This is a genomic window from Kitasatospora sp. NPDC093679 (genome assembly GCF_040683455.1).
Lineage (GTDB): Bacteria > Actinomycetota > Actinomycetes > Streptomycetales > Streptomycetaceae > Kitasatospora > Kitasatospora arboriphila.
Window position 1 is genome coordinate 1 of the sequence record NZ_JBFBDW010000062.1, and the last position, 49,031, is coordinate 49,031.

Annotated in this window: 47 protein-coding genes and 1 pseudogene; 20 read left to right on the forward strand and 28 right to left on the reverse strand. The window is 73.1% G+C overall.

Annotated features, from left to right (window positions below; translation table 11 throughout):
• From AB0O09_RS33290 to AB0O09_RS33335, 10 genes are all read right to left on the reverse strand, one after another.
• Positions 1-827 (reverse strand): ATP-binding cassette domain-containing protein (locus AB0O09_RS33290; protein ID WP_363548410.1); only part of this gene is annotated, 827 nt, incomplete at its 3' end.
• Positions 828-846: 19 nt separating this feature from the next.
• On the reverse strand, positions 847-1,917 hold the full coding sequence (locus AB0O09_RS33295; RefSeq protein WP_344628267.1) for an ABC transporter ATP-binding protein: 1,071 nt from the start codon (positions 1,915-1,917) through the stop codon (positions 847-849).
• 64 nt (positions 1,918-1,981) lie between these two features.
• Positions 1,982-2,965, reverse strand: a complete 984-nt coding sequence (locus tag AB0O09_RS33300) for an ABC transporter permease (RefSeq protein WP_359982300.1) — start codon at positions 2,963-2,965, stop codon at positions 1,982-1,984.
• A gap of 145 nt (positions 2,966-3,110) precedes the next feature.
• Positions 3,111-4,880: an ABC transporter substrate-binding protein gene (locus AB0O09_RS33305; protein ID WP_363548412.1), complete on the reverse strand. Its 1,770-nt coding sequence runs from the start codon at positions 4,878-4,880 to the stop codon at positions 3,111-3,113.
• Positions 4,881-4,984: 104 nt separating this feature from the next.
• Positions 4,985-6,028, reverse strand: a complete 1,044-nt coding sequence (locus AB0O09_RS33310) for an ABC transporter permease (RefSeq protein ID WP_359982306.1) — start codon at positions 6,026-6,028, stop codon at positions 4,985-4,987.
• Positions 6,029-6,517: 489 nt separating this feature from the next.
• A complete protein-coding gene (locus tag AB0O09_RS33315; protein WP_363548414.1) occupies positions 6,518-8,233 on the reverse strand; it encodes an ABC transporter family substrate-binding protein in 1,716 nt (571 codons plus the stop codon).
• Positions 8,234-8,540: 307 nt separating this feature from the next.
• Entirely contained in the window at positions 8,541-11,000 is a 2,460-nt protein-coding gene (locus AB0O09_RS33320) for a peptidoglycan binding domain-containing protein (protein WP_363548416.1), read from the reverse strand.
• A 322-nt stretch (positions 11,001-11,322) separates the two neighbouring features.
• A complete protein-coding gene (locus tag AB0O09_RS33325; RefSeq protein ID WP_363548418.1) occupies positions 11,323-11,778 on the reverse strand; it encodes a DUF6113 family protein in 456 nt (151 codons plus the stop codon).
• Entirely contained in the window at positions 11,775-12,662 is an 888-nt protein-coding gene (mshB, locus tag AB0O09_RS33330; protein WP_363548420.1) for an N-acetyl-1-D-myo-inositol-2-amino-2-deoxy-alpha-D-glucopyranoside deacetylase, read from the reverse strand. Before mshB ends, AB0O09_RS33325 begins: the two co-directional genes overlap by 4 nt.
• Before the next feature lie 28 nt (positions 12,663-12,690).
• Positions 12,691-12,885 carry a DUF2304 family protein gene (locus AB0O09_RS33335; RefSeq protein WP_030275935.1) on the reverse strand — a complete coding sequence of 65 codons (195 nt, stop codon included), beginning with the start codon at positions 12,883-12,885 and terminating at the stop codon, positions 12,691-12,693.
• A 299-nt stretch (positions 12,886-13,184) separates the two neighbouring features.
• Between AB0O09_RS33335 and AB0O09_RS33340 the strand changes: the two genes are divergently transcribed.
• The 5 genes from AB0O09_RS33340 to AB0O09_RS33360 all read left to right on the forward strand — a co-directional run bounded on the left by AB0O09_RS33340 (position 13,185) and on the right by AB0O09_RS33360 (position 18,976).
• The gene (locus AB0O09_RS33340; RefSeq protein WP_363548422.1) at positions 13,185-15,308 is read left to right on the forward strand and encodes a prolyl oligopeptidase family serine peptidase; all 2,124 of its coding nucleotides are present in this window, start codon (positions 13,185-13,187) and stop codon (positions 15,306-15,308) included.
• A 128-nt stretch (positions 15,309-15,436) separates the two neighbouring features.
• Complete coding sequence (locus AB0O09_RS33345) at positions 15,437-16,405, forward strand: ABC transporter ATP-binding protein (protein WP_363548424.1); 969 nt, start codon at positions 15,437-15,439, stop codon at positions 16,403-16,405.
• Complete coding sequence (locus tag AB0O09_RS33350; RefSeq protein WP_363548426.1) at positions 16,402-17,124, forward strand: ABC transporter permease; 723 nt, start codon at positions 16,402-16,404, stop codon at positions 17,122-17,124. The genes AB0O09_RS33345 and AB0O09_RS33350 overlap by 4 nt, the downstream gene beginning before the upstream one ends.
• An 8-nt stretch (positions 17,125-17,132) precedes the next feature.
• A complete protein-coding gene (locus AB0O09_RS33355) occupies positions 17,133-18,374 on the forward strand; it encodes a histidine kinase (protein WP_363548428.1) in 1,242 nt (413 codons plus the stop codon).
• On the forward strand, positions 18,371-18,976 hold the full coding sequence (locus tag AB0O09_RS33360; protein ID WP_263103795.1) for a response regulator transcription factor: 606 nt from the start codon (positions 18,371-18,373) through the stop codon (positions 18,974-18,976). Before AB0O09_RS33355 ends, AB0O09_RS33360 begins: the two co-directional genes overlap by 4 nt.
• 54 nt (positions 18,977-19,030) lie before the next feature.
• Here the strand turns inward: AB0O09_RS33360 and AB0O09_RS33365 are convergent, their stop codons facing one another.
• Together AB0O09_RS33365 and AB0O09_RS33370 are read right to left on the reverse strand one after the other, a co-directional pair.
• Positions 19,031-19,900 carry a transglutaminase-like domain-containing protein gene (locus tag AB0O09_RS33365; protein ID WP_344626727.1) on the reverse strand — a complete coding sequence of 290 codons (870 nt, stop codon included), beginning with the start codon at positions 19,898-19,900 and terminating at the stop codon, positions 19,031-19,033.
• Positions 19,901-19,937: 37 nt separating this feature from the next.
• Positions 19,938-20,885 (reverse strand): GNAT family N-acetyltransferase, encoded by a 948-nt coding sequence (locus AB0O09_RS33370; RefSeq protein WP_363548430.1) that lies wholly within the window; start codon positions 20,883-20,885, stop codon positions 19,938-19,940.
• A gap of 199 nt (positions 20,886-21,084) precedes the next feature.
• Here AB0O09_RS33370 and fdxA point away from each other — a divergent pair, with 199 nt between their 5' ends.
• Together fdxA and dapC are read left to right on the forward strand one after the other, a co-directional pair.
• Positions 21,085-21,411: a ferredoxin gene (gene fdxA, locus AB0O09_RS33375; RefSeq protein ID WP_030275917.1), complete on the forward strand. Its 327-nt coding sequence runs from the start codon at positions 21,085-21,087 to the stop codon at positions 21,409-21,411.
• A gap of 26 nt (positions 21,412-21,437) precedes the next feature.
• Positions 21,438-22,583: a succinyldiaminopimelate transaminase gene (dapC, locus tag AB0O09_RS33380; protein ID WP_363548432.1), complete on the forward strand. Its 1,146-nt coding sequence runs from the start codon at positions 21,438-21,440 to the stop codon at positions 22,581-22,583.
• A 74-nt stretch (positions 22,584-22,657) separates the two neighbouring features.
• Here dapC and AB0O09_RS33385 read toward each other — a convergent pair whose 3' ends face one another.
• Positions 22,658-23,371 (reverse strand): hypothetical protein, encoded by a 714-nt coding sequence (locus AB0O09_RS33385; protein WP_363548434.1) that lies wholly within the window; start codon positions 23,369-23,371, stop codon positions 22,658-22,660.
• Between the two features lie 318 nt (positions 23,372-23,689).
• Complete coding sequence (locus tag AB0O09_RS33390) at positions 23,690-24,682, reverse strand: hypothetical protein (protein ID WP_363548471.1); 993 nt, start codon at positions 24,680-24,682, stop codon at positions 23,690-23,692.
• 122 nt (positions 24,683-24,804) lie between these two features.
• On the opposite strand from AB0O09_RS33390, the gene dapE reads away from it, so the two are divergent.
• Both dapE and AB0O09_RS33400 read left to right on the forward strand, forming a co-directional pair.
• Positions 24,805-25,881 carry a succinyl-diaminopimelate desuccinylase gene (dapE, locus tag AB0O09_RS33395; RefSeq protein WP_363548436.1) on the forward strand — a complete coding sequence of 359 codons (1,077 nt, stop codon included), beginning with the start codon at positions 24,805-24,807 and terminating at the stop codon, positions 25,879-25,881.
• A gap of 63 nt (positions 25,882-25,944) precedes the next feature.
• Positions 25,945-26,757, forward strand: coding sequence for a TIGR00730 family Rossman fold protein (locus AB0O09_RS33400; protein WP_363548438.1), 813 nt, complete (start codon positions 25,945-25,947; stop codon positions 26,755-26,757).
• A gap of 16 nt (positions 26,758-26,773) precedes the next feature.
• On the opposite strand, the gene folP is transcribed toward AB0O09_RS33400, so the two are convergent.
• A complete protein-coding gene (folP, locus tag AB0O09_RS33405) occupies positions 26,774-27,586 on the reverse strand; it encodes a dihydropteroate synthase (RefSeq protein WP_363548473.1) in 813 nt (270 codons plus the stop codon).
• Between the two features lie 159 nt (positions 27,587-27,745).
• Between folP and AB0O09_RS33410 the strand changes: the two genes are divergently transcribed.
• Together AB0O09_RS33410 and AB0O09_RS33415 are read left to right on the forward strand one after the other, a co-directional pair.
• Positions 27,746-28,279: a DivIVA domain-containing protein gene (locus tag AB0O09_RS33410; protein ID WP_363548440.1), complete on the forward strand. Its 534-nt coding sequence runs from the start codon at positions 27,746-27,748 to the stop codon at positions 28,277-28,279.
• Positions 28,276-28,869 carry a DNA-3-methyladenine glycosylase I gene (locus AB0O09_RS33415; protein ID WP_363548442.1) on the forward strand — a complete coding sequence of 198 codons (594 nt, stop codon included), beginning with the start codon at positions 28,276-28,278 and terminating at the stop codon, positions 28,867-28,869. The genes AB0O09_RS33410 and AB0O09_RS33415 overlap by 4 nt, the downstream gene beginning before the upstream one ends.
• On the opposite strand, the gene AB0O09_RS33420 is transcribed toward AB0O09_RS33415, so the two are convergent.
• Positions 28,854-29,654, reverse strand: a complete 801-nt coding sequence (locus AB0O09_RS33420) for an enoyl-CoA hydratase-related protein (RefSeq protein ID WP_363548444.1) — start codon at positions 29,652-29,654, stop codon at positions 28,854-28,856. The two genes, AB0O09_RS33415 and AB0O09_RS33420, sit on opposite strands and share 16 nt — an antisense overlap.
• A gap of 324 nt (positions 29,655-29,978) precedes the next feature.
• Here AB0O09_RS33420 and AB0O09_RS33425 point away from each other — a divergent pair, with 324 nt between their 5' ends.
• Positions 29,979-30,146, forward strand: a complete 168-nt coding sequence (locus AB0O09_RS33425; RefSeq protein ID WP_014137929.1) for a DUF3117 domain-containing protein — start codon at positions 29,979-29,981, stop codon at positions 30,144-30,146.
• A 174-nt stretch (positions 30,147-30,320) separates the two neighbouring features.
• Here the strand turns inward: AB0O09_RS33425 and AB0O09_RS33430 are convergent, their stop codons facing one another.
• The gene (locus AB0O09_RS33430) at positions 30,321-30,977 is read right to left on the reverse strand and encodes an O-methyltransferase (protein WP_263107973.1); all 657 of its coding nucleotides are present in this window, start codon (positions 30,975-30,977) and stop codon (positions 30,321-30,323) included.
• A 185-nt stretch (positions 30,978-31,162) separates the two neighbouring features.
• Between AB0O09_RS33430 and sigE the strand changes: the two genes are divergently transcribed.
• From sigE to AB0O09_RS33455, 5 genes are all read left to right on the forward strand, one after another.
• Positions 31,163-31,990, forward strand: a complete 828-nt coding sequence (gene sigE / locus AB0O09_RS33435) for an RNA polymerase sigma factor SigE (RefSeq protein WP_363548446.1) — start codon at positions 31,163-31,165, stop codon at positions 31,988-31,990.
• Positions 31,987-33,012 (forward strand): zf-HC2 domain-containing protein, encoded by a 1,026-nt coding sequence (locus AB0O09_RS33440; RefSeq protein WP_363548448.1) that lies wholly within the window; start codon positions 31,987-31,989, stop codon positions 33,010-33,012. Before sigE ends, AB0O09_RS33440 begins: the two co-directional genes overlap by 4 nt.
• A gap of 163 nt (positions 33,013-33,175) precedes the next feature.
• Positions 33,176-33,595: a sec-independent translocase gene (locus tag AB0O09_RS33445; protein ID WP_344626738.1), complete on the forward strand. Its 420-nt coding sequence runs from the start codon at positions 33,176-33,178 to the stop codon at positions 33,593-33,595.
• Between the two features lie 236 nt (positions 33,596-33,831).
• Positions 33,832-34,509 (forward strand): hypothetical protein, encoded by a 678-nt coding sequence (locus AB0O09_RS33450; RefSeq protein ID WP_363548450.1) that lies wholly within the window; start codon positions 33,832-33,834, stop codon positions 34,507-34,509.
• 326 nt (positions 34,510-34,835) lie between these two features.
• Positions 34,836-35,078, forward strand: coding sequence for a transposase (locus AB0O09_RS33455; protein ID WP_363548452.1), 243 nt, complete (start codon positions 34,836-34,838; stop codon positions 35,076-35,078).
• On the opposite strand, the gene AB0O09_RS33460 is transcribed toward AB0O09_RS33455, so the two are convergent.
• Positions 35,021-36,076 carry a hypothetical protein gene (locus tag AB0O09_RS33460; protein WP_363548453.1) on the reverse strand — a complete coding sequence of 352 codons (1,056 nt, stop codon included), beginning with the start codon at positions 36,074-36,076 and terminating at the stop codon, positions 35,021-35,023. The genes AB0O09_RS33455 and AB0O09_RS33460 overlap by 58 nt on opposite strands.
• Positions 36,077-36,181: 105 nt before the next feature.
• Positions 36,182-37,039, reverse strand: coding sequence for an SDR family oxidoreductase (locus tag AB0O09_RS33465; RefSeq protein WP_363548455.1), 858 nt, complete (start codon positions 37,037-37,039; stop codon positions 36,182-36,184).
• Positions 37,040-37,201: 162 nt separating this feature from the next.
• Here AB0O09_RS33465 and AB0O09_RS33470 point away from each other — a divergent pair, with 162 nt between their 5' ends.
• Positions 37,202-37,576 (forward strand): helix-turn-helix domain-containing protein, encoded by a 375-nt coding sequence (locus AB0O09_RS33470; protein ID WP_150530418.1) that lies wholly within the window; start codon positions 37,202-37,204, stop codon positions 37,574-37,576.
• A gap of 331 nt (positions 37,577-37,907) precedes the next feature.
• Here the strand turns inward: AB0O09_RS33470 and AB0O09_RS33475 are convergent.
• The 6 genes and pseudogenes from AB0O09_RS33475 to AB0O09_RS33500 form a co-directional block, all read right to left on the reverse strand.
• Positions 37,908-38,665 (reverse strand): annotated as a pseudogene (locus AB0O09_RS33475) (IS5 family transposase); the annotation flags it as partial.
• A gap of 157 nt (positions 38,666-38,822) precedes the next feature.
• Positions 38,823-39,842 carry a ParA family protein gene (locus AB0O09_RS33480; protein WP_363548457.1) on the reverse strand — a complete coding sequence of 340 codons (1,020 nt, stop codon included), beginning with the start codon at positions 39,840-39,842 and terminating at the stop codon, positions 38,823-38,825.
• Between the two features lie 232 nt (positions 39,843-40,074).
• Entirely contained in the window at positions 40,075-41,235 is a 1,161-nt protein-coding gene (locus tag AB0O09_RS33485) for an Mrp/NBP35 family ATP-binding protein (protein ID WP_363548459.1), read from the reverse strand.
• 99 nt (positions 41,236-41,334) lie between these two features.
• Positions 41,335-41,970, reverse strand: coding sequence for a DUF1003 domain-containing protein (locus AB0O09_RS33490; RefSeq protein ID WP_363548461.1), 636 nt, complete (start codon positions 41,968-41,970; stop codon positions 41,335-41,337).
• A complete protein-coding gene (locus AB0O09_RS33495) occupies positions 41,963-43,237 on the reverse strand; it encodes a CBS domain-containing protein (protein ID WP_363548462.1) in 1,275 nt (424 codons plus the stop codon). The genes AB0O09_RS33490 and AB0O09_RS33495 overlap by 8 nt, the downstream gene beginning before the upstream one ends.
• A 277-nt stretch (positions 43,238-43,514) precedes the next feature.
• Entirely contained in the window at positions 43,515-44,054 is a 540-nt protein-coding gene (locus tag AB0O09_RS33500; protein WP_363548464.1) for a hypothetical protein, read from the reverse strand.
• Between the two features lie 232 nt (positions 44,055-44,286).
• On the opposite strand from AB0O09_RS33500, the gene AB0O09_RS33505 reads away from it, so the two are divergent.
• Positions 44,287-45,135, forward strand: a complete 849-nt coding sequence (locus tag AB0O09_RS33505) for a DMT family transporter (RefSeq protein WP_363548475.1) — start codon at positions 44,287-44,289, stop codon at positions 45,133-45,135.
• Between the two features lie 24 nt (positions 45,136-45,159).
• Here the strand turns inward: AB0O09_RS33505 and corA are convergent, their stop codons facing one another.
• On the reverse strand, positions 45,160-46,272 hold the full coding sequence (gene corA, locus AB0O09_RS33510) for a magnesium/cobalt transporter CorA (protein WP_263103779.1): 1,113 nt from the start codon (positions 46,270-46,272) through the stop codon (positions 45,160-45,162).
• Positions 46,273-46,677: 405 nt separating this feature from the next.
• On the opposite strand from corA, the gene AB0O09_RS33515 reads away from it, so the two are divergent.
• Positions 46,678-47,325, forward strand: a complete 648-nt coding sequence (locus tag AB0O09_RS33515; protein ID WP_344626744.1) for a suppressor of fused domain protein — start codon at positions 46,678-46,680, stop codon at positions 47,323-47,325.
• A gap of 22 nt (positions 47,326-47,347) precedes the next feature.
• Here AB0O09_RS33515 and AB0O09_RS33520 read toward each other — a convergent pair whose 3' ends face one another.
• Both AB0O09_RS33520 and AB0O09_RS33525 read right to left on the reverse strand, forming a co-directional pair.
• A complete protein-coding gene (locus AB0O09_RS33520; RefSeq protein WP_363548467.1) occupies positions 47,348-47,953 on the reverse strand; it encodes a MarC family protein in 606 nt (201 codons plus the stop codon).
• 86 nt (positions 47,954-48,039) lie between these two features.
• Entirely contained in the window at positions 48,040-48,888 is an 849-nt protein-coding gene (locus tag AB0O09_RS33525) for a PHP domain-containing protein (RefSeq protein ID WP_363548469.1), read from the reverse strand.
• Positions 48,889-49,031: the final 143 nt, after the last annotated feature.

A 49,031-nucleotide genomic window follows, 5' to 3' on the forward strand; every position in this document is an offset into this window, starting at 1 on the left:
ACGGCGGAGAGCAGCGCGTGCGTGTACGGGTGCCGGGGGGCCTCGTAGAGCGACTGGCGGTCGGCGATCTCGACGATCTTGCCGAGGTACATCACCGCGACGCGCTGCGAGAAGTGCCGCACGACGGCGAGGTCGTGGGCGATGAACAGGAACGCGATGCCGAGGTCCTTCTGCAGCTGCTGCAGCAGGTTGACGACCTGGGCCTGGATGGAGACGTCCAGCGCCGAGACCGGCTCGTCGGCCACGATCAGCTTCGGGTTCAGCGACAGCGCGCGGGCGACGCCGATGCGCTGGCGCTGGCCGCCGGAGAACTCGTGCGGGAAGCGGTTGTAGTGCTCCGGGTTGAGGCCGACCGTCTCCAGCAGCTCCTGGACGCGCCGCTGGACGCCGCCGGGCGGGTTGATCCCGTTGATCTCCATCGGCGCGGAGATGATCGAACCGACGGTGTGCCGCGGGTTCAGCGAGGAGTACGGGTCCTGGAAGATCATCTGGATCTCGGACCGGATCGGCGCGAGCTCCTTGCGCGAGGCGTGCGTGATGTCGCGGCCCGCGTAGGAGATCGAACCGGCGGTGGGCTCCAGCAGGCGGGTGACCAGCCGGCCGGTGGTCGACTTGCCGCAGCCGGACTCGCCGACCAGGCCGACCGACTCGCCGGCGTGCACGGTCAGGTCGACGCCGTCGACCGCGTGGACGGCGCCCACCTTGCGCTTGAACAGGAAGCCGTCCATCACCGGGAAGTGCTTCTGCAGCCCGGTGATGGTCAGCAGCGGGTCGGTCGAGGCCGGGGTGCCCGACGCGGACTTGTCGAGGGTCAGCTCGTTGCTCATGGTGTCTCTGCCCGTCCTGTCAGCCGAGCCGCGGCTGGATCTGATCGATGAAGATGTCCTGCTTCTGGGCCGCCGTCAGGTGGCAGGCGGTCGCGTGGCCGGCCTCCGGGAGGAGGGCCGGGCGCTCGGTGGTGCAGCCGCCGCCGACGACCTTCTCGCGGAAGTCGCAGCGCGGGTTGAACGGGCAACCGGACGGCAGGTGGATCAGGCTCGGCGGGGTGCCGCGGACCGGCCGCAGCGGAACGTCGACCGGGCCGGAGAGGTTCGGCATCGAGGAGAGCAGGCCCCAGGTGTACGGGTGCTGCGGGGTCTTGAGGACCTCGCGCACCGTGCCCCGCTCCACCGCGCGGCCCGCGTACATCACCATGATCTTCTGCGCGGTGTTGGCGACCACGCCGAGGTCGTGGGTGATCAGGATGATGGCGGTGCCCATCTCCTGCTGCAGGTCCTTCAGCAGGTCGAGGATCTGCGCCTGCACGGTGACGTCCAGCGCGGTGGTCGGCTCGTCCGCGATGACCAGCTTCGGGTTGCAGACCAGCGACATCGCGATCATCGCGCGCTGGCGCATGCCGCCGGAGAACTGGTGCGGGTAGTCGTCCACGCGCACGTTCGGCTGCGGGATGCCGACCTTGGTCAGCATCTCGATGGCCCGGTCCCGGGCCTCCTTCTTGGAGGCGCCGGTGTGCTTGCGGAAGGTCTCGCCGATCTGCTTGCCGATCGTGTGGAACGGCGACAGGGCGGTCAGCGGGTCCTGGAAGATCATCGACATCGTCTTGCCGCGGAGCTTCTCCAGCTCCTTGGTGGGCGCGCCCACCAACTCCCGGCCGGCCAGCTTGATCGAGCCGCTGATGTCGGTCTTCTCGGGGTTGTGGAGGCCGAGGATCGCCAGGTTGGTGACGGACTTGCCGGACCCGGACTCACCGACGATGCCGAGGGTGGTGCCCGGCTCCACGTCGAAGGAGAGGTTGTCCACGGCCCGGACCACGCCGTCCTCGGTGCTGAAGCGGACCGAGAGGTCGCGGACTGAGAGGAAGGCGGTGCTGCTGCCGCCGCCGGCGGCCGCCTCCTCGGGCTTGGCCTGGGTGGTCATGGACTGGGCTCCTCGGTGCGGTACGTGAGGTGGGAACTGCGGTTGCGGCCAGGGGGTGCGGCCGTCAGGCCAGACGGATGCGCGGGTCGATCAGGGCGTACGCGGCGTCGACCACGATGTTGAAGACGACGATCAGGGCCGCGGCGACCATGGTCACACCGACCAGCATCGACAGGTCGGAGTCGACGAAGGAGCCGATCGCCAGCTGGCCGAGGCCGTGCAGGCTGAACGTGGTCTCGGTGATGATCGCACCGCCGAGCAGGACGCCCAGGTCGATGCCGAAGACGGTGACGATGGTGCCCATCGCGCCGCGCCAGGCGTACCGCATGAAGACCGAGGTGCCCGACATGCCCTTGGCCCGGGCGGTGCGGACGTAGTCCTCGGTGAGCTGCTCCACCATCGAGGAGCGGGTCATACGGGTGTAGTTGGCGGTCCAGATCAGCGAGAGCACGATCCACGGGACGAGCAGGCCGGTGAACCAGCCGAGCGGGTCCTCGGTGAACGGCACGTAGGTCGGCTGCTGCATCAGGTCGGTGCTGTAGACCAGCGCCCAGAGCGCGAGCGGACCGGCGACGTAGATCTGCATCGAGGTGGCGACCAGCGAGGCGGCGCTGGCGACCTTGTCGAGGGCCTTGCCCTGCTTGTGGGCGGCCAGCATGCCGGTGCCGATGCCGAAGATCAGGAAGACCACGGCGGAGCCGACGGTCAGCGACAGCGTGGTCGGGAAGCGGTCCAGCAGGGTGTCGAGCACCATCTCCTGCTTGACGAAGGAGTAGCCGAAGCAGGGCGCGTCGCAGTGCGGCAGCGAGCCGGGCAGGTCACGGCCCACGAAGATCGCGCTGAGCCAGTGCCAGTACTGCTCGGGCACCGACTGGTCCAGCCCCATGGTGTGCCTGATCAGGGCAAGGTTCTCGGGTGTGCAGACCTTGCCGCAGGAGAGCCGCGCCGGGTCCGCCGGAATGGCGAAGAAGAGCGCGAAGGTGACCATGCTGATGATCAGCAGGATGACGAGGGCGCCGAGGGAACGGCGGACTAGGAAACGGAGCATGGGGTCGGGCTCTCCTGATCGGGGCGCCGGCTGCGGGTGCGGTGGCGAGCAGAGGGCGGGTGGGGCTTCGGGTGGCCAGAGTGGTGGGGCACCGGCTGTGGTACCGGCCGGTGCCCCACCGAGGGCTACTGCGTGGTGCCGAGGACTACTTGACGTAGATGTTCAGCGGCGACTGCAGACCGAACAGCGTGTCGAACTTCACGCCGCCCAGGCCCGAGCCGTACAGGCTCAGCGAACGCTGGTACACGTCCGGGATCGAGACGGCCTTCTCCTGGAGCTTCTTGTCCAGCGCCGCCCACGCCTTGCCCTGCTCGATCGGGTCGGCGATCTTGACCGCGGCGTCGATCGCGGAGTTGACCTCCGGGTCGTTCAGGTGCGCGTAGTTGGAGGCACCGTCGGCGATCGCACGGCCGTCCCACACCGGCTGCAGCGAGGTGTAGCCGGTCGGCCAGTCGGCGCCCCAGCCGCCCCAGTACAGGTCGTACTCGTTGTTCACGAGGCCGATGGCGTCGTAGTAGGTCTTGGCGTCGAGCGGCTTCGGGACGAACTTGAAGCCGGCCGCCTCCAGGGCGACGCGGATCGCCTCGGTGACCTTCTGCTGGACCGGGGTGTTGTTGTAGGCGTAGACGATGGTCTGGCCCACGGCGTTGGCCTCGGTCAGCAGCTTCTTGGCCGCCTCCGGGTCGCCCTGCGGCTTCTTGAGCGTGTCGAAGACGTCGCTCTTCTCGTAGCCGAGGGTGGTCGGGCTCATGTAGGTGGTCGCGTAGTCACCGTAGCTGGTGCCGCCCTGGATCTGGCGGGTCTGCTGGTGCGGGAACGCCTTGATGAGCGCCTCGCGGACCTTCTGGTCCTTGATGCGGGTGTTGTTGATGAAGTAGTAGTCGACGTACGGGGTCAGGCCCTCGAGCGTGCGGGGCTTGAGCTTCGCGTCGGCCTTCACCTGGTCGATGAAGCTGGTGTGGACCTGGTTGTGGAAGCTGAAGGCCAGCTTGTCCGCGCCGTTGTCCGCCATGAAGCGCTCGGTGGACTGCTGCGCCTGGACACCGAACTCCATGTGCCACTTGTCCGGGTAGGCGTTCCGGATCGGGTCGGTGGCCGGGTCCCAGTTGGGGTTGCGGACCAGGTCGAGCGACTTGTCGGTGACGTGCTCGGCGATCTGGTACGGGCCGGAGGAGAACGGCTTCTTGTCGTACGCCTCCTTGGTGTCCTGGGCCTTCGGGACCACGCCGTAGCCGGTCATCGCCAGGGTGAAGTTGGCGTCCGGGTGGGCGTCCTTGAAGGTGAAGACGATGGTCTTTGCGTCGGGCGCCTGCACGGCGTCCAGGCCCTTGCCGTCGTACGGGCCGGGGTAGGCCTCGCGGTACTTGTCGCCGGCCAGCCACTGCTGGATGTAGACCGGGCCCGACTTGATGAACGGCGCGAAGGTGCGCTCGATCGAGTACTTGACGTCGGCCGAGGTGATCGCGGTGCCGTCCTGCCACTTCACGCCGTCCTTCAGCGTGAACTTCCAGGTCTTGCCGCCGTCGGTGGTGGTACCCGTGTCGGTGGCGAGGTCGCCGACCAGCTTCTGGGTGCCGTCCGGCAGGTACTTGTAGCCCGTCAGCTGACGGGTGAACAGCAGCGAGACCTCGCTGTTGTAGTTCAGGTAGATCTGGGCCGGGTCGAGGTGCGAGAAGTCGTCGCGGTCGATCATGTTGACCGTGCCGCCCTTCTTCGCGTCGGGCTCGGCGACGGCAGGGCCCTTGGAGTCGGCGGCGGTGCCGACCGAGATGCTGGTCGCCTTCACCGGCTCCTTGGAGGCGCCGGAGGCGGCACCGTCGCCGTTGGAGTGGCCGCTGGAGCACGCGGTGGTGACGGTCAGGGCCCCGGCCACCATGATGGCGGCGGCGAGCCGCCGCGACTTGCGAGCGTTCATCTTCATCCTGCCTGTGGAAGGTGTCTGCATTTCAGTTGGGTGCCCGGGGCTGGGGTGCCCATCCCCCCGGAGTCTTTGGGGCTGCTCGGTGCCCGCTGGTGGGGTCAGCGGTTGGCCTTCGGGTCGAATGCGTCCCGGACGGAGTCGCCGAGCAGGTTGAACGCGAGGACGAACAGCACCATCGCCAGACCCGGGAAGATCAGGAAGGTGATGTCGGTTCGCAGGTACTGGGCCGCGTCGGCGATCATGCGGCCCCAGTCGGGGGTGGGCTCGGTGACACCGACGCCCAGGTAGGACAGACCGGCCTCGGCGGTGACGAAGGCGGGGAGCGCCAGCGTCGACTGGACGAGGATCGGCGTCCACAGGTTGGGGAGCAGCTCCTTGAAGATGATCCGGGCCGGGGAGGCACCGGTCACCTTCGCCGCCTCGATGAACTCCCGCTCGCGCAGCGACAGGGTGGTGGCGCGCAGGATGCGGGCCAGCGACATCCAGCCGAGCAGCGAGAGGACGATCGTCACCGCGGTGAAGGACAGCCAGGTCGGCTGCTTCTCGTTGTCGGCCACCAGCAGGCTGGTGACGACCGGCATGGTGGCGATCAGGAAGATCTGCGACGGGAACGACATCAGGATGTCGATGACGCGCCCGATCAGGTAGTCGGTCTTGCCGCCCAGGTAGCCGGCCGCGATGCCGAGCGCCACACCGATGACGGTGGTCAGCGCCGAGGTGACGACGGCGATCAGCAGCGAGGTGCGGATGCCGTAGATCAGCAGCATGAAGATGTCGCGGCCGAGCAGCGGCTCGAGGCCGAACCAGAAGTCGCCGCTCATACCGCCGTTGGGGCCCATCGGCAGACCGGAGTCGGTCAGCAGGCCGTCCGCGTTCTGGCCGTAGTGGGTGACCGGGTCCTTGCCGTAGACCATCGAGATGACGGGGGCGAGGAGGGCGACCACCAGGAAGCCCAGCACGATCACGGCGCTGACGACGCCGGTGCGGTCACGCAGGAAGCGCCGCCACATGAGCTTGCCCGGGGAGAGGCCCCGGAAGCCAGGATCTGACGGAGCGTCGGCCGTGCTGGTGGCGTCGAGGTCCGACGTGGACCCGACCAGAACGCTGTCGTCGTCCGTCGTGGCCCCGGTAGGCGTCGTCATGGTGCTAAAGCTCCCGACCGTGGTCTGTGTGCAGCAAGGAGAAAAAGTTGGATGCACGGACTCTTGCAAGTCGTTAATCGAACGTCAAGAGTTCCTCACTTCGCGGACGCCCATTTCTTGCTTCGTGCTGCAATGTCAACCACTTCGTAGTGCGGAATCGCTTGACATGCCCTCTGTGAGACGGTCAAAAGCGGACATAAAGCTGCATAGCGTGTTCACGCGTCCGTAACGTGCCGGGGTGGCATCCGCTATGTGGACGCCGAATCCGCCAGCGCCAACGGTCGATGCGCGTAGACCTGTTGTCCGTTTTGGGCATTCCCGGGCGAATTGTCGACGGTGTTGCACCGTCCGATAATCGGACACTAGTGTTTTGCGGTAGGCGGGTCGAATATTTGGGCATCCCCGGGGTGTGCCGCCGTGCAATTCGCCCCCGCTCTTGGATGGCAAATTCACGCCACTGGCGAGTATTCGCCGTGCATTCTTCTCCGGCTACTTCTGGAAGCCGATGTCCTCGTAGACCGGGTCGGACAGGCCGGGCGCGCCCAGGTTGGCGACCGCCCGCCGCACGGCGTAGATCGCCGGCCGCTGGTACAGCGGGATGAGGCCGGCCACCTGCCACGCCTGTTCGTCGGCCCGGTTGATGGCCTCGTAGCCCTCCTTGGCGGTCTCGCCCGACGCGGCGTCAGCGATGGCCTCGTCGAGCGCCTGGCTGCCCACCTGGGAGACGTTCCCGCCCGCCCCCTGCTGGAAGGTACTGGCCAACGAGGTTGCGGGGAAAGGGGTTCCGGTGATGTCGAGCAGCGTGAGGTCGAAGTCGTGCCGGTTCACGTACGTGGCGAGGAAGTCGGCGTTCGGCACCTTCTGCACGGTGACCTGGATCCCCGCGAGAGCCAGCATCTCCAGCACCTGGGTGCTCTCGGCGGCCGCCACCTGGCCGGTCTGCGGCACGACCAGACGGAGCGTCAGCGGCTTGCCGTCCTTGCTGCGCATCCCGAAGCCCGGCCGGTCCCAGCCCGCCTTGTCGAGCTCGGCGTCCGCGGTGTCCACGTCGTACTGGCTGAGTCCGGCCGAGTTGTCGCGGTAGCCGTTCTGCCCCGGCACCAGGAAGTGGTTGTTCATCGGGGTGTACGCCCAGTCCAGCCCCTTGAGGCCGGTGCGGGCGATGGACTCCCGGTCGATCGCCCGCAGCACGGCCCGCCGCACCGCCGGATCGGTCAGCTGCGGGCTGCGGCCGTTCAGCACCAGTGCGCGGACGTTCGAGCCGCCGGCCTTGCGGATCTCGCCGGTGCCGACCTCCGCGGCGCGGTGGTAGGCCGTGGCGTCCGGGCCGATGTCGAAGTAGTCCACGCTGCCCCGGGCGAAGGCGTCCGCCATGGCGCCCGGGTCCATCGCGCGGAAGACGATCCGGTCCAGCAGCGGCTTCTCGCCCCACCAGCCCGGGTCGGCCTCCAGGGTGACCGTGCCGGTGGCGCGGTCGATCCCGGCCGGCCGGAAGGGGCCCGCGGTGGCCGGGATGCGGTCCGCCCAGCCGGTGTTGAACTGCTCGGGGGTGCCCGCGTGCGCGGCGGGCAGCAGCGGGGTGTCCGCCGCGTTGTTGAACATCGACTGCCACTCGGAGAACCGGGTGCGGAAGACCATCACGGCCTGGAAGTCGTCCTTGCCGCGGGTGACCGACTCGACCCGGTCGAAGCCCGCGGCGGCCGCCGTCCGGTAGGCCGGGTCGGTGCCGTTCAGCGCGCGCCAGGTGGCGGCCAGGTCCCGCCAGGTGACCGGGGTGCCGTCGGACCAGTGCGCCTTGGGGTTGAGGGTCCAGGTGACCGTCTGCCGGCCGTTCTCGGTGCCGCTCACCGCGTCCAGCAGGAACGCCTTGTTGGGCGTCTGGGTGCCGCCCGCGTCGGAGTGCCAGAAGCTCGGCAGCAGGGCCTTCATGACCGCCGTGGTGGCCGGCTCGGCGCCGTCGACGTGCAGCGGGTTCCACTGGGTCGGCAGGCGGTCCACCGCCCACTGCAGGGTGCCGCCCCGCTTCAGCGCCGTCCGCGGCCGGGGGTTGGTGGCTGACAGCGTCATCCGCTGCGTCCCGCCGTCCATGCGGGCGCCGCCGTCGGATCCGGCCGGCGGTTCGCCGCTGCTCGCGCAGGAGCAGAGGGCGAGCGCCAGGGCGGCCGCCGACGCGGTCAGGGCGAGCGGGAACCGGGGTCTGGTCACGAGGGTCTCCCAGCGGGGCGGTGCGGCGGGGGCGGCCGTCTGCGCGGGTTGGGGCGGCTCGGCTGGGGGCACATCCTGCTGACCGGGCGCGCGCATTGTCGACCGGGTCCCGATCAAGGATTGGTAACGCGGTGCGGGAGGCGGCCAGGACGGGTGTCTTGCCCGGTTTTGCCCCGCCACTGGCGAGTAACCGCCAGAACGCCGCGGAGGCCGGGCCCGGACCGGCGGGTGCCGGCGGGCCCGGCCTCCGGGGCCGTGCGCGGGGTGGACCGGCCGGGAGCGGCCGGTCCACGAGGACCTGCGGGGATCAGGCGGGGAAGGTGAAGACCCGGTCCCTGCCGGACTTGTCGAGCACCGAGGCGATGCCGTCGGCGACGTCCTGCGGGGTGATCGGGACGAGCGCCCCGTTCTTGCGGGTCTTGGCCTTGTCGAAGACGCCGTTCAGCGCGGTGTCCAGCTTGTCCAGGTCCCAGGTGAGGACGACCTTGCCGGAGGCGTCCGGGGCGAGGGTCAGCGCCCTGCTGGCCGTCAGCTTGCCGAAGTCCCACTTCAGCTTGCCGGCCTTCAGCGTCACGTTGCCGTTGAGGACCTGCTTGCCGAGCGAGGCCGCGGCCGCCTTGAGGGCGTCCTCGCCGACCTTCGGCTGGGCCGCGGTGAGCGTCAGCGCGACCTCGCCCTCGGGCTGCCCGGCCGCGCGGTTGCGGTACGCCTGCTCGACCTGGGCCGCGGCCGCCGCGGAGTCCAGGCCCTGGCCCGCCTTGCCGGGGACGACCTCGGTCTGGCCGGTCTCGGTGAAGCGGACGAAGCCCTCCTTGACGCCCTGGCCGGACTTCGCGGCCAGCTCGTCCAGCGCGGCCTTCAGCTTCGACTGGTCGACCTTGACCTCCGGCGCGACAGCCTTGGTGCCGCCCGCGAGCGAGCCGATCACCTCGACCGGGTTGTAGCTGTGCTTGGTCAGGCCGTCCACGGTGCCCGTGGTGTCGAAGCTCAGACCGGCGGTCGCCGGGTCCAGACTCAGCGCCTGACCGCCCAGCTTGAGCTTGATCGGCTCCTTGCCGGTCTTGGCCACCGAGTCGTCGAGCGCGCTCACCGCCTGGTCGCGGGTGTCGCCGCCGATGTCGGTGCCGAGCACGGTGGTGCCCTTGGGGATGTCGGCCTGGTTGAGCATCAGACCGGTGCCGTACGCGGCGGCGCCGGCGAAGAGCACACCGCCGACGGCGTAGCCGGCCAGCTTGCGGGCCTTGCCGCGCTTCTTGGGCGCGGGTTCGGCGGACTCGGCCTTCGGGGGCACCGGCTTGGGCGCCGGGGCCGGTGCGGGCGCGGCCTCCGCGGCGGCGGGGGCCGGACGTCCCCGGTCCGGAGCGGCGGCGCCGAACGCGCCGCCGAACGGGTCGGGCTGTGCGGGCGCCCCGCCGAACGGGTCGGCGAACGGGTCGGTGGCGGCCGAGGCCGGGCCGGGCGCGAACGGGTCCGCGGGCGCGGCGAACGGGTCGGGCTGCGCGGGCGCCCCGCCGAACGGGTCCGCCGGACCGGCGAAGGGATCGGCCGCCGGGGGAGCCGAGCCGAACAGGCTGGCGGTCGGCACACCGGGTATCGAGCCGCCCGGGCGGCCCTCGTCGCGGATCGGCTCGAACCCGCCGACCTGGGTGTCCTCGGGCTCCGGCTGGGCGGCGCCGGCCGCCCGGCCCGCGGCGAACGGGTCGGCCGGGCCGGTGCGGAACGGGTTCTCCTGCACCGGGGCGGGGCCGAACGGATCGGCGGGTGCGCGGCGCGGCTCGCCGCCCGGCGCACCGGGGGCGGCCGCCGGGCGACCCTGCGCGGGCCCGGCGAACGGGTCCGCGGCGAAGCGCCCGGCCGGGCGCTGCCCGCCGCCGTCCGGACGGCCCTGCGAGGGCGCGGCGAACGGATCGGCGGCCGGCGCGGCGAACGGGTCCTGCGGAGCGCCCTCGGGGCCGCCGGCGAACGGCGAGGCGGGGGCGCCACCCGGCCGCGGCGCGCTACGCCGCTCGCCGGGCACCGGTCCGCGCGGACCGGGAGGGGCCGTCTGCGGCCCGCCCTGGGCGGCCGGCCGGGGCGCGCCCGCGGCGGGACGCGGAGCACCCGGGGGAGCGGCCTGCGGGGCGGCCTGGGCGGCGGCCGCGGCGGCCTGCGGGCCCGGCTGCGGCGCCCCGCCCGGGGCGCCGGCCGGCACGGGGGCGGGCCCGGCGTCCTGGCGGCCCTTCTGGCGCGGACGGAACCAGGCGCCGGTGGACTCCGACTCGCCGGCGCCGTCGGGGCGGCCCTGGCCGCCGGTGGCGCCGCCGGCCGGGCCGCCCTGGGGGCCGCCCTCCTGCCACTCCGGCGGCAGGTTCGCCGGGGCGTCGGCGGTGCCGGCGTCGACGAGGCCGAGGACGGGGGAGCCGGTGCCCTCGGAGCGCGGCCCGGGCGCACCCGCCCCGGCCGCGGGCTCCTCGTTCTTGACGGGGCTGCGCACCACGACCGGCGGGATCGGCCGGGAGCCGGGGATGTTGATCCGGATCCGGGTGGTCAGGGTGGTCTCGGTCTTCGGCACCTCGTCGGCCGCGGCCTCCGGGGTGCCGGGGCCCCCCTGGGCGGCGGTGCCGAAGGGGTCGTCGTTGCGGCCGTGCGCGAACGCGGCGGCGCCCGGCAGTCCGGTGCCGTACGGCGGGGTGCCGGAAGGGTAGGCGTCCGCCCCGTCCGCGGTGCGGCGGCCGGGGTTGGCCCCACGGGGCGACGGGTACGCGCTGTCAGATTCGCGGCTGCTCAATGCTGCTCTGCTCCGGGTTCGCGGCCGCGCCGACGGGCGGCGGCCGCGGGTTGTGGGACGTCCCTCCGCGTGCGGTGCGGCACCGCGCTGCGGACCGGACGGACCCTCCGACACCAGCTTCTTCACGTGTTGGCTGAGACGCCGCCGCCGCCACGCGACTGGGGCGAAGGTACCTTCCCGCCCTGCGTCCGAGGCATCCGGGGCTGTCGTTCCCCGGCCGATCGGACCGGAGGCACCCGCACCGGCACCACCATACTGGGAAGCGCCGGGAGCCGGTCCGGATCGGAAAGAAGCCGATATGTCCGATAATTCCGCTATCGGGCTATGCGCGGGGGTCCTTGACGGGCCGTTGCCGAGCGTCGCCGGCCGCGCCGGAACCGAGGGGCGTTTGGGTCGGCAGCGTCGCGCAGACCACCCCGGCGACCGCGCCCGCGAACAGGTAGAGGTACGAGGTCAGACCGGCAGCCAGGACGAAATCGCCCTCCGGGCGGGGCGCCATCATCACCATCAGCACGGCGAACCAGCCGGCCAGCGGGATACCCGCGCCGAGCTTCGTGCCCGTCAGCCGGAGCCCGCCGTAGAACACCCCGCCGGTCGCGCCCAGCGCCAGCAGCACGCCGAACGGGGGCCACAGGGCCTGCACGAACGCTCCGCACAACGAGACCGCGGCCCCCACGAGGAACAGCGCCACGTAGGCCGCCACCCGGAAACCTCGCGGCGGCAGCGGCTCGGCCATGCGCTCCGAGCGGGTGCCCAGCACCACCTGCAGCGCCTTCACGGCGCCACCCCGGCGAAGAGGTCCGTCTCCGGCAGTTCCCCGCCCGGCTCGCCGTGCACCAACTCGTAGTACTCGGTGGCCAGCAGCGGCTGCCCCAGGTCGTTGCTGAGCGCGAAGTACCGGCCGGCCACGGTGATCTGCGTCGCGTGCGCCCGCATCGCGGCCGCCTTCGCCCCGGCGTACGCCGTCCCGTCCAGCACCGTCGTCACCACCGCGTCGTCCACCACGCCGGGCACGTCGCCGGTGGCGGCGGTGCCGGGGAAGACCGCGGCGTCGGCCGTCTCCTTCAGCCCCTGCTCGATCACCGAGCGCGGCATCCGGTTGTAGTAGACCTTGGCGATCCGCCAGGCCTCGCCCAGCTCCGGGCGGTGCGCCGGGTCCGCGGCCAGCTCGTACGCCCGCAGCGCCACCCGGTGCGCCTGGACGTGGTCGGGGTGGCCGTAGCCGCCGTTCTCGTCGTAGGTGACCAGCACCTGCGGCCGGACCTCGCGGACCACCGCGACCAGGTGGTCGGCGGCCTCGTCCGGGTCGGCCTGCCAGAAGCAGTCCGGGCGGTCGTTCTCGGCGACGCCCATCATCCCGGAGTCGCGGTAGCGGCCCGGGCCCCCGAGGAAGCGGAAGTCGGCGACGCCGACCGCGCGCATCGCCGCGGACAGCTCGCCGATCCGGTGCTCGCCCAGGGTGTCGTCCCGATCGGCCGTCAGGTGGGCCGACTCGGGCGGGATCACCTCACCGCCCTCGCCGAGGGTGCAGGTCACCAGCGTGACCAGGGCACCCTCGGCGGCGTACCGCGCCATGGTGGCTCCGTTGCCGATCGATTCGTCGTCGGGGTGCGCGTGCACCAGGAGCAGGCGGCGGGGCGGGCGGTCGGAGGCTGCGGTCATGGCCGTCAGCCTAGCGACCGCCGGTCCGTCAGAGCTTCAGGCCATTGATCATCCCTGCCACGTTGCTGGTGACCTCCTGGATCGACGGCGCGATCGAGGTGGAGGCGAGGTAGAAGCCGAGGAGCGCGCAGATGATCGCGTGCGCCAGTTTCAGGCCGGACCGGCGGACCAGGACCACCACGATGACCAGCATCAGCACGGCTGCGGAGACGGACAAAGCCATGAGGGCTCACACCCCTTCTCGGGTGCGCCGCCCGGGGCGGGCGGCGGGTCGTGCGGGACGGGCTCTCGATCCGGAACCGGGAAGGAACGGGACGGTCCGGCTCCGTATCGCGATGAGCAACACATACCCGATCGGTGACCCCGGTATTACGTACCGTGAGGTGGGCAAGCGTGGCGCGGAGGTGCTCCGGACGGCCGAACGGCCGGTGGCACACGGCCCGTGGGCCCGCCGGGGGCCGTTGCCCGGGGCTGCTCCGAACGAGTGATCACCGGCGGGGGCAGGCCGTAGGGTCGGGTGCCATGACCACCGAGAACCCTGCGGACACCTTCCCCCGGCAGTACGCGCGGACCCTGCGCTACACCGTCGGCGCGCCCCGCTCCTTCGCCGTCGCACCCGACGGCGGCCGGGTCGTCTTCCTGCGCTCCGGCTCCGGCCGCGACCGCGCCAACAGCCTCTGGACCCTCGACCCCGCCACCGGCGAGGAGCGGGTCGCCGCCGACCCCGCCGCCCTGCTCGGCGGCGACGAGGAGCACCTCTCGGCCGCCGAGAGGGCCCGCCGCGAGCGCAGCCGCGAGGGCTCCGCCGGCATCGTCGGCTACGCCCTCGACGCCACCGGCTCGCTCGCCGCCTTCGCCCTCTCCGGCCGGCTCTTCGCCGCCGACCTCGCCGCCGGCACCGCCCGCGAACTGCCCGCCGAGGGCCCGCTGCTTGACCCGCGGCCGGCCCCCGACGGCAGCCACGTCGCCTACGCCACCACCGCCGGCGCACTGCGCGTCACCCGCACCGACGGCGGCGGCGACCGCGCCCTCGCCGAGCCCGAGGCCGACGGGGTCACCTGGGGCCAGGCCGAGTTCGCCGCCCAGGAGGAGATGGACCGCGACCGCGGCCACTGGTGGTCGCCGGACAGCCGCCGGCTGCTCGTCGCCCGGGTCGACGACACCCCCGTCCGGCGCTGGTGGATCGCCGACCCGGCCAACCCCTCCGCCGCCCCCGCCGAGGTCGCCTACCCGGCCGCCGGCACCCCCAACGCCGAGGTGGGGCTCTGGCTCGTCGACCTGGACGGCGGCGCCCGCACCGAGGTGGTCTGGGACCGCGAGGCCTTCCCGTACCTGGCCCGGGTGCACTGGTCGGCCGGCGGCGCCCCGCTGCTGCTCGTCCAGGCCCGCGACCAGCGCAGCCAGCAGATCCGCACCGTCGACACCGCCGACGGCAGCACCGCCCCGCTCGTCGAGGAGCAGGACGACGCCTGGCTGGAGCTCTTCGGCGGCGTCCCCGCCTGGACCCCGGACGGCCGACTGGTGCGGATCTCCGACGAGAGCGGCGCCCGCGCCCTGCTGATCGGCGAACGGGCCGTCACCGATGCCGCGCTGCACGTTCGTTCGGTCCTCGCCGTGAGCGACGACGAGGTGCTCTTCACCGCCTCCGAGGGCGAGGCGGGCAGCGGCCGCCCGCCCGGCTGGACGGGCCTGTTCCGGGCCGGTGCGGACGGCGTCGCCCCGTTCGGGCCGGACGGCGACGGCGCCGCGGCCGCCGTCCACGCCGGCGGCACCACCGTGCTCTCCAGCGCCTCCCCGGACCGCCCCGGCACCCTCGTCCAGGTGCTGCGGGACGGCACCGCCGTGGCCACCGTCGCCTCGTACGCCGAGACGCCGCTGCTCACCGCCCGCCCCGCCTTCCGCTTCGCCGGAACCCGGCGGATCCCCGCCGCCGTCCTGCTGCCCACCGGCCACGACCCCGAGCGGGACGGCCCGCTGCCCGTCCTCATGGACCCGTACGGCGGACCGCACGGCCAGCGCGTCGTGCAGACGCACAACCCGCACCTGACCTCGCAGTGGTTCGCCGACCAGGGCTTCGCCGTGGTGGTCGCCGACGGCCGCGGCACCCCCGGCCGCAGCCCCGCCTGGGAGAAGTCGATCCGGCACGACTTCGCCGGCATCACCCTCGACGACCAGGTGCACGCCCTGCACGCACTCGCCGAGGAGTTCCCGCTCGACCTCGGCCGGGTCGCGATCCGCGGCTGGTCCTACGGCGGCTACCTCTCCGCCCTCGCCGTGCTGCGCCGCCCGGACGTCTTCCACGCGGCCGTCGCCGGCGCCCCCGTCACCGACTGGCGGCTGTACGACACCCACTACACCGAGCGGTACCTCGGCCACCCCGAGCAGCACCCCGAGGTGTACGACGCCAACTCGCTGACCGCGGACGCGGCCAAGCTGGAACGGCCGCTGATGATCGTGCACGGGCTGGCCGACGACAACGTCGTCGCCGCGCACACCCTGCGGCTCTCCTCCGCGCTGCTCGCCGCCGGCCGCCCGCACACCGTGCTGCCGCTCTCCGGGGTCACCCACATGACCCCGCAGGAGCAGGTCGCGGAGAACCTGCTGCTGCTCCAGGTCGACTTCCTGAAGCGCTCGCTGGGGCTCTGACCCGCACCGGTGTCCTCGGCATGACATCCGTCATGCCGAGGACACGACGGCCCGCACTGCCGCCCGCCCCCCGCTCCGCGCGAGCCTGGTGGAGTCAGCGAAGAGGGCGTCGGAGGGACGGCGGACAGATGGGTACGGGCACGGGGGAGGTCGCGGCCTTCCGGAACGTCAGCAAGCGCTACGGCCGCGTCACGGCGGTGGACGGGCTGGACCTCGTCCTGCGGCCGGGCGAGACGGTCGCGCTGCTCGGGCCGAACGGCGCGGGCAAGTCCAGCAGCCTCGACCTGCTGCTCGGCCTGCGCGAACCGGACACGGGCAGCGTCGAACTGTTCGGCGGCCCGCCGCGGGCCGCGATCGAGGCCGGCCGGGTCGGCGCCATGCTGCAGAGCGGCGGCCTGATGACCGAGGTCAAGGTCCGCGAACTGGTGGCCCTCGCCTGCGGCATCCACCCCCGCGGGCACACCGTCGACGCGGTGCTCGCCGAGGCCGGCATCGCCGAGATCGCCGACCGCCGGGTCGACAAGCTGTCCGGCGGCCAGGAGCAGCGCGTCCGCTTCGCCCTCGCGGTGGCCGGCGCCAACGACCTGATCGTCCTCGACGAGCCCACCACCGGCATGGACGTCTCCGTCCGGCAGGCCTTCTGGGCCGCCATGCGGGCCCAGGCCGCGGCCGGCCGCACCGTGCTCTTCGCCACCCACTACCTGGAGGAGGCGGACTCGGTCGCCGACCGGGTGCTGGTGCTGCACAAGGGGCGGCTGATCGCCGACGGTACCTCCGCCGAGATCAAGGCCCGGGCGGGCGCCCGCCGGGTCGGCTTCGAACTGCACCCCGGCGACGGCGAGGCCGACGAGGCCCTGCTGCGCGCCCTGCCCGGCGTCGCCGGCCTGGAGGTCGGCGGGCGGGCCGGCGGGGTGCGCACCGTGCGGATCCGCGCCACCGACGCGGACGCCTGCGTCGCCGCCCTCTACCGCTCCGGACTGTACCCGCGCGGCCTGGAGGTCACCGGCCTCGGCCTGGAGCAGGCCTTCCTGACCATCACCGAGCAGGCCGCCGCCGACGAGGCGGCCGCGGCCCCCGCGAAGGAGACCGTGCGATGACCACCCTGATCCGGCTGGAGATCCTGCGCACCCTGCGCAACAAGCGGTACCTGATGTTCACGGTGCTCTACCCGGCGCTGCTGTACGTCTTCTTCATCAGCGCCTACAGCGGCGGCGACGTGGCCGGCGGCGTCCCGGCGAAGTCGTACTTCATGGTCTCGATGGCCACCTTCGGCGCGGTCGGCGCGGTGCTCACCGGCTCGGCGCAGCGGATCTCGCTGGAGCGGCGCAGCGGCTGGGTGCGGCAGCTGCGGCTGACCGCGCTGCCCGGGCGGGCGTACACGGTCGGCAAGATCGCCGCCTGTGCGGTGACCACGCTGCCGGCGATCCTGGTGGTCTTCGCGATCGGCGCGGTCGAGGGCGTGCAGCTGTCGGCGGGCCGCTGGCTGGGCCTCGCGGCGGTGCTGTGGCTCGGCAGCTTCGTCTTCGCCGCGCTGGGCGTGGCGCTCGGTTACGCGGCGGCGCCCGACGCGGTGCAGCCGATCGTGATGATCGTCTACATGCTGATGGCGCTGTTCGGCGGCACCTGGTTCCCGGTCGGCGACTCGCTGGTGGCCTTCGCCCGGTTCGACCCCGTCTACCTGTACAACCGGCTGGCCGCCTTCGTGCAGCCCGGCCAGGCACTGGACGGCGTCGCGGTGGCCGGCATGGCCGGATTCCTGGCGCTGTTCGTCGCGGCGGCGGCCTTCCTGTACCGCCGGGACACCCGGGCGGCATGATGGCCGGCATGGTCGACCAGGACAGGCACGCAGGCCCGGCGGAGCCCGGCACCTCCTTCCGGAACATCCCCGGCGCGAAGGTGGAGAGCCGCCGGCAGCTGCTGGTGAAGCTCTGCTGGATGTCGCTGTGGGCGGTCTACCTGGCCTATCCGGTGAAGGACCTGGTGGACGGGCACCACGGCACCGCGGCGACGGTGTTCGGCTGGGCGGCGCTCGGCGTGTACCTCGCCTGCTACCTGTCGCTGGTGGCCTTCCGCTCGATCCGGCCGGGCACCTGGTCCGGGCACTACGCGCTGGTCGTGGTGATGGTCGCGCTGGCCCTCGTCACCCCCTTCGTGCTGGGGGAGGCCTGGCTGACCCTGTTCACCTACGCCTCGGTCTGCATCGCCGTGGTGGTGCCGAACCGGTACAGCGTCGCCGGGGTCGGCGCGGCCACCGCGGCCGCCCTGCTGGTGGGCCTGCTGGTCGACGCCGACAAGGACACCCTGGTCGCGATCGTGGTGCCGTGCTTCCTCTCCGGCCTCGCCATGACCGGCCTGCAGCGGCTGATCTCCACCATGCAGGAGCTGCGCGAGGCCCGGGCCGCGGTGGCCCACCTCGCCGCGTCCGAGGAGCGGCTGCGGCTCGCCCGCGACCTGCACGACCTGCTCGGCCACTCGCTCTCGCTGATCACCATCAAGAGCGAGCTCGCCGGACGCTTCATGGACGCCGGCAAGCAGGAGCAGGCCCGCAGCCAGGTCGCCGACATCGAGAGCGTCGCCCGGCAGTCGCTGGTCGACGTCCGGGAGGCGGTCAGCGGCTTCCGCCGGCCCACCCTGCCGGTCGAGCTCGCCGCGGCCCGCACCGCGCTCACCACCGCCCGGATCACCCTGGACGCCGCGCCCGGCCTCACCGACGCCCGCCCCGGCCTGGACGGCGAGGAGGCCGGCGCGCTCGCCTGGGCGCTGCGCGAGGCGGTCACCAACATCGTCCGGCACGGCACCGACGCCACCGTCTGCACCGTCGCCATGGACGAGACCTGGGAGGACGACGGCCGGCGCTACGCCGTGCTGGAGGTCACCGACAACGGCCGCGGCCCCGGCAAGTCCGGCCCCGGCAACGGGCTGTCCGGCCTCGGCGAGCGCCTCGCCCTGGTCGACGGCCGGCTGGAGACCGGCCCGGGCCCGCACGGCCGGGGCTTCACGCTGCGCGCGCACGTGCCGCTGAGGGCCGTCCCGGCGGCCGCGGCGACCGATAGTGTGCGCGAATGATTCGCGTGCTGCTGGCCGAGGACCAGGGGATGGTGCGGGAGGCCCTCGCCGCCCTGCTGGGACTCGAAGGGGACATCGACGTGGTCGCCCAGGTCGGGCGGGGGGACGAGGTCGTGGACGCGGCCGTCGCCCACGACGTGGAGGTGGCCGTGCTGGACATCGAGATGCCCGGGATGACCGGCATCGAGGCGGCGGGGGAGCTGCGCCGGCGCCGCCCCGGCACCAAGGTGGTGATCGCCACCACCTTCGGCCGGCCGGGCTACCTGCGCCGGGCGATGGAGTCCGGGGCGGACGCCTTCCTGGTCAAGGACGCCCCGGCGGCCGAACTGGCCGAGGCGATCCGCCGGGTGCTGCGCGGCGAGCGGGTGATCGACCCGACGCTGGCCGCCGCGGCGCTCGCCGAGGGCGCCAACCCGCTGACCGGGCGGGAGCTGGACGTGCTGGCGGCCGCCGCCGACGGCTCGGTCAACGCGGACATCGCCCGTCGGCTGCACCTCTCCGAGGGCACCGTCCGCAACTACCTGTCGATGGCGATCCAGAAGACCGGCGCCCGCAACCGGGCCGAGGCGGTGCGGGTCGCGAAGGAGAAGGGCTGGCTGTGAACGCCCGCCGGCCGGCGCCCGGCTCATCCCGCTTGAGGTGGCGTGCGCACCGCGTCAGTTGAGCCGGTGCCGGGCCGCCCGGGCGTCCTGCCGGGCCTTCGCCGCGGCCTCCGGGTCGAAGGCGTCCAGGATCCGCGCGTACTCCTCCATTTCGAGCGCCCCGGCCAGGAAGTCGCCGGTGCGGACGAGGAGTTCGGCGCGCTCCAGGCGCAGCTGGGCGGGGTGCCGGGGGAGCAGCAGGGCGAGCTCGGTGGCCCACAGCTGGGTGCGGGCGTGCTCGGGGCGGTCCGCGGCCCAGGCCCGGATGTTGCCGAGCACCCGCAGCACGATGTCCAACGGCTGTGCGGGGGTGAGGAGTTCGGTGCCGAACTGGTGCCCGGCGGCGGTCACCAGCTGCGCCGCGTCCGACAGGTCGAGCAGCCGGCCGCCGTGGAAGGGGTCGGCGAGGACGTAGTCGTTGCCGCCGGACGGGCCGGCCACCGCGACGATGAAGTGGCCGGGCAGCGCGATGCCGTGCACGACCAGGCCGGCCCGGGCGGCCACGCCCATCCACACCAGCGAGAGCGTGATCGGCAGTCCGCGCCGGCGTCGCAGCACCTCGGGCAGCAGCGAGGACTCCACGCGCCGGTAGTCCGCCTTGCGGCCGTGGAAGCGCTCGCGGCCGCCGAGCACCGCGGCGAGCAGGGCCGCCGTCTCCTCGGGACCGGCCGGTCGCCGCTCGGCGACCGCCCGGCGGACGGCGGCCGCGTGCCGGTCCAGTGCGGCGCCGCAGGCCGTCAGCAGCTCGTCCAGGGTGGGCGGCGGCGCCGGGTCCCCGGGCGTGCCGAAGGTGTGCTCGGCAGCCGCGAGCAGGCACAGCAGCACGGGATCGGGGCGTTCGGCCCGGGCCTCGGCGCGGAAGCGGGATCTGCTCTGCTCGGTCACAGCAGCCTTCGTCGGTACTGAGGTGGCGGGGTGAACGCTACCGCTCGGGGAGCCGGGCGTAGTGGTAAGTGTGACTTGTGGTGAAGCCCAGCCGGTCGTAGAGCGCGATCGCGCCGGCGTTCTCGGCCTCCACCTGCAGGTACGCGCCGCTCGCCCCCTCCTCGGCGGCGCGGGCCGCGAGCACGGCCATCACCGCGGTGCCGAGCCCGGAGCGGCGGGCCGACGGGTCGACCTCGATCGCGGAGAAGCCGGCCCACGGGCCGTCGACGACGGCCCGGCCGATCGCCAGCGGGGCGCCGCCGTCCGGGTCGGGGACGGTCGCGAACCAGACCGAGGGGCCGCCGTGCAGCACCTCGGCAGCGGCCCGCTCCACCGCGGTGTCGGCGCTCACCCGGCGGTAGCGGGACATCCAGCGGGCGTCGGCCGTCCGGGAGAGCCGGACCCGGCCGTGCGACGCGGCGGCGGCCCGGGCGAGCGGGGCGAGCGGCGCGGTGCGGAACAGCGTCTCGGCCTGTCCGGCGCCGAGCCGGGCGAGTTCGGCGGCGAGGTCGTCGGGCGAGCCGGGTTCGAGCACCTCGACGTACGCCGGCAGCGAACGGGCCGCGTACCAGGCGCGGGCCTCGTCCAGCGCCCGTGCGAGCGGGCGGCCGGGGTCGCCGAGGGCCTGGACGGAGTTGGCCCGCCGGGTGAACCCGGCGGAGGCGCGCAGCACCCAGGCGCCGAGCCGCTCCTGCTCGACCGCCGGCCAGCCGCGGGCGGCCGTCCGCTGCAGCTCGACGGGGTCGGCGGCCGGCTGCGGCGCCCGGCGGGCCGGGAAGGGCGGCACCGGCTTGCCCGCGACGAGCAGTTCCTCGGGGAAGACCACCGGCTCGCCGCTGCGGGGCACCACCGCGAGGCCGTTCTCGTCCCAGGATGCGAGCACCCCGATCACATCGCGGAACACCGGCCGTCCGTCGACCAGCTCCGCGATGCGCCGTACGGACACCCGTCGTCCCACGTCAGAGGGGTTCAGACGGACCTCCGGGCGGCCTGTCGCAGGGGCTCTGTCCGCCATCGAGGGCACCTCCTGTGCATTTGCGGTCTCCGACCCGCGATACTAGGGGCGGGCATCGACGACGCCGCGCTCACCCGCGCACGCAAGCAAACAGTTTGGGCCGCCGGCCCTGCCGAGGAGGAACGACAGCGTGACCTACGTCATCGCGCAGCCTTGTGTCGACGTCAAGGACAAGGCGTGCATCGAAGAGTGCCCGGTTGACTGCATCTACGAGGGCGAGCGCTCCCTCTACATCCACCCGGATGAGTGTGTCGACTGCGGCGCCTGCGAGCCGGTCTGCCCGGTCGAGGCGATCTTCTACGAGGACGACACTCCGGAGGAGTGGAAGGACTACTACAAGGCGAACGTCGAGTTCTTCGACGACCTCGGTTCGCCCGGTGGTGCCTCGAAGCTCGGCCTGATCGAGAAGGACCACCCGTTCATCGCGGCCCTGCCGCCGCAGAACGCCGACCACTGACGACACTGATCGGTGACAACTGAGTCGTGAGCACCCATCACACCGCGCGCGCGCCGTTCCCGGGCCACCCGGGGGCGGCGCGCCGCGTTTCCGAGCTGCTTCCGGTCTTCCCGTGGGACCGGCTGGAGCCGTACAAGCGGACCGCCCTCGCGCACCCGGACGGGCTGTGCGACTTCTCCGTCGGCACCCCGGTCGACCCGGTGCCCGAGGTGATCCAGAAGGCGCTGGCCGCCAGCACGGACACCCCCGGCTATCCGACCGTCTGGGGCCCGTCGGAGCTGCGCGAGGCGATCGCCGGCTGGCTGAACCGCCGCTGCGGCGCCGAGATCGGCCCGAAGGCCGTCCTGCCGACCGTCGGCTCCAAGGAGCTGGTGGCCTGGCTGCCCGGCCAGCTCGGCCTCGGCCCGGGCGACCAGGTGGCGTACCCGCGGCTGGCCTATCCGACGTACGAGGTGGGTGCCCGGCTGTGCGGCGCCGAACCGGTGGCGTACGAGGACGTCGACGAGCTCGACGGCTCCCGGGTGCGGCTGCTCTGGCTGAACTCGCCGTCCAACCCGACCGGCCGGGTGCTCGCCGCGGACGAGCTGCGCCGCGCGGTCGCCTGGGCCCGCGAGCACGGCGCGCTGCTGGTCAGCGACGAGTGCTACCTGGAGCTCGGCTGGGAGGCCGAGCCGGTGTCGGTGCTGCACCCCGAGGTGTGCGGCGGCTCCCACGAGGGCCTGCTGGCCGTCCACTCGCTCTCCAAGCGGTCCAACCTGGCCGGCTACCGGGCCTCCTTCGTGGCCGGCGACGAGGTCGTCGTCCGGGAGCTGCTGGAGGTCCGCAAGCACGGCGGCATGATCGTGCCAGCCCCGGTGCAGGCGGCGACCGCCGCGGCGCTCGCGGACGACGCGCACGTGGCCGAGCAGCGGGCCCGCTACGCGGCCCGGCGCACGGCGCTGCGCGGCGCCCTGGAGGCGCACGGCTTCACCATCGAGCACTCGGAGGCCAGCCTCTACCTGTGGGCGACCCGGGGCCGGCCGTGCTGGGAGACGGTGGCGGAGCTCGCCGAGCTGGGCATCCTGGTGGCGCCGGGCGACTTCTACGGGCCGGCCGGCGACCGGCACGTGCGGGTGGCGTTCACCGCCACCGACGAGCGGGTCCGCGCGGCCGTGGCCCGGCTCGGCGGCTGACGCCGGAGACCGGCGGACGAAGGGCCGGCCCCTCGCTCGGGGGCCGGCCCTTCGGCGTGCGGCGGGTGGTGCGGTCAGCCGCCGATGCCGCCGAGCAGGCCGCCGAGCGGGGTGCCGCCGAGCACGCCGCCCAGCAGGTCGGTCGGGTTGGAGCCGAGCGAGGGCACGCCGCCCAGGCGGTTGGCCGCGGCCGGCGAGCCGGTCAGGGTGCCGAGGGCGTCCGCGCCGGGCAGCGCCTGCGGGATGCCGCCGGTGGGCAGTGCGCTGGTCAGGGTGCCGGTGGGCAGGCCGCTGGTGGGCAGCGCGCCGGTGACGGTGCCGAGCGGGCCGCCGGCGCGGGCGCTGCGGGTGCCGGGCACCGCGGGCAGCACCTTCTCGGCGACCGCGGGGCCCGCCCGGTCGACCAGCGCGGGGGCGACCCGGCCGGCCACGGTGGTGAGGGCGCCGGTGGCGGCGGTGGTCTTGCCGGCGGTGTTGGTCACCGGGCCGAGGGCCGTGTCGGCGTCCGGCAGCGCGGAGGCGACGGTGTGGCCGGCGGCGTCGCCCGCGGCCGGGACGCCGGTGGCGACCGTGGCGGCGCCGGTGGCGCCCGCGGACTGGCCGAGCTCGTGGGCGGCGCCCTGCACGGTGCCGGAGGGGGAGTCGAGCTGGGTGAGGCCGGATCCCAGGTCGGTCCCCTGCGGCACCAGGTCGGCGGCCGAGGCGGAGCCGGCCGCGATCAGGGGCGTCGCGCCGGCCGCGACGAGCAGTGCGGCCTGGGCGATCCGGCGCGTGAGGGGGTGAGACATGGTGCTCCTAAGACGAGAGGACATGGCCGTCCGTCGGGCGGACGACGTGAATACCGCTCGGGAGTCGGGAAGGTTTCGCCCGCCGAAGGTAAAGGGCAGGCAAAGATCGGACGATCGTCTTTGCGCCGCACCCGGCACCCGTCCCCGCGGGGGTGGGTGAAGAACCGTCACTTCCCTTGTCGCGGCGGGTGCCGGCACCACTCCGGCCGGCCCGCGCCGCGGCCCGCGGCCGAGCGCCGGGCGGTCCACCGCCGTTGACCGCCGTCACCCGCCGGGTCGACACCCGCTCACGGGTTCGTCAACGCACCGTCACCGCGGTCACGGCGCCCCGAGGGTAACCAGCACCCGGTCCGCCCGGTCGTCCGCGCCCTTCGCCTGCCAGCCGTCCGCGGGCCGGTCGAAGCGCCACACCCGCCCGTCGTAGGAGACCGCGCCGATGCCGAGCTCCTGCGCGTGCGCCACCGCCCACTGGGCCACCGCCCAGCCCGACTGCTTCTGGCCCTCCGCGCCGGAGTCGGTCGAGGCCGAGCCCTGCGGGCTCAGCGCCAGCACCGCCCGCGCGTCCTTGGGCGCCTTCGGCGCGTCCGACACCGCCACCATCCGCCCGAACTCGCGGCGGACCTTCTCGCCGACGTCCGCCGGGCGCGGCCCGCCCGACGGCGAGGCCGAGGGCGAACCGGAGGCGGAGGCGGCCGCGGCGACCGGCTCGGCCAGGTCGTGCACCACGCAGTCGAGCGCGGCCGGCTCGCGGCCGGTCAGCGCCGAGGTCACCAGCATCGCGTTGGACTCGTGCTTGGCGTACGCCTGCGGGAAGCCGCTCTTCTGCACCTGCTGCGCGGCGTCGGTCAGCGGCATCCGGGCGTACCCGGGCACCTTCACCAGGCTGTCCAGGAACTTGTTGGTGGCGTACACCGGGTCCTTGATCTGCTCCGCGGTGCCCCAGCCCTGGGACGGGCGCTGCTGGAACAAGCCGATCGAGTCGCGGTCGCCGCCGGTGAGGTTGTGGATCTTGGACTCCTGCATCGCGGTGGCCAGCGCGATCGTCACCGCCCGCTCCGGCAGGCCGCGGGACATCGCCACCGCGGTGATCGTCGAGGCGTTGGCGGCCTGCGCCAGGTCCAGCGTCCCGGTGCCCGCCGCGGTGGTGATCCGGCAGCCCTCCGGCGGCACGATCAGCCGGTCCCGGTTGAGGTACAGCACCAGGCCCGCGACCAGCGCCACCGCCACCAGGCCGATCAGCACCCGGCGCAGCAGCCGCGGCCGGCGGCGCCGTCCCGACGCCGTGGAACCGTCCGCCCCGCCCTCCGCCATTCCGGCCACCAGTGCCCCTCTCGATCGCTGTGCGCACACCGTACCCACTCCGACGGCCCACCGGCCCCGGGCGGTTGCGCCACCCGTCGTGGCGGGCCGCGGCACCGATACGCTAAACCACCATGAGCAGCCCGAACACGCCCCTCGACCTGTCCCTCGACGGCGGTGCGCTGACCGCGCAGCTGGTCGACTTCCCGTCCGTCAGCGGCGACGAGCAGGCGCTGGCCGACGCCGTCGAGAACGCGCTGCGGGCGCTGCCCCACCTCACGGTCGACCGCCACGGCAACAACGTCGTCGCCCGGACGAACCTCGGCCGCGCCGAGCGGGTGCTGCTCGCCGGCCACCTGGACACCGTGCCGATCGCCGACAACCTGCCCTCCCGCGTCGAGGGCGACCTGTTGTACGGCTGCGGCACCTCCGACATGAAGTCCGGCGTCGCCGTGCAGCTGCGGCTCGCCGCCACCCTCACCGAGCCGAACCACGACCTCACCTTCGTCTTCTACGACTGCGAGGAGGTCGAGGCCACCCGCAACGGCCTCGGCCACCTCGCCAAGGAGCACCCCGACTGGCTGGCCGCCGACTTCGCGGTGCTCATGGAGCCCAGCGGCGCCGTCGTCGAGGGCGGCTGCCAGGGCACCCTGCGCGCCGAGATCGTGCTCACCGGCACCCGCGCCCACTCGGCCCGCAGCTGGCTCGGCGACAACGCCATCCACAAGGCCGTCGAGGTGCTGCGCCGGCTCGCCGAGTACGAGCCGCGGCGGGTGCTGATCGACGGCCTGGAGTACCGCGAGGGCCTCAACGCCACCCGGATCGACGGCGGCGTCGCGGGCAACGTCATCCCCGACGAGTGCACCGTGCAGGTCAACTTCCGCTACGCGCCCGACCGCAGCGAGCAGCAGGCGGCCGACCACGTCCGCGAGGTCTTCGCGGGTCACGAGCTCCGCGTCACCGACACCGCCCCCGGCGCGCTGCCCGGCCTCGACCGCCCCGCCGCGCGGGCCTTCCTGGCCGCGGTCGGCGGTGAGGCCCGGGCCAAGTTCGGCTGGACGGACGTCGCCCGGTTCAGCGCCCTCGGCGTGCCCGCCGTCAACTACGGGCCGGGCGACCCGAACCTCGCCCACAAGCGCGACGAGCACTGCTCGCTGAGCGCGATCGCCGAGGTCGAACGACGCCTCGCGGCCTGGCTGACCGGCGCCTGACGTCCACCCTGCCGCCACCCGCCGTTCGCCGTATTCGGTGGACGGCGGGCGTAGGGTTTCGCCATGACAGGCACTGGAGACGTAAAGCACTACGGGCACGGTCCCGAAGAAGTCGACGCGCCCGCGCCCAAGAAGCCCTGGCCCGAGAAGCAGAAGGGCCCGGTGCTGCTCCGCCGCGACCAGGTCGGCACCAGCACCACGGACCAGCGTCTGCTGGACACCACCGGCCCGACCGACTGGCTGCACACCGACCCCTGGCGGGTGCTGCGGATCACCTCGGAGTTCGTCGAGGGCTTCGGCGCGCTCGCCGAACTCCCGGCCGCCGTCAGCGTCTTCGGCTCCGCCCGGACCCCGGTCGACTCCACCGAGTACGCCGCGGGCGTGGCCATCGGCCGGGCCCTGGCCGAGGCCGGCTACGCCGTCATCACCGGCGGCGGCCCCGGCGCCATGGAGGCGGCCAACCGCGGCGCCTCCGAGGCGGGCGGCCTCTCGGTCGGACTCGGCATCGAGCTGCCCTTCGAGCAGGGCCTCAACGAGTTCGTCGACCTGGGCCTGAACTTCCGGTACTTCTTCGTCCGCAAGACGATGTTCGTGAAGTACGCGCAGGGCTTCGTGGTGCTGCCCGGCGGGCTCGGCACCCTGGACGAGCTGTTCGAGGCGCTCACCCTCGTCCAGACCCGCAAGGTCACCAGGTTCCCGGTGATCCTCTTCGGCACCGCCTACTGGGGCGGCCTGGTCGACTGGCTGAAGAACACCCTCATCGCCGAGGGCAAGGCCTCGCCCCAGGACCTCGACCTCTTCCACGTGGTGGACGACGTCGACGACGTCCTCAAGATCCTGGCGGAGACCCGCCGCCCGAACGGCACCCGGATCTGACGGCCGGGCCGAGGGCCTACGCGAGCCCCCGGCGGGCCACCGCCGGGGGCCGGGTGCCGCGGATCGAGGCCACCATGTCCAGCACCTGCCGGGTCTCGGCGACCTGGTGCACCCGGTAGACCTGCGCGCCCAGCCAGGCCGAGACCGCCGTGGTGGCGAGGGTGCCGAGCAGCCGCTCGTCGACCGGCCGGTCCAGGGTCTCCCCGACGAAGTCCTTGTTGGAGAGCGAGACCAGCACCGGGAAGCCGGTCGCGGTCATCTCCGGCAGCCGCCGGGTGGCCTCCAGCGAGTGCCGGGTGTTCTTGCCGAAGTCGTGGCCCGGGTCGATGACCACGGCGTCCCGCCGCACGCCGAGCTCCACCGCGCGTTCCGCGAGGCCCAGGGTGACCGCCAGGATGTCGGCCATCACGTCCTCGTAGCCGACCCGGTGCGGCCGGGTGCGCGGCTCGGCGCCGCCCGCGTGGGTGCAGACCAGGCCGGCGTCGTACCGGGCGGCGACCTCGGCGAGCTTCGGGTCCACGCCGCCCCAGGCGTCGTTCAGCAGGTCGGCGCCGGCCTCGCAGACCGCCTCGCCGACCTCGTGCCGCCAGGTGTCCACGCTGATCACCGCGTCCGGGTGGCGCTTGCGCAGCTCGGCGACGAACGGCACGGTGCGGCGCAGCTCCTCCTCGACGGTGACCTCCTCGCCGGGGCCGGCCTTCACCCCGCCGATGTCCAGGATCGCCGCACCCTCGGCCATCGCGCGGTCGGCGGCGGCGAAGGCGGCCTCGTCGGCGAAGGTCGCACCCCGGTCGAAGAAGGAGTCCGGGGTGCGGTTGACGATCGCCATGATCACCAGCTCGTCGTCGCCGAACTCGCGCGGGCCAAGGCGCAGTGCCACCGGAATCTCCTCCACAGCTCGCCCGGGTGCAATGATGGGCCCCGGCCTGTCCGGGGACCATGATCCCACCATTGCCGGAGACGGGCCGGTGACCGACGGAGGCGGCTCGTGTTCTGGGTGATCGTGGCGGCGATGGCCGTGGTGGTCGGCGGTGCGGCGCTGGTGGCGCTCGGTGGCGGCGGCACGCTTCCGGAGGCGCTGCCCGACCGGATCACCGCCCGGCTGCCGCAGGACCGGCCGCTCGGCCGGCACGACGTGGACGAACTGCGGCTGCCGATGGCGCTGCGCGGCTACCGCATGGACGAGGTCGACAACGTGCTCGACCGGCTCGGCGCGGAGCTCTCGCTGCGGGACGCGCGGATCGCCGAGCTGGAGGCCGCCGCGGTCGTCCGGGGCGCGGTGGAGCCGGCGCCCGGGCAGCCGCAGGACGAGCCGCTGCCGGGGCTGGAGGCCTTCGCCGCGGTGGTCGAGCCCGCCGAGCCCGCCGAGCCCGCCGAGCCCGCCGAGCCCCGGACGGCGCCGGCCGCGCAGCCGCAGGACGAGCCGCTGCCGGAGCAGGCGGCCGACGGGCGGACGGCCGACGAGCGGCCCGCGGACCCGCGCGCCGACCTGTTCAAGAAGCACGGCCCGGAGCAGTCGTGACCGGCGCCGTCCTCGGCCCGGACGGGCTGCTGCGCTGCGGCTGGGGCGAGTCCGCGGACGACTACCGCCTCTACCACGACACCGAGTGGGGCCGGCCGGTGCACGGCGACGCCGCCCTGTTCGAGCGGATCAGCCTGGAGGCCTTCCAGTCCGGGCTGTCCTGGATCACCATCCTGCGCCGCAGGGAGGGCTTCCGGGCCGCGTTCGCGGGCTTCGACATCGCCGCGGTCGCCGCCTACGGTCCGGCCGACACCGAGCGGCTGCTGCAGGACACCGGCATCATCCGCAACCGGGCCAAGATCGAGGCGACGGTGGCCAACGCCCGCGCCGCCCTCGACCTGGACGGCGGCCTGGACGAGCTGGTCTGGCGGTTCGCCGCCGGCCCGGCCCGGCCGGCCCCCCGCACGCTCGCCGAGGTGCCGGCCGTGACCCCGGAGTCCACCGCACTGGCCAAGGAGCTCAAGAAGCGCGGCTTCCGCTTCGTCGGCCCGACCACCGCCTACGCGCTGATGCAGGCCTGCGGCCTGGTCGACGACCACCTGGCGGACTGTCACGCGCGCGGGGCGGCCGCCGGTCAGCGTCCGACGTAGGCCGGCTTCTCCTTGGCGACGAAGGCCCGGACGGCGATCCGGTGGTCCTCGCTCTCGCCGGCCCGGGTCTGCAGCTCGTCCTCCTTCTCCAGCAGCTCGCCGAAGGAGTGCGAGGCGCCGTACGCCAGCGACTCCTTGACGGCGGCGTAGGCCACCGTCGGGCCGGCCGCCAGCTCCGCGGCGAAGGCCCGTGCGGTGGCGGCGAGTTCGGCGGTCGGCACCACCCTGGTGGCGAGGCCCAGGCCGAGCGCCTCGTCCGACTTCACCGTGCGGGGGAGCATCAGCAGTTCGGTGGCGCGGGCGTGGCCGACCAGCCGCGGCAGCGTCCAGGAGACGCCCGAGTCTGCGGTCAGCGCGACGCCGACGAAGGAGGTGTTGAAGCCGGCGGTGTCGGCGACGATCCGGAAGTCGCAGGCGAAGGCCAGCCCGGCGCCCGCACCGGCCGCCACCCCGTTCACCGCGGCCACGGTCGGCTTGGCCATCCCGGCGAGCGCCCGCAGCAGCGGGTTGTAGTGCTCGGAGACGGTCTTCAGCGCGCCCTCGCCGGTCTCATCGGCCCGCTTGAGCAGGCCCAGGTGCTCCTTGAGGTCCTGCCCGACGCAGAACGCCCGGTCCCCGGCGCCGGTCAGCAGCACGGCCCGCACCGCCGGGTCGTTCGCGGCCTCGGTGACGGTGTCGCGCAGCGCCACCTTGGTCGCCGTGTCGAGCGCGTTCATCGCGTCCGGGCGGTTGATGGTGATGACGGCCAGGCCGCCGTCGAGCTCGTACAGCACGGAGTCGGACATCGGGTGAGGGCTCCCCTGGTCGTGGTGGGTGGCACGGCGGCGCCGCGGCTCGTGGCCTCGGCCACGGACTCAGCATGACGGAGCGCGGGGCCGGCTGGGGAGTGTGAGGTACCGCACCTTCGAATGTCGTGCCGGGCACCGGCGAAATGGGGCTTCGGGCAGGTTTTCGGACGGTTTGGGCGGGTGCGGGCACGGTTGCGCGGAGAGTGATGTTGGTCATCGGGGTGCGGGATGCGGGATAATGGCTTCCGATCAATGCGTTCGATACCGGTGGTGGACGGACCTCCGGTACGTAGCTGAGCGGTTGCAGGAAGGGGAACGAGCATGGCGGCCATGAAGCCGCGGACGGGTGACGGCCCGCTCGAGGTCACCAAAGAGGGGCGGGGCATCATCATGCGAGTTCCGCTCGAGGGCGGCGGTCGCCTGGTGGTGGAGCTGACGCCCGATGAGGCGGATGCCCTGGGCGAGGCCCTGAAGAAGGCCTGCGGCTGACCGCAGCGGGTGCTCCCCTCATCTCCTGGAGATGCCGACAGGGCCCGGATTCGCGCCAGAATCCGGGCCCTGTGCCGTGCCCGGACACCTGCGCGGCCCACGGCGGGACGGCCCGGCGGCCGACCTGCGGGACCGACCTGCGGGATCCGGCCGACACGCCCGCCGGACGCCCTGTCAGCGCTTGACGGCGCAGAGCAGCCCGTCGCTGACCGGCAGCAGCGCGGGCAGCAGCCGGTCGCTCTCCCGGACGTCCCGGACGAGCTCGCGCACCGCGTGGGTCTGCGGGTCGTCGAGGTCCGGTTCGGCCAACCGGCCCTCCTGGAAGACCCCCTCGAAGCAGACGATCCCGCCCGGCCGCAGCAACCGCAACGATTCTGCGAGGTAGGCGCGGGACTCGGCCGGGTCACCGTCGCAGAACACCAGGTCGTACTGGCCGTCCGCGAGCCGCGGCAGCACGTCCAGCGCCCGGCCCGGGATGAACCGCGCCCGGTTGGGGGCGAAGCCGGCCGCGAGGTACGCCTCCCGCGCGCACTGCTGGCGCACCGGCTCGGTGTCGACGGTCGTCAGCACGCCGTCCGGCCGCATCCCGCGCAGCAGGTAGACCCCCGAGACGCCGGTGCCGGTGCCGATCTCGGCGACCGACTTGGCGTCCAGCGCGGCCGCCAGCAGCCGCAGGAAGGCCCCGCCGCTCGGCCCGATCGCGCGTATTCCGGCCCGCGCCGACTGGGCCCGGGCGTAGGTCAGCACCGCGTCCTCGCCGACGTAGGTGTCGGCGAGAGCCGCCCGCTCGGGCCCGAACTCGGTGATGGCTGCCTCTCCGGAGCGCCTGATGCCGACCCGATGTCGACATTTTCAGCCACAGATTACTGGCCGACCGGGAACCGCGTTCGGCGGCGGGCCGTTGATGGGAACAGGACTTGGCGATCGGGGTGCGCACGACGCCGTCCGCGCCGCCCCGCCGGGGCGGCGGCGGAGGGGGTCGTGCACTTTATCCGGATCTGACGGGCGAGGTGGATATGGTGGTGGCCCTGCTGGGCAGAAGAGCCGACCGAGGAGGTGTGGCCGAGGGCGACGTCCCCGTGCAGCGCGATCCACGCCGCACCTCGTCGGCCCGTACGCCGAAGCCCGTGATGAACCAGCCCGCGCACTCCCCCCAGGACGCGACCACCGAGGCGGCCCGGGCCGCGGCCGAGCCGGCCGCGCTCGCGACCTTCGCCGAGGGCCCCGACGCGCAGAGCTGGACCCCGCCGACCTGGGAGGAGATCGTCGAGGCGCACAGCGCCCGGGTCTACCGCCTGGCCTACCGGCTGACGGGCAATCAGCACGACGCCGAGGACCTCACGCAGGAGGTCTTCGTCCGGGTCTTCCGCTCGCTCTCCACCTACACCCCCGGCACCTTCGAGGGCTGGCTGCACCGCATCACCACCAACCTGTTCCTGGACATGGTGCGCCGCCGCCAGCGGATCCGCTTCGACGCCCTCGCCGAGGACGCCGCCGAGCGCCTCCCCAGCCGCGAGCCCAGCCCGGCCCAGCACTTCAGCGACACCCACTTCGACGCCGACGTCCAGCAGGCGCTCGACACCCTCGCCCCCGAGTTCCGCGCCGCCGTGGTGCTGTGCGACATCGAAGGCCTCTCCTACGAGGAGATCGCGGCCACCCTCGGGGTCAAGCTCGGGACGGTCCGCAGCCGGATCCACCGCGGCCGCTCGCACCTGCGCGCCGCCCTCAAGCACCGGGCGCCGGGCGTCGCCCCGGGCCGGCTGCGCCGCGGCGGCTCCGCCGAGCCCGTCCCGGTCGGCGCCGATCCCGGCTCCCCGGGCGGTCTGGACCGGAGGGGCTCGTGAACGCCGACGCCCACCAGGGCGGGCCCGAGCCGACCGGCCGGTCCCGGCGCGGTCCCTCCTGGGCCCAGCTCGGCCGCCGGGCCGACCACCCGCAGGCCCCCGCCGTCCCGGCGGAGCACCCCGCCGCCGAGCCCGCCGCACCGTGGGCCGTCGCCGTGCGCCCCGCCGAGCCCACGGAGGAGCACCATCTCGGCGACCGCCTCTCCGCCTACCTCGACGGCGAACTCGGCCACGACTCCCGCGAGCGCGTCCAGGCGCACCTCGCCACCTGCCCCGACTGCCTCGCCGAGGCCGACGAGGGCCGCGCGGTCAAGCACCTGCTGACCCGCACCGACAACCCGGGCCCATCCTCGACGCTGATGGCGCGGCTGCTCGCCGTCGCCGCCCTGCCCGAGGACGAGGACGGCTCCGGCCCGGGCGGCGGCATGCCGGCCGTCCCCGGCACCCTCGGCGGCAGCCGGCTCACCGGCGGCTCCTTCGGCCGCGGCGCCGGCGCCTCCTTCGGCTCGGGCGCGCTCGGCGCCGAGACGCCGATCCCCGGGGTCGACCCGCGGGCCGGCCGGCCGGTGCTGCCGACGCCGGGCAACCGGCTCTCCCTGGTGCCCTCCGCCGCCCGTCCGGCGGCCGCGCTGCGCAGCCTCACCGAGCCGCGCGGACGCCGCGCCGAGCAGCCCTCCCGCGGACGTACGGGCGTGCTGCCCGAGCCCGCCGCGGCGGCGGCCCGGCCCGGCCCGACGCCGTTCGGGCGCCGCTTCGTGTTCGCCGCGGCCGGTGCCTTCTCGGTGGCCGCGGTCACCCTGGCCGGTGTGGGCGGCCCCTCGGCCGTCGGCGGCGAGGACCAGCACGGCACCCGGGTCAGCCCGGTGAGCAACCCGGGCGGCGCCGCCGTCCCGGTCAACGCGCAGCTGCCGGCCGACTTCCCGGTCCCCGCCATGGCCTCGGCGCCGCCCGGCTACCTCCCCCAGCCCGGCCCGGCCGACGCCGGCGTGAACCGCCTCGGCCCGCACAACCTGCTCCGTTAGGTCACGCGCGCGCTGCTCCGTCGGGGCGCACGCACCGGGCCGCCGGGTGGTCTGGACCGCGATCCGCAGGTGGCGGGGTCACAGACCGGCCGGCGGCCATTACCCTGGTGGCGACGGCTGCCGCCGAGCTCGTCGGGTTGTCCATCAGGAGCTGGGAGCGTACGTGTTCAGTGACATAGGCCCACTGGAGGTCGTCGCGCTGGCCGTCATGGCCATCGTGATCTTCGGGCCGGACAAGCTGCCGAAGCTCATCCAGGACACCATGGGCTTCATCCGCAAGGTCCGGTCCTTCGCGGACAGCGCCAAGGACGACATCCGCAGCGAGCTGGGCCCGGAGTTCCAGGACTTCGAGTTCACCGACCTGCACCCGAAGACCTTCGTCCGCAAGCAGCTGATGGGCGGCAACGAGGACCCGCTGGGCTTCAAGGAGCTCAAGGACGGCCTCGACTTCAAGTCCGCCCTCAACGACGAGGCGCCGCGGCGGGTCGCCGCCACCCCGGACCTCACCAAGAGCGCCCCCGCCGAGACGAGTGCGCCGCTCGCCGCCGGTGAGCGCCCGCCGTTCGACCTGGACGCCACCTGACACGACCCGGTGCGGCCGCGCGCCGCCGCGCACCTTCCCACGCCCCGCCCGGGCCCCTTCTCCGGGCGGGGCGTCGGCGTCCGCGCCGCTATGGTGTTCAGGTTGACCGCACGCCGGATCCACTGTGCCGTCGGTCACGCCACGACGTGTCGGCGGCCGACCGCACCCCGGCGGCGCGCCCGGTGCGCCACCATGGAACGCCGCCGCAGGAGACAGGTGCACGGAGGAGGCCGGCGATGGACGTGACGAGCCGAGCGGGCGGGACGGTCGCCCAGGGCGGGCGGACGGCGCCCGTGGTGGGTGCCCGGGCCGGATCCGCCGACCCGCTGGCGCCCTACCTGGAGGCCGACTTCCCCTGGTACGGGCTCGACGAGGGCTGGACGGGCCGCCGCTGGCCGTTCCCGGTCGGCGCGGGCCGCGCAGGCCAGGGCGCCGGCACCGACTACGGCTCGCTCGGCCACGGCGACGAGCCCGCCAGACCGTACGGGTCGCGGGAGGCCGGCCGCTTCGCCGTGGTGGTGACCGTCGCCCGCCGCCCCGGCCGCCGCAGCGCCGACAACACCGGCACGCTGGAGGCGACCTCCGCCTCCTCCGCCGCCTGGCTGGCCGGCTCCGGCCTGATCGCCACCGTGCCGCCGGGCCAGCTCGACCGCTCGCTGCGGCAGGACTGGCTCGACCAGCAGACCGGGCTCGCCTGGGACCTCGCGGACGACCTGGAGGGTCCCGGCTGGTCCTCCCTCACCCTGCCGGTGAACGGCCTGCCGCAGCCCTTCCGCTACCGCGAGTCCGAGTACGGCTGGGTGCTGGCCGGCGAGGCCCCGGGCGTCCTGCTCGGCGCCTACGGCCGCGGCATCAGCGCCTACGGGGTCGGCTTCGGCGTCGTCCCGGACCTCACCGCCTACGACGGCCGCTGACCGGCCACCGGCGGGCCGAGGCATCCGGGCAGCACGCAGGGGCGCGGGGTCCGCACGATGGGACGGCACGGTGTGCCTCCCGCGGTGCGGCCCCGCCCCCCTGCGCGTCCGCCAGAATTTGTTCAACTGAGGCAGGATGCCCCTCTGACCTGCGGTGGAATCGGGTCGCTCGGGCCGCTAGGCCGTCGTGGGGCCGTCAGCCGCATTGGGGCCGCCCCCGAAGACCCAGGATGATCGCAACGAAGCTCGTAGAACTCGTAACACGATCTTGGTGATCGTTGCTGGTGGGGCGTGGCCGATGTGACGATTCGTCCGGTCGTGATGGAGTGAGCAACAAGCCGTGGATCGTGTACGACGAGCTGTGGGCCCGGATCGAGCCGCTGCTGTCGACCTGGCCGGAGCGGTCGCCGGGCCCTCGCCCGGTAGATGACCGGCGTTGCCTGCAGGGCATCCTGTTCGTGCTCTACACCGGCAGCCCGCGCCGCGCGCGTCGGGCGTCCCCGACCGGACCTCAGCGCAGCGGCAGGCTCTCGATGGTGAAGGCCGGGCTGGTCAGCGGTTCGCCGTAGAGGTAGGTGTCCATCTGGGAGTTGGTCACCAGCAGCCGGCCCCCGCTCACGGCGACGCCGGTGGTGGTGTCGGCGCCTGGGAAGGTGCGTTCGGAGACGACGACTGCCCGGGTGCTCCCGGCGGACAGTCGCAGTTCGGTGACCTCGTTGTTCACCGAACGCGCGACGTACAGGGTGTTTCCTTGCCGGACGATGCCGTCGGCGCTGGGCAGCGGCGGTGCGTCGATCCTGCGGACGCCGCCGGTGGTGAGGTCGAGCCGGTAGAGGGCGCCGCTGTACCAGTAGCCGATGATCAGCGACGTGCCGTCGGGGGCGGTGGTGATGCCGTTGGCGTTGGACTGGCCGGCCACGTAGTCCGGCAGGTGGTAGGCCACCTGCAGGGTCCGGTGGGCGCCGGTGGCGGGGCCGTCCACCTCGGCGGTCGGAATCCGGTAGACCACGGCGCGCAGTGAGTCGGTGATGTAGACGTCCCCGTTGGGGGCCACGGCCGCGTCGTTGACGAGGGTCTGTTCGCCGGTGTCGGGGACGGTGTAGGCCGAGACGAGCCTCCCGGAAGTGCTGTAGACGAAGAAGCGCCCGGTGAACGCGCCGGCGACCAGCAGGCGGTTGCCGGTGATCTTGATGCCGGTGGCCTGGGTGCGGCCGTCCTGGCCGGCCGGCAGGAAGGGTTCGAGCGTGGCCGCCCCGGGGCGTCCCCGGTAGACGGTGCCGTCGCCGATGCTGCTGGCGTAGACGAAGTGGCGGTCGGCCGCCACGCTTTCGGGGAACGCGCGGCTGCCGTCGAGGGTGATCGCCCGGTCGCCGTTCCCGCCCTGGGAGGCGTGGGCGGGGGCGGGGTCACCGGGGGTGGCGGCGGTCGCGGGAAGCGTGAACGCGGTCAGGGCCGCGGAGGTGGCGGTAAGGGTGACGAGCGCGCGCCGCCCCATGACGCGGACGGTCGTACGGGCGGACGCGGCACGGGTGGACGCGGTGTGCGGGGGAACTGTGCGGGAGGACATGGTCGGCAACTTTCCGGGTGATGGCAGGGTCGTACGCGGTCATGGAACGAGGGGTGAGCGCCTCGCGGCGGTCCGGGTGCGACGGCCGCGGGGGCGAGCGGACGGTCAGCGCAGCGCGGCGGCGATGGCGTCGGACAGGGCGGTGGCCGGCCGGCCGATCAGGCGGCTGAGGTCGCCGGATCCCGTGTACAGCTCGCCGCGGCTCATCCCGAGGTCGGCGTCGGCGAGGACGTGCGCCAGTTCGGCGGGCAGGCCGACCCCGGTCAGCGCCTCGCTGAGCCGGTCCGCGGGCAGATCGGTGTAGGCGATCGGCTCCCCGGTGGCCGCCGAGACCGCCTCCGCCAGCTCGGCCAGGGTGAACGCCTCGTCCGCACCCAGCTCGTACACCGCGCCCGCGTGGCCCTCGGTGGTCAGCACGACGGCGGCGGCCTCCGCGTAGTCGGCGCGTGACGCGGCGCTGATCCTGCCCTTGCCCGCGGCTCCGATCACCGTCCCGTGCCGGCGGAACAGGGGCAGTTGGGCGGTGTAGTTCTCCAGGTACCAGCTGTTGCGCAGCAGTGTGCTGGGGACCTCGCGTTCGCGCAGGTACTCCTCGGTGGCGCGGTGGGTGCGGGCCAGGATGCTGGTCGCCGTGTCGGCCTGCGTCATGCTCGTGTACGCCACCAGCGACACGCCGGCCGCCACTGCCGCGTCGACGGCCCGGCGGTGGTTGGCCGACCGCTCATCCACGGCGGTGGTGGACACCAGCAGCAGCCGATCCGCTCCCTGGAACGCCGCCGCGAGGCTGTCCGGCTCCGCGAAGTCCGCCCGGCGCACCACGACGCCGCGGTGGCCGAGGTCTTCGATGCGTGCGGTGTCCCGTCCGGTCGCGACGATGTCCGCGGCCGGGACTCCGCGCCGCAGCAGCGCCTCGACGGTGAGCCTGCCCAACTGGCCTGAGGCTCCGGTGACGACGATGGACATGAGATCGCCCCTTCCTGCCGCGAACTCTCCTCGCGGCGTGACGAACCCCAGATTGACCTGCTCACTCTCCATCGGTAAGTAGCCACTTATTGGTAAGGTGACCACCTACGGGAAAGTATCGAGGTGAGTGGAATGGCGACCGCCGAGAATGTGACGGGTCCCATGGCGTCATGGGACCCGTACACGCGCGGCTGCCCCTCGCGCGACCTGCTCGACCAGATCGGCAGCAAGTGGGCGGTGCTCGTGCTGGGAGAGCTCGGCAAGCACGGAGCCTGCCGGTTCACCCGGTTGCGGCAGCGGCTGGCCGGAGTGAGCGAGAAGATGCTCACCCAGACGCTGCGCACGCTCGAACGCGACGGACTGGTCCGGCGGACCGTGTATCCCGAGGTGCCGCCCCACGTCGAGTACGACCTGACCCCCCTCGGCCAGACCCTGCGGGGACCACTGCGCGTACTCACCCAGTGGTCGGTGGAGCACGTAGGCGAAGTCCTCGCCGCACGTCAGGAGTACGACGTCCGCGCCGAGGGCACCGCCTGAGCCCTGCGCCCTACGGCCGCACCCACACCGCGCAAGTCGCCGACATGACCAGCTCCCGGCCCGAGCTCCTGGCGAGTACACGACGTGGAACGCCCCACGACCGCTGGCTGCATCGACAACCAGGCGGGCATCCAGTGGACCGCGACCGACGCGTGGGTACCAGTGAAGACGCCCGCCGCACCGGAAGTCGTCCGCGGCAACAACATCAACTTCACCAACGACATCGTCACCCCATACCGGTGGCACCGGCGCCGACTTCGGCGACGGCACCCAGAACTCGACGCTGTCCGGCAGCACCGTCACGCAAACCGCCGCCAACGGCGTCAACATCGGCGAGGCGGACGACTACCACCAGTCGTTGACGGTCCCAGCGGACGGCGAGGCGCTTGAACTGGTGGAGCTGGGCCAAGGTCTGCTCGACGACGTAGCGGAGCTTGCCGAGGCCGATGATGTCGGGCTCGCCGCGGCGGGAGATGACGGGCAGGATCCGGCGTTTGCGCAGCTCGCGGCGGTTGAGGTTGCTGTCGTAGCCCTTGTCGCCGAGCAGGGCGCCGGGGCGGTTGCGGGGGTGGCCGACGCGGCCGGCGACCGGTGGGATGCCGTCGACCAGGGCGAGGGTCTGGGTGACGTCGTTGACGTTGGCGGCGGTGGTGATCACGTGCAACGGGATGCCGCCACCGTCGCTGATCAGGTGGTGTTTGCTGCCGGCCTTGCGGCGGTCGACCGGTGACGGGCCGGTGGCCTCGCCCCCTTTTTCGCGCGTACGTGGGAGGCGTCCACGCAGGCGCGCGTCCAGTCGATCAGTCCGGCCGCGTTCAACTCGGCCAGGAGTATGCGGTGCAGGGCCTCGAACACTCCAGCCTCCTGCCAACGGCCGAGCCTGCGCCAGCAGGTCTGCCCGGAGCCGAAGCCCAACTCGGGCGGCAACTGCTGCCAGGTGATGCCGGTGTAGAGCACGAACAGGATGCCCTGCAGGCAACGCCGGTCATCTACCGGGTGAGGGCCCGGCGACCGCTCCGGCCAGGCCGACGGCAGCGGCTCGATCCGGGCCCACAGCTCGTCGTCCACGATCCACGGCTTGTTGCTCACTCCATCACGACCGGACGAATCGTCACATCGGTCACGCCCCACCAGCAACGATCACCAAGATCGTGTTACGAGTTCGTAGCAGTAGGGGCTGTGGATATGATCCACAGCCCCTACTGCTACGAGCTTTGTTGCTTTATGTGCGGACCCTTCGCTTGGCCTAGAGGGCAGCCACCAGCTTCTTAGCGTCCACGACGCAGTTGGCCAGGTAGTCGGCCTTTACCTGAACGCGATGGCCCATGATGTCCAGCTTTCCTGGCCTCTGTGCATAAAGAGGGCATCCACGGGCCTGCGCAACAACTCCGGCGGTCTGGAAGTCCCGGATCTCCACAATTCCGTCGTCCACTGTGCTGAAGGTGAACATCTCAGGGGTCGACCCCATGAGTGCTTCGATATCGCGGTCGATGGAGTGCAGTACGGCAGCGTACGCGGAGGCGGCACCCATGTACTGGGTGAGGCGGTTCTTTGCGATCAGGTGCACTCGTGGAAGGTCTCGATCTGCCTCACGCAGCCGAGTCGCAAACGCGTACTGTGTGTAGATTTCAGAGGGAAGCCGAAGGCCGTAGATCAGCGAGAACGCGTTCTGAATGGCGCGACGCGACGAGTCATCGGCCATCACGGGCAGGACCAGCTTGTCGGCGGCAGAAAGCGCAACCTGGGTGTACATCGAGAAAGACGGGTTTGTGTCGATGAACACCGTGTCGTAGTCATCGGCAGCCGCTTCGAGAAGGTCCTTAATCCAGTCGATAATCCGCAGCCATGAGTTTGTGGTCGGAATCGACGTATTCGCCAACGCCGACATGGCGGTTGCCTGCATCTCCAGCAGGGGGTCGCCGGCGATCAGATCAATGTTCTCCGGGATCGCCTGGTTGTACTGGTTCGGCTTCGACACGTAGTCGGCCGTCACGATGGTCGGCGGAGCGAACGGGGCGGTCAGGCGCAGCTCGAAGTATCCACCGATGGTGCGGCGCCTTGGCTCCCCCTGCCGGGCTAGCAGCACCTCGCTGCCTCGGAATGCGAGCCCCCCGTAGAGCAGCTCGGAGAGGTTGGCCTGCGGGCAAACGTCCAGGGCGAGAATGCGCTTGTCGGGGTTCTCCTGGGCGTACAGCGTCAGTGCCTGGAAGGCAAGGCTCGTCTTGCCGGTGCCGCCCTTGTTGTTCCAGAAGGCATAGGTGGTCAACGGTGCCCCTCTCGTGAAGGTAGGACGATGAGGACACTGTAGAGTCCAATTTGGACTTAGTCAAGGCAAATTCGGACCCTTGAATGGTGTGAGCGGCCCGGCTGGTCGTGATGCTGGGGCCGTCTCCGGGCAGTATGGGGGAGCCAACAGTGTGCAATAACGACAACCGCCGACCGGTCCCCTGCAAGTCAGGGGACCGGTCGGCGGTTGCACTGTAGGTCGGACCAGTGGATCAGAACTTGTTCTTGGGGGTGAGGCCCAGGGACAGGCCGGACAGACCGCGCTGGCGGCCGCCGAGCTTGCCCGCGACGGACCGCAGGGCGGCGCCGGCCGGGGACTCGGGGTTCGACAGGACGACCGGGCGGCCGTCGTCGCCGCCCTCGCGCAGGCGGACGTCGATCGGGATCGAGCCGAGCACCGGCACGGTGGCGCCGACGCTCCGGGTGAGGGCGTCCGCGACGGTCTGGCCGCCGCCGGTGCCGAAGACGTCGATCATCTCGTCGCAGTGCGGGCAGGGCATGCCCGACATGTTCTCGATGACGCCGACGATCTTCTGGTGGGTCTGCAGCGCGATGGTGCCGGCCCGCTCGGCGACCTCCGCGGCGGCCATCTGCGGGGTGGTGACGATCAGGATCTCGGCGTTGGGCACCAGCTGGGCCACGGAGATCGCGATGTCGCCGGTGCCGGGCGGCAGGTCCAGCAGCAGGACGTCGAGGTCGCCCCAGTACACGTCGGCCAGGAACTGCTGCAGCGCGCGGTGCAGCATGGGGCCGCGCCACACCACCGGGGCGTTGCCCGGGGTGAACATGCCGATCGAGATGACCTTCACGCCGTTCGCCGACGGCGGCATGATCATGTCCTGGACCTGGGTGGGCCGGCCCTCGACCCCGAGCATGCGGGGCACGCTGTGGCCGTAGATGTCGGCGTCGACCACGGCGACCTTGAGGCCGTCCGCGGCCATCGCCGCCGCCAGGTTGACCGTGACCGAGGACTTGCCGACGCCGCCCTTGCCGGAGGCGACCGCGTAGACCCGGGTGAGCGTGCCCGGCTTGGCGAAGGGGATCTCGCGCTCGGGCGCGCCGCCGCGCAGCAGCTGCGAGAGCTCCTTGCGCTGCTCGTCGCTCATCACGTCGAGCTCGACCTCGACACCGGTGACACCGGGCACCTTCGCGACCGCGTCGGTCACCCGGTTGGTGATCGTCTCGCGCATCGGACAGCCCGAGACGGTGAGGTACACGCCGACCTTCACGGCGCCGCCCTCGGCGATCTCGACGGATTTCACCATGCCGATCTCGGTGATCGGGCGGTTGATCTCCGGGTCGTTGACGGTCGCCAGCGCCTTGCGGACGGATTCCTCCGTCACGCCTGCGGCAATCTCGGTCTCGTTGGCCATGCCTTGATGGTACGGCGCCGCGGACGGACCCCGACTCGCCGGTAGCGTGCTGCCCGTCACACGAGGTCACGGCCGGCGCCGGCAGCCGGTGCCCGGGCCTCACACCAGGTCGCGGCTCTCCCGCCGGTCGTCGAGCTCCTTGAGCAGCGCCATCAGCTCGGAGCGTACGAAGTCGCGGGTGGCGACCTCGCCGAGGCCCTGCCGCAGCGCGGCGACCTCCCGGGTCAGGTACTCGGTGTCGGCGATGTTGCGGTCGCTGCGGGCGCGGTCCTGCTCCATGTTGACGCGGTCCCGGTCGTCCTGGCGGTTCTGCGCGAGCAGGATCAGCGGCGCCGCGTACGAGGCCTGCAGCGAGAGCATCAGGGTCAGGAAGATGAAGGGGTACTCGTCGAAGCGGACGGTCGGCGGCAGCAGGGTGTTCCACACCACCCAGGCGACGATGACGACGGACATCCAGACGATGAAGCGCCCGGTGCCCAGGAAGCGGGCGATCCGCTCGGAGAGCTTGCCGAAGGCCTCCGGGTCGTAGGTCGGCATCGGGATGAGGGCGCGGCGGCCGGTGCGCGGCTGGTCCAGCCGGCTGCGTCCGGCGACGCCCTCGGGCCGCTGCGGGCGGCCGCCCTCGCGGGCCCGCAGCTCGCGCAGCTGCCGCAGCTCCCGCAGTTCGCCCTGGATGCGCTGGCGGGGACTGTCGTCGCGGCGGCCCTTGCGGTCCTCCCGCTTGCGGTCATCCATGGACGGTCTCGCTCTCGGCCGCGTGCAGGGACGCCTCGCGCCAGTCGTCCGGCAGCAGGTGGTCCAGGACGTCGTCGACGGTGACCGCGCCGACCAGGTGGTCGGCCTCGTCCACGACCGGCGCGGCGACCAGGTTGTAGGCGGCCAGGTAGCTGGTGACCAGCGGCAGTGGGGTGTCCGGCGGCAGCGGGTCGAGGTCGTCGTCGACCAGCGAACCGACCAGCGTGAACGGCGGCTCGCGCAGCAGCCGCTGGAAGTGCACCGTGCCCAGGTACTTGCCGGTCGGGGTCTCGTTCGGCGGACGGCAGACGTAGACCTGCGCGGCGAGGGCCGGCTTGTTCTCGGCGATCCGCACCCGGGCGAGCGCCTCGGCGACGGTCGCGTCCGGCTCCAGCACGATCGGCTCGGTCGTCATCAGACCGCCGGCGGTGTCCTCCTCGTAGGAGAGCAGGCGGCGCACCGATGCCGCGTCCTCCGGCTCCATCAGCCGCAGCAGTCGCTCGGCGTCCTCCTCGGGGAGGTCGGAGAGCAGGTCGGCGGCGTCGTCCGGGTCCATCGCCTCCAGGACGTCGGCGGCCCGCTCCTCCTTGAGCTTGCCGATGATCTCGACCTGGTCGTCCTCGGGCAGCTCCTCCAGGACGTCGGCGAGCCGGTCGTCGTCGAGGGCGGCGGCGACCTCGGCGCGGCGCTTCGCCGACAGGTGGTGCATCACGTTGGCGAGGTCGGCCGGGCGGAGCTGCTCGAAGGTGGCGAGCAGGTTGGCGGCGCCCTGACCCTCCTCGGTGAGGGAGAAGCCGGTGAGTTCGGACCAGTCGAGGGTGAGCGTCTCGCCGCGCGCCTTGCGCAGCCGGCCGACCCGGCCGACCTGCACGAAGACCTTGCGGATCTCCCACTCGCGCAGCCGGGCCTGCACCATGGCCACGTCGAGGACGGTGACCTCCTCGCCGGTCTTCGTCCGGACGACGGTGCGGTCCAGCAGTTCGGCGAGGACGAGGGTCTCGGAGGGGCGCTGCTCGAAGCGCCGCAGGTTGATCACGCCGGTGGTGAGCACCTGGCCGGACTCCAGGCTGGTCACCCGGGTCATCGGCAGGAAGATCCGCCGGCGGCCGATCACCTCGACCACCAGGCCGAGCACCCGGGGCGGGCGCCCGCCGATCCGCAGCGAGACGACCACGTCGCGGACGCGGCCCACCTGGTCGCCGTTGGGGTCGAAGACCGGGAGCCCGGAGAGGTGCGAGATGAAGACCCGGCTGCCTGCGCCTGCCATCGGCTCCCTCTCTCCGGACGGGGCCCGCGAGGTGCGGGCCGGTGCGCTGGTGACGGTGCGGCCGCGTAGGGCCTGCGGCCGCGGTACGGGTCGCGGTTCGTCGCGCCGTCGCCCGTACGACTGCGTCCGCACGGCTGCGCCCGGCGCGTCCTCCGGCGCCAAAGATACCTGCGGGAGTGAGCCGGAGCCCGCGGTGGCCCGCCGCAGCCCGGCGCGTCCGCCCCGCCCGGCGGTCCGCGGACCCCGTGGGCGGTCGGACCGGCCGGCCGTCGGCGCGTCAGCCCTTGCGGCGGCCCAGCAGCAGCTTGGGCAGGCCGGCCGGGATCGGGCGGCGGGTGGTGGCCCCGGTCGGCATCGGCACGGCCGCGTGGGAACCGTCCGGCATGGCGCCGGGGCGCTCGGTGAGGGCGCCGGCGGGCTCCAGCCGGAGCACCCGGCACTCGCGGGCCCAGCGGTCGCCGATGGTGTCGGTGTCGGGGGCGTTGAGCCGCTTGGACTTGAGCTCCTCGACGGCGCCCTGCCAGGCCTCGCTCCGCGGGGCGAGCTCGGTGACGTCGGCGAGCCAGCCGGTGAGCCGTCCCCCCTTGTCCTTGCTGCGGACGGTCACCTCGGCCCGGCCGCCCGTGGCCAGCCCGTGCAGCGGCTGCTCGCCGCCGTCGCCGACCACCACCACGGCCCCGTCGTGCCAGGCGTGCCACAGCGCCCGGCCGTTCGGCACGCCCTCCGGGCGGACCCAGAGCAGTCCGGACTTCTTCGCCGCCTCCTCCAGCAGGGCGCGGTCCAGGAAGTCCTCGGCGGGGGTCGTCGTACGCTCCATGGCCCACAGCGTACGGCCTGGCGGGCCGTCGGCCCGAGGCCGCTCGGCGCTTCGTCCCACCACCCGGGACGACAGCGCCGTCAGTGCATTTGAGGCCTTACCGTAGGACGGTCGCACCCGACCCGTTCGAAGGAGAGCCGTGCCCGCCCGGCCCGCCGCCACCGCCGCCCCCGCGGACCTCCGTCCCGCCGCCCCCGCACCGGGCCGGCCGGCGCTGCCGCGGGTCGACCTGATGCTGCTCGCCGTCTCCATCGCGGGCATCTCGCTCTCCGCCCCGCTGATCAGCGCCACCGCCGCGCCGCCGCTGGCCATCGCCTTCTGGCGCAACTTCATGTCGGTCGGCGTGCTCGGCCCGTACGCGCTGCTGCGGCACCGCGCCGAACTGCGCGGCATCGGGCGCCGGGCGCTGCTGCTCGCGGTCGCCGCCGGCGTGCTGCTCGCGGTGCACTTCGCGCTGTGGATGCCCAGCCTGCGGATGACCTCGGTGGCCTCGGCGACCGCGCTGGTCACCACCACCCCGCTGTGGACGATCCTGCTGCTGCGGCTGATGGGCGAGCGGGCGCCGCGGCCGGTGCGGATCGGCGTGGCGGTCGCCTTCGCGGGCGTGCTGGTGCTCACCGGCGTCGACCTGTCGCTCTCCCCGCGGGCCCTGCTCGGCGACGCGCTCGCGCTGGGCGCGGGGGCGGCGGCCGCGGGCTACGTGCTGCTCGGCGCCGAGGTCCGGCGGACCGTCAGCACCACCGCGTACACGCTGGTCTGCTACACCACCACGGCCGCGGCGCTGTTCGGCGTCTGCCTGGTGGCGGGCTCCCCGCTGTCGGGCTGGCAGGCCGGGGTGTGGTGGCAGATCGTGCTGCTGATGGTGGCCGCCCAGCTGCTCGGGCACTCGCTGAGCAACCGGGTGGTCCGCACCCTGGGCCCCTCGGTCACCTCGACGGCGATCCTGCTGGAGACCCCGGGTGCGGCCCTGATCGCGGCCGTGTGGCTCGGCCAGTGGCCGCCGGTGGCCGCGTACCCGGCGGTCGGCCTGATCCTGCTCGGACTGGTGCTGGTCGCCCGGGGCGGCCGGAAGGGCGGCTGACGGGCCGCCCGGCGTGACCGGGCGTCAGAGCCACCCGTTGCGCCGGAACCCGCGGTACATGGCGATGCAGATCACCACGACGCTGCCCAGCACCATCGGATAGCCGTACTTGTGGTGCAGCTCGGGCATGTAGTCGAAGTTCATGCCGTAGATGCCGGTGATCATGGTCGGCACCGCGAAGATCGCCGCCCAGGCGGTGATCTTGCGCATGTCCTCGTTCTGCGCCACCGACACCTGCGCCAGGTTGGCCTGGAGCAGCGAGTTCAGCAGCTCGTCGAAGCCGTGCACCTGCTCGGTGACCCGGGCCAGGTGGTCGGCGACGTCCCGGAAGTACTTCTGGATGTCCGGGTCGATCAGCCGCTGGATCGGCTCGGAGAGCAGCTGCATCGGACGCAGCAGCGGCGCCACCGCCCGCTTGAACTCCAGCACCTCGCGCTTGAGCTGGTAGACCCGGCCGACGTCGGCGCCGCGGCCCGCCTTGCCGGCGAAGACGTCGAACTCGACCTCGTCCACGTCGGTCTGCAGCCGCTCGGCGACCAGCAGGTAGTTGTCGACCACGTGGTCGGCGATGGCGTGCAGCACCGCGGACGGGCCCTTGGCGAGCAGGCCGGAGCCGTCGGCGTCGCCCTCCAGCCGGCGCCGCAGCTCGCGCAGCGAACCGTGCCCGCCGTGCCGCACGGTGATGACGAAGTCCTGGCCGACGAAGACCATGAGCTCGCCCGTCTCCACGACCTCGCTGGTCGGGGTGAGCTGGTCATGCTCGACGTAGCGGATCGTCTTGAAGACGGCGAACAGCACGTCGTCGTACCGCTCGACCTTGGGACGCTGGTGCGCGTGCACCGCGTCCTCGACGGCCAGCGGGTGCAGGCCGAAGCGCTGGGCGATGCCCTCGAACTCGGCCTCGGTGGGCTCGTGCAGGCCGATCCAGCTGAACGAGCCGGCGTCCTGCTGGCGGCACAGCTTGACCCGGGCCACGGCCTCGCGCGGGCTGCAGCTCTCGCCGACCCGCTTGCCGTCCTGGTAGACGGCGCAGTCGACCACGGCCGAAGGGGCGTGGCCCGGACGGAGGGTGTCGAAGGAGGTGTCGCGGCGGCGGTGCGGACGGACGGCCGCACGCAGGTTGTTGATCATCGACATGGCAGGCTCCTGGGGCAGGAGCCGCCGCACGGCAGGCGGTGACGGCCGTGGTGCGACGGCGAGGAACACCGATGGACGCCCAGGTCGGACGGGGCTCACCAAGAAATCGCCAAAGAATCGGCAAGACTTCGGTTTGGGCGCCCCGGCCCCCGGGAAGGTGCTCTCCCGGCCGGGTGTGACGCCGCCTCAACTACCTCGTCAGGGGTGGGTGCGGCGGAGAAGGACAGGCCGGGCAGAGCTGCCGGTACTGCATGGTCGGCTGGTATCCACCGCAACCACCTCCTTCATGCCGCGGCCCCAAGGGTCAGCATCCCCGGTAGCCAGCCCCCCACACTAACAGTTGTCGGCGTGCCGCCGCTGGGGTGTGCGCGAAGCGACAACCCCCCGGGCGCTAAGGTCGCGTGCATGGCCCACGACTTCCCGCTGTTCGGCGACTTCTCCGATCCCTCCGGCGGCTCCGCGGAACTCACCCGCACGGCCGTGCTGGCGGCCGTCGAGGCGCGCCTGCTCACCACCTTCGGCGAGAGCAGCGGCCGGGCCTCGGTCACCTTCCTCGGCACCGAGCGGATCGAGGTGCTGCGCTTCGGCCCGGACGCCGAGGGACTCGTCCGCTACGCCACCCTCGGCATGGCCGCGAGCCCGATGGCCGACCCCACCGCGGCGGTCGCCGACCCGGTGCGCGGCCCCCGCGCCGAGTTGGTGCTCACCGTCCGCGGAGGGCGCGACGACGTGCTCCGCACGCTGGCCACCTTCGCCGCAACGCCGCAGGTCGAGGGCCTGGTGGTGGCCCCCGGCGGCTCCCTCGACCTGGGTGCCCCGCTGTGGGAGGGCGCGCCCTTCACCTCCGTCCTGGTGGCCGAGCCGGGCGGCCTCGTCGAGGACGTCGAACTCGCCGGACCGGCCGAGCCGGTGCGCTTCCTGCCGCTGCTCCCGATGACCCCGAACGAGGCCGGCCACAAGCGCGTGCACGGCGCCGCCGAGCTCCAGGAGCGGTGGCTGCGGCACGGCACCGACCTGCGCGACCCGAACCGGCGGGCCGTCCCGCTCGACTGACCGGGGGCCGTCCGACGGGCGGTCAGGTGGCCTGGTCGACGAAGGCGAACACGCCGTTCGCCACCAGTTGCACCGCGATCGCCGACAGCAGCAGGCCGGACAGCCGTGTGATGAGAACCACACCGCCGTCCTTGATGATGCGGATGATCACCAGCGAGAAACGCATCGTCAGCCACAGCACCACGTGGATCGCCACGATGGCCGCCCAGACCGCCGCGTACTGTGCGGCGCCGTCCGCCTTCTGCACCGCCAGGATCACCGCGACGATCGCGCCGGGCCCGGCCAGCAGCGGCGTCCCCAGCGGCACCAGCGCGACGTTGACCTCCTTGGTCTGGGTCGGCTCCTCGATCCTGCCGGTCAGCAGGTCCAGCGCGATGAGCAGCAGCAGGATGCCGCCGGAGACCTGGAGCGCCGGGATCGACACGTGCAGGTAGTCCAGGATCTGCCGGCCGAACAGCCCGAAGCAGGTGATCACCCCCAGCGCGACCAGCGCCGCCTGCCAGGCCATCCGCCGCTGCACCCGGTGCGCCCGCCCCGAGGTGAGCGCCAGGAAGATCGGGATGGTGCCCGGCGGGTCCATGATCACGAAGAGGGTCACGAAGAGCGACCCGAACACCCTGGCATCCATGGGTGAATTGTCTGGTTCCGGGGTGCCGTGCCCCGGTCCGGCGCGCCTGACGGCGGGTCGGGCCGCCGGCCCCGGGGCGCCCGGGGTCAGCCGCGGATCGGTGCGGCCCCGGTGGCCTGGCCGACGAGCTGCTCGTAGGCGGCCGGGTCGGTGGTGTACTCGCCGAGCCGGACGGTCTTGCGGTGCCCGTGGTAGTCCGAGGAGCCGGTGGTGAACAGGCCGAGTTCGGCCGCCAGACCGCGCAGGTGCTCCCGGGTCGGCCCGTCGTGGTCGGTGTGGTCGACCTCCAGGCCGCCCAGGCCCGCGGCGGCCAGGTCGGCGATCACCTCGTCGGAGACCGTCCGGCCGCGCTTGACCGCGCCCGGGTGCGCGAACACCGGGACGCCGCCCGCCGCCCGCACCAGCCGGACGGCGGTGACCGGGTCCGTCTCGTGCTTGCGGACGTCCGCCCGCCCGCCGTTGGCCAGCCACTCGGCGGTGAACGCGTCGGAGACCGTGGCCACCACGCCCGCCTCGACCAGGGCGCTGGCGATGTGCGGACGGCCCACCGAGCCCGCCCCGGCGATCCGCTCCACCTGCTCCCAGTCGATCGGCGCCCCGAGCTCGCGGCAGCGCTCGACGATCGCCCGCCCGCGCCGGAACCGGTCGGTGCGCACCAGCTCCCGCTCGGCGGCGAAGGCGGCCTCGGCGGGGTCGAACAGGTAGGCCAGCAGATGCATGCTGATGCCGTCGACGTGGCACGAGAGTTCGGCGCCCGGCACCAGGGTCAGACCGGTGCCCCGGACGGCCTCCGCGGCCTCGGCGTGCCCGGCGACCGTGTCGTGGTCGGTCAGGGCCACCACGTCCAGCCCGGCGGCGACGGCCGCGGCGACCAGCTCGGCCGGGCTGTCGGTGCCGTCGGAGGCGTTGCTGTGGGCGTGCAGGTCGATGCGCACGGGAGGGGCTCCAGGGGCCGGTGGGGGCTGCTGCTGGCCCGGCCCAGCCTAGTGCCGCGTCAGGCGACCTTCGCCCCGTCTCGACGCCCGGCACGCACTCTCGCCGCACCGGACGGAAGTCCGAGTACGTCCAGTACGAGGAC

Bases quoted from the DNA above. Each gene is read 5' to 3' on its own strand.
- AB0O09_RS33295 (WP_344628267.1), bottom strand. From the start codon at position 1,917: ATGACCACCCAGGCCAAGCCCGAGGAGGCGGCCGCCGGCGGCGGCAGC.
- AB0O09_RS33300 (WP_359982300.1), bottom strand. From the start codon at position 2,965: ATGCTCCGTTTCCTAGTCCGCCGTTCCCTCGGCGCCCTCGTCATCCTG.
- AB0O09_RS33305 (WP_363548412.1), bottom strand. From the start codon at position 4,880: ATGAACGCTCGCAAGTCGCGGCGGCTCGCCGCCGCCATCATGGTGGCC.
- AB0O09_RS33310 (WP_359982306.1), bottom strand. From the start codon at position 6,028: ATGACGACGCCTACCGGGGCCACGACGGACGACGACAGCGTTCTGGTC.
- mshB (WP_363548420.1), bottom strand. From the start codon at position 12,662: ATGACCGCAGCCTCCGACCGCCCGCCCCGCCGCCTGCTCCTGGTGCAC.
- AB0O09_RS33335 (WP_030275935.1), bottom strand. From the start codon at position 12,885: ATGGCTTTGTCCGTCTCCGCAGCCGTGCTGATGCTGGTCATCGTGGTG.
- AB0O09_RS33340 (WP_363548422.1), top strand. From the start codon at position 13,185: ATGACCACCGAGAACCCTGCGGACACCTTCCCCCGGCAGTACGCGCGG.
- AB0O09_RS33345 (WP_363548424.1), top strand. From the start codon at position 15,437: ATGGGTACGGGCACGGGGGAGGTCGCGGCCTTCCGGAACGTCAGCAAG.
- AB0O09_RS33350 (WP_363548426.1), top strand. From the start codon at position 16,402: ATGACCACCCTGATCCGGCTGGAGATCCTGCGCACCCTGCGCAACAAG.
- AB0O09_RS33355 (WP_363548428.1), top strand. From the start codon at position 17,133: ATGGTCGACCAGGACAGGCACGCAGGCCCGGCGGAGCCCGGCACCTCC.
- AB0O09_RS33360 (WP_263103795.1), top strand. From the start codon at position 18,371: ATGATTCGCGTGCTGCTGGCCGAGGACCAGGGGATGGTGCGGGAGGCC.
- AB0O09_RS33385 (WP_363548434.1), bottom strand. From the start codon at position 23,371: ATGTCTCACCCCCTCACGCGCCGGATCGCCCAGGCCGCACTGCTCGTC.
- AB0O09_RS33390 (WP_363548471.1), bottom strand. From the start codon at position 24,682: ATGGCGGAGGGCGGGGCGGACGGTTCCACGGCGTCGGGACGGCGCCGC.
- dapE (WP_363548436.1), top strand. From the start codon at position 24,805: ATGAGCAGCCCGAACACGCCCCTCGACCTGTCCCTCGACGGCGGTGCG.
- AB0O09_RS33400 (WP_363548438.1), top strand. From the start codon at position 25,945: ATGACAGGCACTGGAGACGTAAAGCACTACGGGCACGGTCCCGAAGAA.
- folP (WP_363548473.1), bottom strand. From the start codon at position 27,586: ATGGCGATCGTCAACCGCACCCCGGACTCCTTCTTCGACCGGGGTGCG.
- AB0O09_RS33420 (WP_363548444.1), bottom strand. From the start codon at position 29,654: ATGTCCGACTCCGTGCTGTACGAGCTCGACGGCGGCCTGGCCGTCATC.
- AB0O09_RS33425 (WP_014137929.1), top strand. From the start codon at position 29,979: ATGGCGGCCATGAAGCCGCGGACGGGTGACGGCCCGCTCGAGGTCACC.
- sigE (WP_363548446.1), top strand. From the start codon at position 31,163: ATGGTGGTGGCCCTGCTGGGCAGAAGAGCCGACCGAGGAGGTGTGGCC.
- AB0O09_RS33450 (WP_363548450.1), top strand. From the start codon at position 33,832: ATGGACGTGACGAGCCGAGCGGGCGGGACGGTCGCCCAGGGCGGGCGG.
- AB0O09_RS33460 (WP_363548453.1), bottom strand. From the start codon at position 36,076: ATGTCCTCCCGCACAGTTCCCCCGCACACCGCGTCCACCCGTGCCGCG.
- AB0O09_RS33465 (WP_363548455.1), bottom strand. From the start codon at position 37,039: ATGTCCATCGTCGTCACCGGAGCCTCAGGCCAGTTGGGCAGGCTCACC.
- AB0O09_RS33470 (WP_150530418.1), top strand. From the start codon at position 37,202: ATGGCGTCATGGGACCCGTACACGCGCGGCTGCCCCTCGCGCGACCTG.
- AB0O09_RS33485 (WP_363548459.1), bottom strand. From the start codon at position 41,235: ATGGCCAACGAGACCGAGATTGCCGCAGGCGTGACGGAGGAATCCGTC.
- AB0O09_RS33490 (WP_363548461.1), bottom strand. From the start codon at position 41,970: ATGGATGACCGCAAGCGGGAGGACCGCAAGGGCCGCCGCGACGACAGT.
- AB0O09_RS33495 (WP_363548462.1), bottom strand. From the start codon at position 43,237: ATGGCAGGCGCAGGCAGCCGGGTCTTCATCTCGCACCTCTCCGGGCTC.
- AB0O09_RS33500 (WP_363548464.1), bottom strand. From the start codon at position 44,054: ATGGAGCGTACGACGACCCCCGCCGAGGACTTCCTGGACCGCGCCCTG.
- AB0O09_RS33505 (WP_363548475.1), top strand. From the start codon at position 44,287: ATGCTGCTCGCCGTCTCCATCGCGGGCATCTCGCTCTCCGCCCCGCTG.
- corA (WP_263103779.1), bottom strand. From the start codon at position 46,272: ATGTCGATGATCAACAACCTGCGTGCGGCCGTCCGTCCGCACCGCCGC.
- AB0O09_RS33515 (WP_344626744.1), top strand. From the start codon at position 46,678: ATGGCCCACGACTTCCCGCTGTTCGGCGACTTCTCCGATCCCTCCGGC.
- AB0O09_RS33520 (WP_363548467.1), bottom strand. From the start codon at position 47,953: ATGGATGCCAGGGTGTTCGGGTCGCTCTTCGTGACCCTCTTCGTGATC.